The organism is Streptomyces sp. NPDC000075, assembly GCF_040301925.1.
GTDB classification, from domain to species: Bacteria; Actinomycetota; Actinomycetes; order Streptomycetales; family Streptomycetaceae; genus Streptomyces; species Streptomyces polychromogenes.
Map to the genome: position 1 here is coordinate 165,516 of NZ_JBEPFL010000005.1, position 54,761 is coordinate 220,276.

Consider the following 54,761-nt stretch of genomic DNA (forward strand, 5'->3'; position numbering starts at 1 on the left):
CGATCCGTGGCGCACGTTGGGGAGAAGCCTCTTCGACGTTCGACTGACCGACTAATAGCGAGCAACGGACAAGGAAGCAGCGCACATGAGCATGCGGCAAACGGTGAAGGTTCGCGGGGGAGCGGCCGTTGCGATTGCGGTGCTTGCCCTCACGTTGGCCGGGTGTGGCGGCAGCGGTGGCGGCGACGCGAAGAGCACGGAGAAGTCCTCGTCCCCACAGTCGCAGGGGGCGGGCAACCAGGGCGCGGCGCCGAGCAATGGGCAGAGCGCCGAGCCGACCGAAGTGATCGCCACGTTGAACGGGCAGGCCGGGATGACCCTGGTCATCAACTCGGTTCGGCGAGATGCCGGTGGGTTCGTCACGGTCAACGGGCAGATCAAGAACACGGGCAGTCAATCGTTCACTCGCACGTCGGACTGGCGCGGGATCGAGTTGAAGGGAAGCGGAGAGTCGGTGGCGGGCGCGACGCTCGTCGACAAGGCGGGAAAGAAGCGGTACTACGTGCTTCGGGACACCGAGTCCAGGTGCCTGTGCACGACGGGTATCTCAAGCGTCGATCCCGGCCAGGTCGTCCCCTTCTTCGCCCAGTTCCCGGCCCCGCCGGCCTCCACCACCGAGGTGGAATTCAGTCTCCCCACCTTCACCTCGGCCACCGTCAAAATTTCCGGGTGACCCGATGACAAAACGCCACCGTGTAGCCGCAGCCACAGCAGTCGCCGCCCTCGTCATCGCGGGCGCGCACCTGATCGGCGCCAGTGCCGCGTACGCCGATGACCCGAAGCCTTCCGTGCCCCCGGGTACAGAGCCCTCTGCCGCCGCACCCGTGCCGATCGACTCCAAGTCGCCCGGCCTCAAGATCCCTCAGGGGGGCACCCTCGCCCCCGTCAAGGTCCTCGACATCGCCGAAGTCGTCGAGGACCTCGGCGGTGAGCAGCGGCGTCAGGAGACCAATCAGAACGTCATGATGGCCCTGCAATCCGAGGTCCTCTTCCCCGAGAACAGCGCCGTCTTCAACGCCCAGGCCGCCGCCCGCATCCAGGCCATCGCGCAGGAGATCAACACCCAGAAGGCCACCCGCATCCGCGTCTTCGGCTTCACCGACGACCAGGGCAGCTACGAACACGGTCAGGAGCTCTCCAAGCAGCGAGCCGACGCCGTCCAGGCGGAGCTCGCCAAGACCGTCACCAACCCCGGCGTCACCTATGACGTCCGCGGCTACAGCGAGGACTACCCGATCGCCGACAACGGCACCGAGGAAGGCCGCAAGAAGAACCGCCGGGTCGAGATCACCTTCCCCCGTGGAGCGACGGGCGCCGCCGGTTAGGGCGGCGTTCCAGCCATCTGAGGGTCGGGTTCACGACAGGACACCACGGGGGAGTGCATGGATTCCACGGACAGCGCCGGGCCACCGCCACCACGGTCGACCACCCCCTCCCGGCCGGCCCCGCCGGAGGAGTTCCCGGACCGGGACGGACGCAGGCTGGTCATCCGGGTCAGCGGCCGGATGCTGCGCGTCGGCTCGGCGGCCGTCCCGCTGCACAACATCACCTGGGTCGACGCCTTCCGGTTCAGGCCCAAGCGCGGCGCGGTCTTCCTCCGGACACTGCTGTGGACGGCCGGTGTCATCCTCGTCCTGGTCGTCGGCGGCCTCGGCTACGCGAGCGGGGGCGATCTGCGTGCGAGGGGGATCGACGCCACCCTGCTCGCGATGCTCCTGGGCGCCGTGGTCGTGGCCGCCCTCCGGGCGCTGTTCACCTTCTCGAGGCCGGTGCTGGCCATCGAGACGGCCGGGGGCTCCGCCGTGGTCGTGACCCTGCCGGACATGGAGGAGCTCCGACGGATCGCCGGGCAGGTCGTGCACGCCATCGACCATCCGGAGGCTGAATTCACCGCGATCGTCAACCAGTTCAACGGCACCCACACGAACCACTTCGGTCCCGTCGTCAACATGAACGGCGGTAGCGGGAACTCGGGGATCAGGCTATGAGTGACGAGGCGTCGCACGCGAACTACTACGGCCCCGTGGTCAACATGAACGACGGCCAGGGCAACATCGGCATCAACTACGGCGCCGCCGGCGCCGCGGCCTCCCAGGACGCCGAACTCCGTGCCGCCGTCGAGGAACTCACCCGCCTGCTCGCCGACCTGCGCCGTCACCTCACCCCGGCCCAGGACCGGACCGTCGAACAGGCGCTCCCCGACCTCACCCCGGACCCCGCCGCCCTCCGCGAGCGCGGCCTCGTCCTGGCCCGTATCGCCCAGATCGCCGCCGCCGTCGGCGCGGTGGGCCGACCGGTGGCGGACGCGGTGAGCCGCCTGCTCGACCTCCTCGGCTAAGGGGGCGGGAGCCGGGGCATGGCTAGGCTGCCGTGATGTCCATGACTCAGGTGATCGTCCTCAACGGTGGTTCCAGTTCCGGGAAGTCGGGGATCGTGCGGTGTCTGCAGGCCGTCCTGCCGGACCCCTGGCTCGCGTTCGGCGTGGACACGCTCGTCGACGCCATGCCGCCCGCGCTGCGGACCTCCGGCGCCGGGATCGGGTTCGGGCCCGGCGGCGAGGTGCTCGTCGGGGAGGAGTTCCGCGTCCTCGACGCCGCCTGGGCCGACGGGATCGCCGCCATGGCCCGCGCCGGGGCCCGGATCGTCGTGGACGACGTCTTCCTCGGCGGTCCGCAGTCCCAGCGGCGGTGGCGGGAGGCCCTGCACGGGCTGGGCGTCCTGTGGGTCGGCGTCCGGTGCGACGGCGAGGTGGCCGCCGCCCGGGAGATCGCCCGGGGCGACCGCCCCTCGGGCATGGCCGCCGCCCAGGCCGAGTCGGTCCACCGGGGGGTGGTCTACGACCTGGAGGTCGACACGACCCGTGCCGAGTCCCTGACCTGCGCCCGCGTCATCGCCGCCTGCGTCCAGGCCCCCTCCAGCAAGGTAATTGAACACGTTCAAGGAATCTGACAGGCTGTCCCCTGGCGGTCGCCACTCCGGCGCACCGCTCATCACGCATGCCATGAGGGGGAGTTGGCCGTGGAAGAGGGCACGCCGTGGAAGAACCTGGGGGTCATCGGGCTGCGGCTCGTCGACCTGATGCTCCGCTACACCGCCACGGCCGCGCTCAGCTGGGTGCTGGTGAACGCGACGTTGCCGGAGGAGATCGACATCCTGCGGGAGCTGTTGTTCTACCTCGAAATCACCGGTATCCCGTCCGTACTGATCTGCTTCGTCTACGGGCTGGCCAGCGAACGGACGGACATCGGTTTCCGGGCGCCCGTGGCGCTGCTCCTGCTGCTGCCCCTCTGGTGGACGATCGCCTTCCCGCCGCTCCTCCCCGTCCTCGCCGTGGGGCAGATCGTCTTCGCCCTGGGCGTGATGCGGGCGCCCTTCAAGGGGCCCTCCCAGCTCCGGCGGCTCGGGCGGGCGGCGCTCGCCCGGTGCGCCCGCCGGGGCGCGGCGCCGGCGTGACCCCGGCGTGACGCGGGTCACCGGGAAAGGGTGACACGGGGCTGTCGCGGACGGTTGCGAACCTCGACGCATGACGACATCAACGCCCCCGGCGATGACCGCGACGACGGCCGCGGCCCTGCCGCTCACCGACCGGGACTGCCTCGCCGAGACCCTCGCCTTCAACGCGCGGTTCGAGGCCGCCGCCGCGACCCGCCCCGCCCGCGGGCGGGTCCTGGACGCGGATCTCCTCGCCCGCATCCGCCGCAACCGGCTCGCCGGGGACGCCCCGCCCGTGCGGCTGCCGCAGGGCCGGGACCGGGTCGTCGCCGGGGTGCGGGTGCGGACCTTCGTACCGGAGGGCACGGACGGCGGTCCGGTCGACGGGGTGTACCTGCACATCCACGGCGGCGGCTGGTCGTTCGGCTCCGCCGACGGGCAGGACGAACGGCTCCTGGGGATCGCCGAAGCCGCCCGGCTGGCCGTCGTCAGCGTCGACTACCGGCTCGCGCCCGAACACCCCTTCCCCGCCGGACCCGACGACTGCGAGGCCGTCGCCCGCTGGCTCGTCGGGAACGCCGCCGCCGAGTTCGGGACCGGCCGGCTGCTGATCGGCGGTGAGTCCGCCGGCGCCCACCTCGCGGTCCTGACCCTGCTGCGCCTGCGTGACCGCCACGGCCTCGGCGGGGCGTTCCGGGGAGCGCAGCTGTCCTTCGGCCCGTACGACCTGTCCATGACCCCGAGCCAGCGCTCCTTCGGCTCCCGCCGCCTCCTCAGCAACACCGAATCGCTGCTGGGCAGTTACGACTCCTTCTCGCCCGGTACCGGCCCGGAGGAGCGCCGCGCCCCAGGGCTCTCGCCGCTGTACGCCGACCTGACCGGCCTGCCGCCCGCGCGGATCGTCGTCGGCACCGAGGACCCCCTGCTGGACGACTCGCTCTTCCTCGCCCAGCGCTGGCGGGCGGCGGGCGCCCCCGTACGGCTCGGGGTGGTCGCGGGCGCGATGCACGGGTTCACGCTCTTCCCCCTGACCGTCGCCGACCGGGAGTTCGCGCGCGAGCGGGAGTTCCTCGCCGCCGTGGGCCGGTAGCGTCGGGCCCATGGACCGTACGACCAGGCTCTACGCCCTCGTGGAGGAGTTGCGTGCGTCGGCGCCGAGGCCGCGCACGGTCGCGGCGCTCGCCGCACGGTTCGAGGTCAGTACGCGGACGGTGCAGCGCGACCTCCAGGCCCTGATGGAGTCCGGCGTCCCCGTACGCACCACCCCCGGCCGGGGCGGCGGCTGGACGGTCGACCCGGCCATGACCCTGCCCCCGGTCCACTTCACCGCCGACGAGGCCGCGGCCCTGGCCGCCGCCCTCGCCGCCGCCGGGACCCCCTACGCGGGGGCGGCCCGGACGGCGTACCAGAAGCTGATCGCCTCGATGACGGGTCCCGCCGCGGCGGCCGCCGAGGGGCTGGCCGTGCGGATCGTCGCCCTGCCGTCCCGGACGGAGCGGGCGGTCCGCGACGCGGTGGAGCGGGCCCTCGCCGACGGCACGGTGCTGCGGCTCGCGTACGCCGACGCGTCCGGCCGCGTGAGCGAGCGCGCCGTGGAACCGGCCGGCCTGCTCACGGCCGAGGGCCACTGGTACCTGATCGGCTGGTGCCGCACGCGCCGGGCCGGCCGCGGCTTCCGCCTGGACCGGATCACGGACGCCACCCCGACCGGCGAGCCGGCGCCGCCCCACGACCTGTCCGCCCTCCTGCGCGGCTCGGCGGCCGCCGGCGCGTCCCGCCCCGCCGCGCTGTCCCCGCTCACCGGTCCGTGAGGACGGTCACCGACTGCCCTCCCGGCGGGGCGGCGGCGTGCGCGTGCGCGGTCGGCAGGAGCCAGGAGGCGAGGAGCGCGGTCAGGAGCGCGGTCCACCACGCGATGCGGCCGCGCGGGGTGGAGGGAGCGGGCTGGCGCATCGGGTCTTCTTCCGGGAGAAGCGGATGATGCGACAAGCTAGCGAAACGAGAACTCCCGGCCGGGCATGTCGGCCCGGGACGGGGTGTGTCGTCAGCCGTCCGGGCCGAGGAGGCGGCCGTACGTCGTGGAGGCGGCCGTACGTAGACGAGGCGGCCGCACGCGGACCACGTCGGCCACGCTGAAACCCGGTCGCGGTACCGGCGGGCCGGATCCGATACTCCGGGCCATGGCAACCGCACCCCAGTTCCAGGTCCGGGCGGACTACGACGCCCACGGCATCACCGTCTACCAGGCCTACCCCGCCGCCATCGCCGACGCGGCCCTGCGCGCGGGCCGGTTCGTCGCGCCGTTCTCGTTCGGGCGGATGACGTGGATCAAGCCGTCCTTCCTCTGGCTGATGCACCGCAGCAACTGGGCCCGCAAGCCCGGCCAGGAGCGGATCCTCGCCGTGCGGATCACCCGGGCGGGGTGGGAGGAGGCCCTGGCGCGGGCCGTGCTCACCACCTCCGGCCCGGACGCCCTCGCCGGAGCGGCGGTGCACGTCCAGTGGGACCCCGAGCGCTCCGCACGCGGGGCCGCGCTGAACCACTACAGCATCCAGGTCGGCATCGGCCGCGACCTCATCCGCACCTTCGCCGACGAGTGGACCACCGGCATCACCGACCTCACCCCGCGGGTCCTCAAGGCGGCCGCCCTCATCCAGGGCGGGCAGGCCGCCAGGGCGCGGCGGCTGCTGCCGCCCGAGCGGGTCTACCCGCTGCCCGCCGCCCTGGAGGACCGGCTCGGCCGCTGCTGACGTCCGGGGTCAGGCCTTGCGGGGCTGGTTGAAGCGCAGCATGTTCCCCGCCGGGTCGCGGAAGGCGCAGTCGCGGACCCCGTACGGCTGGTCCATCGGCTCCTGGAGCACGTCGGCGCCCGCCGCGCGGATCCGCTCGAACGTGCCGTCGACGTCGTCGGTGGTGAAGATGACCCCGCGCAGCATGCCCTTCGCCATCAGCTCCGCGACCGCCTGGCGGTCGGCGGGGGTGGCGTTCGGGTCGGCGAGCGGGGGCTCCAGGACGATCTCCACGTCCGGCTGCGCGGGCGACCCGACGGTCACCCAGCGCATGTTCTCGTACCCGACGTCGTTGCGGACCTCAAGGCCGAGGACGTCCCGGTAGAAGGGGATGGCCTTGTCGTGGTCGTCGACGGCGATGAAGCACTGCGAAAGCTTGATTCCCATGGCTCAGACGCTACGCGCGGCCGTCGGATTTGGCTTCTCCGTTCCTGACCGGACGCGTGTGGATCTTCACGATGCAGGCGGGGATGGCGGCGCTGTCGCCGTGGTCGCGGGCCCGGTAGGCGCTCGGGCTCTCGCCGACCAGCTCGGTGAAGCGGGAGCTGAACGAGCCGAGCGAGGTACAGCCGACCTCGAAGCAGACCTCCGTCACCGACAGGTCGCCGCGCCGCAGCAGGGCCTTGGCCCGTTCGATGCGGCGGGTCATGAGGTAGCCGTACGGGGTCTCGCCGTAGGCGGCGCGGAAGCTGCGCTGGAAGTGGCCGACCGACATCAGGGCGATGCGCGCCAGGGCGGGCACGTCCAGCGGCTCGGCGTAGTCGCGGTCCATCGCGTCACGGGCCCGGCGCAGCCGGACGAGGTCTTCCAGGTTCACGCGGTCCACCATCTCACAGGGCGAAATCGGGCTGCCGGAGCCGATCTTGGAGGCATAGGCTGCGCCGCATGTCGCAGTCGGTGAAGCTCGTCGTCCTGATCGCCACCCTGCCCGGCCGGGGCCGGGAACAGGAGGAGGCGTACGCGCGCCTCGCGCCGCTGGTCCGGGCGGAGGACGGGTGCCTGCGCTACGACCTCCACGCGGTGGCGGGCGACCCCGACCGCTTCGTCCTGATCGAGGAGTGGACGTCGAAGGAGGCGCTGGCCGCCCACGACGCCACACCCCACATGATCGAGGCCGACGCCGCCGGCCCCGCCTTCCGCGCGGGCCCGGCGCAGGTCCTGGAGCTGTCGGCGGCCCCGCTGGCCTGAGCCGGGCGCCCCGGCCGTACGGACGCTCACGCGCGCGGGTGTGCGGCGGCCTCCAGGAGCCGCTGCGCCGCCGTGCGGGCGTGGAGGGCCGGGGCCGGGCCGGGGTCCAGGGCGGCCACCACCGTCGCGCCCTCGGCCAGGATCAGGAGCTGTTCCGCGAGCTCCGGGGTGGGGGCGAGGTCCGCCAGGAGGGCCCGGAGCTCCGCCTTGTGGCGGCGTACGACGTCCAGGACGGCGGCGGGGCCGGTGCCCAGTTCCCCGTACGCGTTGAGGAAGGCGCAGCCGCGGAAGTCCGGCTCCGAGAACCAGGCCGCCAGCCAGTCGAAGACCGCCGGCACGGGCTCCGGTGCCGCGGCCACCGCCTCCCGCAGGCCGCCGATCCAGCGGCGGTCGCGGCGCTCCAGGTAGGCGGCGACCAGGGCGTCCTTCGCGGGGAACAGCCGGTAGAGCCGCTTGAGCGGCACGCCCGACTCCGCGCGGATCCGGTCCATGCCGACGGCCTGCACGCCCTCGGCGTAGAACAGCGCCTCCGCCGCGTCGAGGAGGCGGGTGCGGGCTTCTTCGTCGTCCATGGCGTGAAGGGTAATCCAGATCCGCTTGCTTTGAGAACGCTCGTTCTCTACGTTGAGAACGAGCGTTCTCCGTGTCGTGCGAGTGAGAGGAACTTTCCATGCTGGTCCCCCCGTTCACTGAAGAGACCGCACGCGCCAAGGTGCAGGCCGCCGAGGACGCGTGGAACACCCGCGACCCCGAGCGGATCGCCCTCGCCTACAGCGAGGACTCCGTCTGGCGCAACCGCGACCGCTTCCTCACCGGCCGCGCCGAGATCCGCGCCTTCCTCGCCGAGAAGTGGCGGCGGGAGCTGGACTACCGCCTCCGCAAGGAGCTCTGGGCCTACACCGGCAACCGCATCTCGGTCCGCTTCGAGTACGAGTGGCACGACGCGGACGGCCAGTGGTGGCGCAGCCACGGCAACGAGCAGTGGGAGTTCGACGACGACGGCCTGATGCGCCGCCGCGAGGCCAGCATCAACGACGTCCCGATCGAGGAGTCGCAGCGCCGGCTCCGGTCGGATCAGTAGAGGTAGGTGCCCCAGCGCTGCTCGGCGCGGCCGTTGCACGGCTCGATGGTGAGCTGGTTGCCGTGGCCGTTGTCGGTCAGGCAGTCGTTGCGCTTGTTGGCCGAGTAGATCTCGTACCAGCCGTCTCCCTTGCCGACGAAGATCCACTTGCTGTTGTCGGTGGCGTCGTAGTGGTAGAGCTGGGTGGTCCGGTTGTCGGTGCCGGACAGGTTCAGCACCTGGCCGTCCTTGACGCGGTTGGTGAACGCGTACGTCCCGACTCCGTCGGCGGTCTTCTCCTTGGGGTCCAGGCGCCAGCCCTGGGAGGGCTCGTTGGGGCTGTGCTGCGCCCAGGTCTGGACCCGGTTGCCGTCGGCCGTGCCGCCGCCGGCGTCGTCGATGGCCCGCCCGGACCCCTGGTTGACGATCGTGATCCACGAGCCGTCGGGGTGGTTGCCCCGGCTGCCGTTGTTGTTGGCCCCGTGGGACCCGAGGTCAGGGTTGACGGTCTGCGGCCAGCCGTTCGGGGTGATGGCCCACAGGACGGAGTTGTCGGACCGGTGGAGCACGAGGTTGCCGTCGTCCTGGAGCTGGACCCACGCGTTCGGGTTGTTCGGGGTGCCGGTGGACCAGAGCGGGATGTTGTTGGCGGTGGAGAGCACCAGATTGCCGTCCCACTGCATGGTCAGGTGGTCGCCCCGGCCGACCGTGCCGCTCGCGTGGAGGACCCGGCCGCCGTCGCCGTACTCCACGAGGTTGCCGTCGTCCTGCATGATGAGGGTGTTGCCGTTGCCGGAGACGAGCCGCTGGCCCTTCGACAGGGTCTGGCCGGCGGCGAGCATGGAGTTCCCGCCCATGTGTTCGGAATTCCTGCGGTCGAACTTGAGGTGGGTCGTCCTGGAACCCATGATGTCAGGCCCGACGCCCGTCGCGTTGGCGTGGATGCCGCCGTTCGACGAGCTGTAGGCCGAGTACTTCGTCCCGTCGTCCCAGAGCATGGTCCCCCCGAAGTCGGCGGTTCCCTCGTCGAAGATGAAGACGCCGTAGGAGTACTCCTTGATGGAACCCGTGCGGAAGAGGGGGGTGTTGTTCACTCCCGGGCCGCCCCGGAGCCTGCCGGTGTTGATGTTCACGGCACCGAAGTCCTGCTTCATGTAGACGACGACGATGTTGTACTTGTAGTTGGTGTCCTGGTCGACCTCGTCCAGCATCGCGTTGACGAAGGACGTGTACTGGGCGGACTCCTTGAATGACGCGAAGACGCGGTCAATGCCGGAGATGACCGTTCCGATGACATCCCCGGCCGCCGCAGCACGAGCCGTGCCCGTCGGCGCGGTCCGCAGTTTGCCGACGGTGCCGATCCCGGCCCCCGCCGTCCCCGGTGCCGGGTCCGCCAGGGCGGAGGGGGCGGAGGCCACCACCGCTGCCGCGAGGGCTGTCGCGATGACGGCGGTTCGGAATCCGGTCCTCGTCCTCTTCATGGGTCTTCCTCTTCTCTTTCGCTTCTTCGGTTCCCGAGGGCCAGCGGCAGGACCCGGGACCGGCCAGGGCTCCGTCCGAGGTGGACGGGGTGGTCGGGCTGACGGGCACCATCCTGTGCCGCGTCCGGGCGCCGGGGAATCCGCGACAAACCGGCCCCGGGGCGGCGGTCCGGCGCCTCAGGTCCCGGATTCACGCCTCATCGGCGCACGCTCCCGACGGCGGGCCGCCGAGCCGCCGGGCCGGCGCTTCAGCCCTCGCCCTCGCCGTCGCTGAGCAGTCCCGCCCGGGACGCGGCCGCGCCCGCCTGGAAGCGGCTGTCGGCGCCGAGGCGGTCCATGATGTCGGCGATGTGGCGCCGGGCCGTGCGCAGGGACATGCCCAGGCGGCGGGCGATGGCCTCGTCCTTCAGGCCGGTGCCGAGCATCCGCAGGATGGTCCGGTCGATCTCGCGGGCGACCTGCTCCAGGCCCTGGCTGGCGGCGTCCGCGAACACGGCGGCCTGCTCCCAGGACTGCTCGAACAGCTCGCACAGGAAGGCGACGGTGTGCGGCTCGCGGATCACCACCGCTCCCCAACTGCCGTCGCTCAGGGGAAGGAAGGCGGTCTCCCGGTCGTACACGACGAGCCGGCCGAACAGCTCGTGCGCCGTACGGTGCTCGGCCCCCAGGGCGGAGGCGGCCGCGACGTAGGCCTGGGTGGGGGCGTGGAAGCGGGAGGTGTGCGGGTGCAGGACCCGCAGCCGGACGCCCCGCTCCAGCAGGGGCCGGTCGCGCTCCAGCGTGTCGCGCAGGGTGTCGGGGGTGCGGAAGCCGCCGGCGGGCTGGCAGGTGAAGACCTCGCCGCGGCAGGCCGCGGCGGCCCGGGTCATCAGGGTGCGCACCGTCTGCATCCCGGAGACGACCTCCAGCGCACCGCCCGCCGCCTGGACCCCGTGCTGGTAGGCGGAGGTGAACTGCTGGAGCTGACGGCGCATGCGGAAGAGCTCGTACTGGCGGGAGCGGATCTCCTCCTCCACCGGGGCCGCCAGCTGGGCGGCCGCGACCTCGGGGGCCACGGCGTAACCGGTGCCGGGTTCCTCCGGGTCGGGGTGTACGAGCCGGGCCGCGACCAGCCGTTCCAGCGAGGCCGCCGTGTCCGCCGGGTCCAGCCCGAGGTCCTCGGCCACGGCCGAGGCGTCGAGGCGGCGGTGCTCGGCCAGCCACTGGTAGACCGCCCGATCCGTCTCCTCGAAGACCGTCAGCCCCGATATCCGCCCGGGAATGCGTTCTTCGTCCACTTCGTCCCCCGCTCCTCTTACTGTCACGTAACTTTAGTGAGGGGCGGAACGCATGGTCCCGGGGTTCGGCGCCGGTGATGCTGGACGTGTCCCCGGGCGCCGGACGTTCCCCCCGGCGCCCGGGGACTCCCGTCGATCCGACGACCGACGCGACCGACCCGACTGACCAACGGAGTCCCTCGTGAAGCCGAAGCGCCTCGCCCTCACCGCCCTGACCGCCGCCCTGTTCGCCCTGGCCGTCCCGGCCACGGCCCATGCGGGCACCACCCCGCCCGCCGACCCGAGCGGGGGCGGGACGGGCGGGGGTACGACGACGAGCTGCCGCTGGATCTCCGCGGAGGAGCTGCGGCAGCGGTACACCCCGGAGGCCATCGCCCTCCTCCAGGCGGCCGGCAGCCTGAAGGACGGTCAGCTGCTGAGCTGCAACGGAGGCGGGACCGGCAACGGCTGGGGGCCGCTGCCCCCGCGCGACGACCGGACCGTCTGATGGGCCGCCCCACCGGCGCCCGCGGGCCGGCCGTGACCGCCCTCCCCGGACCCGACCCCGGACCCCCGCCCGTCTTCACGGCCCGCGAGCGGGAACTCCTGGGCCACCTCGCACAGGGGGCCACCGACCGGGCCATCGCCCACCGCATGGCGCTCAGCCCCCACACCGTCGACACCTACCTGCGCCGCCTGCGCCACAAGACCGGCACCAGCAACCGCATCCAGCTCGCCATCGTCGCGCACACCGCCCTGCACTCCGCGTGAGGGACGGGCCGCGCGGGCCCGTACCCCGATGGCCCTCGTGTCTGTTCCGTCCCGCCCTGACCCGGTTCGGTAGCGTGGTCCGGCGTACGCGCCCGACGACAGGAGGGGCACGCCGGTGGCGGGTTCCACGCGCAGGACACGGGCGGTGGTGCGCGGTGCCGAGGCCCTGGACGCGCGGCTGCCGCTGGCCGAGACCGCCCGGGGCGGGGTGCGCAAGGTCTTCCCCGACCACTGGTCGTTCCTGCTCGGCGAGCTCGCCCTGTACAGCTTCGTCGTCCTGCTGCTGACCGGCGTGTACCTGTCCTTCTTCTTCGACCCCTCCATGCGCGAGAGCGTCTACGCCGGGTCGTACGGGCCGCTGCGCGGCGTGCGCATGTCGCAGGCCTACCTCTCCACCCTCCGCATCAGCTTCGACGTCCGCGGGGGCCTGCTGATCCGGCAGATCCACCACTGGGCGGCGATCGTCTTCCTCGCCGCCATCGGCGCGCACCTGCTGCGCGTCTTCCTCACCGGAGCCTTCCGCCGCCCCCGCGAGCTCAACTGGACCATCGGCGTCACCCTGTTCGTGCTGGCGACGCTGGAGGGCTTCGCCGGCTACTCCCTCCCCGACGACCTGCTGTCCGGCACCGGGCTGCGCATCGCCCAGGGGGTGCTGACCTCGGTCCCGGTGGCCGGCACCTATCTGGCCTTCCTCGCCTTCGGCGGGGAGTTCCCGGGCACCGACATCGTCTCCCGCCTCTACCCCGTGCACATCCTGCTCGTCCCCGGGCTGCTGCTGGGCCTGATCACCGTGCACCTGCTGCTGGTCGTCCACCTCAAGCACACCCACTGGCCGGGGCCCGGCCGCACCGGCCGCAACGTCGTCGGCCTGCCCTTCTTCCCCCAGTACCTGGCCAAGTCCGGCGGACTCCTCCTCCTCGTCTTCGGCCTGCTCGCCGCCCTCGCCGCCGTCGCGCAGATCAACCCGGTGTGGGTGTACGGCCCCTACCGCCCCGACCTGGTCTCCACCGGCTCCCAGCCCGACTGGTACATCGGCTTCCTGGAGGGCTCGCTGCGGCTGATGCCCGGCACCGAGACCCGGCTGTGGGGGCACACCGTGACGTGGAACCCCTTCGTGGCGGCGGTCCTGCTCCCCGGCGCGCTGTTCACCGCCCTGTACGCCTACCCCTTCTTCGAACGCTGGATCACCGGCGACCACGGCGAGCGGCACCTGTGCGACCGCCCCCGCGACCGGCCCGTCCGTACGGGCCTCGGCGCGGCGGCCGTCTCCTGGTACGCCGTGCTGCTGCTGGCCGGGGCCCAGGACATCCTCGCGTTCATCTCCGCCGTGCCCCTGCCGGAGCTGACCCGCGCCCTGCGCGTCGCGTTCTTCGCCGTGCCGGCCGTGGTGTTCTGGCTGACCCGGCGGCTGTGCCTGGCCCTGCGGGACCGGGAACGGGAGCTGCTGACCGGCGGCGAGGAGACGGGCCTGGTGCGCCAGGGGGTCGAGGGCGGTTTCCACCCCGAGCACCGGGCCCTGCCGGCCGGCGAGCGGTACGTGATGCTCGTGGGGGAGCAGCCCCGGCCGCTGGAGGACGACCGCGACCCGACCCGCTCCCTGCCGCGCCGGCTGCTCGCGCGGGCCCGGGCGGCCATCAGCTCCTGGTACTACCGCGACCGCGTCCCGTACCCGGTGACACCCGAGCAGCGGCGGGAGATCGACGGGGTGACGGCGGGCCCGGACCGGCCGGAGGCGGCCGCGCCGAAGTCCCCGTAGAGCTACTCGGGGTGGCCGAGGTTCTGGAAGGCGAAGCCGAGGAGCCCCGGGGCCAGCACCCCGAAGCCGATCAGCAACAGCCACAGCCCCTGCACCACGCCCAGCGCCGTCAGCGCGGCTCCGGCGGCGGTCAGGACGGGGTAGTAGCTGCGGTCGGGGAAGAAGATCCGCCGGCCGGAGGCGTCCACCGCCTCGGCGTCCCCCCGGTCCTCCGGCCGCTCCCCGCCCCGCCGGTGCTGGCGCCACAGGAAGGCGGCGACCAGGGCGGACATGACGAAGGACACGCACAGCGCGGAGCTGCCCGCCGGATCGGTGGAGAGCAGGCGGTAGACGGCGGTCGTCGCCCCGAAGAACAGGGCCGTGCCGGTGAACAGCCAGGCCTCAGCCTTCACGGGCCACCTCCGGGTGGTGCAGGTCGAAGGCCGGGGACTCCGAGCGGATCCGCGGCACGGCGTGGAAGTTGTGGCGCGGCGGCGGGCAGCTCGTCGCCCACTCCAGTGAGCGGCCCCAGCCCCAGGGGTCGTCGACCGTCACCCGCTCGCCCCCGCGCGCGGTCTTCCAGACGTTGTAGAGGAACGGCAGCGTGGACACCCCCAGCAGGAAGGCGCCGATCGAGGACAGGGTGTTGAGGAGGGTGAACCCGTCGGACGCCAGGTAGTCGGCGTACCGGCGCGGCATGCCCTGCTCGCCCAGCCAGTGCTGGACCAGGAAGGTCAGCTGGAAGCCGGGGAACAGCGTCCAGAAGTGCAGCCTGCCCAGCCGCTCGTCCAGCATCCTGCCGGTCAGCTTGGGCCACCAGAAGTAGAGGCCGCCGAAGGTGGCGAAGACGATCGTGCCGAAAAGGACGTAGTGCAGGTGGGCGACGACGAAGTAGCTGTCGGTCAGGTGGAAGTCCAGCGGCGGCGAGGCGACCAGCACCCCGGTGAGACCGCCCAGCAGGAAGGTGACGAGGAAGCCGATCGACCACAGCATCGGCGTCTCGAAGGAGAGCGAGCCGTTCCACATCGTGCCGATCCAGTTGAAGAACTTCACCCCCGTCGGTACGGCGATCAGGAAGGACAGGAGGGAGAAGAACGGCAGCAGGACGGCGCCCGTCGCGAACATGTGGTGCGCCCACACGGTCGCGGACAGGCCGGTGATGGCGATGGTCGCCCCGATCAGGGACACGTAGCCGAACATGGGCTTGCGGCTGAAGACGGGCAGGATCTCGCTGACCACGCCGAAGAACGGCAGGGCCACGATGTAGACCTCCGGATGCCCGAAGAACCAGAACAGGTGCTGCCACAGCAGCGCGCCCCCGTTCGCCGCGTCGAAGACGTGCGCGCCGAACTTGCGGTCCGCCTCCAGGGCCAGCAGGGCGGCCGTGAACACCGGGAACGCCAGCAGCGCCAGGATGGACGTGAACAGCACGTTCCAGGTGAAGATCGGCATCCGGAACAGGGTCATGCCCGGCGCGCGCAGGCAGATGATCGTGGTGATGAAGTTGACCGCGCCGAGGATGGTGCTCAGTCCCGCCACGGCCAGCCCCATCGCCCACAGGTCGGGGCCGGTGCCGGGGGAGTAGACGGCGCCGTTGAGCGGCGCGTACGCGAACCAGCCGAAGGCCGCCGCCCCGTCGGCGGTCAGGAACCCCGAGACCACCATCAGGCCGCCGAAGAGGTACACCCAGTAGGTGAAGGCGTTCATCCGGGGGAAGGCGACGTCCGGGGCGCCGATCTGGAGCGGCATCAGCGCGTTGGCGAAGCCGGTGAACGTCGGCGTCGCGAACAGCAGCATCATGATCGTGGCGTGGACGGTGAACAGCTCGTCGTACTGCTGGTTCGAGACGATCTGGAGCCCCGGGCGGGCCAGCTCGGCCCGCATCACCAGCGCCAGCACCCCCGCGAAGAGGAAGAAGCAGAAGGCCGTCACCAGGTAGAGGTTGCCGATCACCTTGTGGTCGGTGGTCGACAGCCAGCGCAGCACCGCCGAGCCCTGCCGCACCCGCCGCCCGGTCCGCGCCGCGACCTCCGGTGGGGGTGAGGGGTCCAGCGCCGTCATCGGGTCCTCCGGGGAGCCTCGCAGCCTCACGGCCCCGCGGCCTCGGAGCCCCGCCGCCGGGCGTGTACCCCCTTCGACTACCGGCCCGCGGGCCCGCCGCCCGCCCGACGCGCCGGTGCCCGCCCGGCCCCGGCCCGCGTATCGCCCACCCGGGGGAGCGGGGCCCGTCCGGCTACTCCCCGCCGTGGGCGCGGGTGATGAGGTCCGTCGCGACCTCCAGGGCCGCCAGCCGGGTCGCCTCCGGGTCGGCCTCGTCCACGTGCTGGAGGAACATCATCCCCGCGTGCAGGGTGAACAGGGCGCTCACGCAGCGCACCTGGTCCGCCAGCGGCCCGTCCTCCGTGCGCAGCAGCTCGACGAGGGTGAAGATCCGCTGCTTGACGGTCTCCCCGATGCTCAGCTCCCGCATCGTCGCCTGGTTCTCGTGCATGAAGCGGTACAGCTGGGTGCCGGCGACCATCGCCTCGCTGTAGCGGCGCAGCATCTCGCGCTTGGTCTCCAGCGTCCTCGGCTGCTCCCGCGCCCATTCGATCAGCTCGTCGATGGGCCGCGTGCGGTCCTCGAAGACGCTGATGATGATGTCTTCCTTGGTCTTGAAGTGGTAGTACAGCGCCGCCTTCGTGACCTCCAGCCGCTCCGCGATCTCGCGGAGCGAGGTCTTCTCGTACCCCTGCTCGGCGAAGAGCTCCAGCGCGACGTCCTGGATGCGCTGGCGCGTGTTCCCGCGCTTGGCCTGCGGTCCGGTGCCGCTGGAGCTGCTGGACATGTGTCTCCCCACGAACTTACTTGACGCCCGGCTAGTGACGGGTCTACCTTCCCCAGTGTAGTGAACTAGCCGGGCGGCAAGTAAGTGTCCGCGCAGGGAATGAAGAATCGGTGTCACGGGGAGTGGACATGAGCGACGCAGTCAAGCAGGCCGGGAGCGTCGAGGAGGTGAAGCCGCGCAGCGTTCGCGTCGTCCTCATGGCGCTCATGATCGCCATGCTGCTCGCCATGCTCGACAACATGATCATCGGCACCGCGATGCCGACCATCGTCGGCGAGCTCGGCGGCCTCGAACACCTCTCGTGGGTGGTCACCGCCTACACCCTGGCCACCGCCGCCTCCACCCCGATCTGGGGCAAGGTCGGCGACATGTACGGCCGCAAGGGCTCCTTCCTCACCTCGATCGTCATCTTCCTCATCGGCTCCGCGCTCAGCGGCATGGCCCAGGACATGGGCCAGCTCATCGGTTTCCGGGCCATCCAGGGCCTGGGCGCCGGCGGTCTGATGGTCGGCGTCATGGCGATCATCGGCGACCTGATCCCGCCCCGTGAGCGCGGCAAGTACCAGGGCATGATGGCCGGCGTGATGGCCCTCGCCATGATCGGCGGCCCGCTGGTCGGCGGCACCATCACCGACCACATGGGCTGGCGCTGGTCCTTCTACATCAACCTCCCCCTCGGCGCCGTCGCCCTCGCGATGGTCAGCGCCGTGCTGCACCTGCCCAAGAAGAAGGCCCAAGGCAAGATCGACTACCTGGGCGCGGCCCTGCTGACCGTGGCCATCACCTCCACCGTCCTCGTGACGACCTGGGGCGGCACCGAGTACGCCTGGGGCTCCGGGGAGATCATCGGCCTGATCGTGGCCGGCGTCCTCGCCATCGCCGCCTTCCTCTGGGCCGAGACCAAGGCCGCCGAGCCGGTCATGCCGCTGCACATCTTCCGCAGCCGCAACTTCACCCTGATGTCCGTCATCGGCTTCCTCGTCGGCTTCGCGATGTTCGGCGGCGTGCTCTACCTCCCGCTCTTCCAGCAGGCGGTCCAGGGCGCCTCCGCCACCAACTCCGGCCTGCTGCTCCTGCCGATGCTGCTCTCGATGATGGTCGTCTCGCTCGTCGTCGGCCGCATCACCACCAGCAGCGGCAAGTACAAGCTGTTCCCGATCGTCGGCGGCGCCCTCATGGTCGTCGGGCTCTTCCTGCTCGCCACCATGGACACCGGCACCTCGCGCCTGGTCTCCGGCGTGTACATGGCCGTCCTCGGCGCCGGCCTCGGCTTCCTGATGCAGATCACCATGCTGGTGGCGCAGAACAGCGTCGAGATGAAGGACATGGGCGTCGCCTCCTCCTCGGCCACCCTCTTCCGCACCCTCGGCGGCTCCTTCGGCGTGGCCCTGATGGGCTCCCTGTTCACCTCCCGGGTCACGGACACCATGTCCGAGCGCCTCGGCCCGCAGGCCGCCCACGCCGCCGGCTCCGCCCAGCTCGACGCGGCCAGCCTGGCCAAGCTGCCCGAGGCCGTCCGCGACGCCTACCAGCACGCGGTGGCCGCCGGTACGCACTCCGCGTTCCTGCTCGGCGCGGCGATCGCCGTCCTCGGCTTCGCGCTGGCCTGGTTCGTCAAGGAGGTCCCGCTGCGGGGCGCGGGTCCGGCCCAGGCCGGCGGGGCGGACGCCAAGGCCGCCGCCACCTCCCCGGCGGACTCGTTCGCCCACTGACGAGCGCGGCCCGAGAGGCGGGTGGGGCCCGGGAGTTCCCGGGCCCCACCCGCCTTTTCGCGTGGCTCCGGTGGCCCCGGGGGCGCCCGTGCCGACTGTGACTAAAAAGGACTAAAGTCCTCATTACCTGGAATTTATGGGGCAATTGAGGGGAACCTTCTCAGGTTCGAAGGCGTCCTGATCCACATGACGCGCACGCAGAAGCACAGCCTCCGCGCCCGGATAGCCGTCGCCGCATCGGCCGCGGCCGTCGCCGCCACCGTCTGGGGGGTCACGACCCTGGTCCCTGCGGGCGATCACCACACCTCCCCGCACCATGACGACGCGTCACGTCCGAGCGGTGCGCCGGACGACGGCAAGCCGGGCGGCGCCGGCGCGACGCCCTCCCCCTCCCCCTCCTCCGGCGTGCCCGAGGACATCGCCCACGCCTCGGAGGCCGGCGGGAACGCCGTCAACATCACCATCGACGACGGCCCCGACCCCCGCTGGACCCCGCAGGTCCTCGACGTCCTGGCCAAGTACGACGTGAAGGCCGTCTTCTGCATGATCGGCCCGCAGGCCAAGGCCCACCCGGACCTGGTCAAGAAGGTCGTGGCGGCCGGGCACCGGCTCTGCGACCACACCATGGACCACGACACGACCATGGCGACCAAGCCCGTCGCCTACCAGCAGGCGCAGATCCTCGACGCGAAGAAGCTGATCGAGGAGGCCGCGGGCGGCGGCGCGAAGGTCGAGTACTACCGCGCCCCCGGCGGGGCCTTCACCCCCGACAGCCGGCGCATCGCCGCGGCCGCCGGGATGCGCCCGCTCGGCTGGAACGTCGACACCAAGGACTTCGGCAAGCCCGGCACCGCCGCCATCGTCGCCAGCGTCAAGCGCGAGATCGGCAACGGCCCCACGGTCCTCTTCCACGACGGCGGCGGCGACCGCCGCCAGACCGTCGCCGCCCTCGACCAGGTCCTGCAATGGCTGCGGGAACAGGGCCGGCCGACCGGCTTCCCGGTCCGCACCGCCCCCTGACACGCCGCCGACCGGCGAACGGGTGACGGTCGGCGCCCCGGTCCCGCCCACGGTGTTCCCTGGTCGCGCACGCAGACCGCGCACGCGGACCCGCACACACGGACCGCGCACGCGGACCCGAACGCCCGCGCCCGCCAGGAGGCCACCGTGATCCCCGCCGACCAGCTCACCGACCCCGCCGTCCGCGCCTTCGTCACCGCCGTCAACGCGGGCGACCGGCAGGCCTTCACCGAAGCCCTGACGCCCGGCGCGACCATGTCCGACGACGGCAGCGACCGCGACCTGAACGACTGGGCCGACCGGGAGATCTTCTCCTCCAACGGCCACATGGACGTCGAGTCCGAGGCCGACGGCGGCCGCGCCCTCGTCGCCGACTACCGCAACGACACCTGGGGCGCGATGCGCACCGCCTGGAGGTTCACCGTCTCCGACGGCCGCGTCAGCCGCTTCGAGACCGGCCAGGCCTGAGCACGGCGCCCGGCCGTCCCGGGAAGCTACAGCCCCCGCGCCACCTTCAGCACCGCCGCCGTCAGGGGCCCGTTCTCCGGCGCCGTCCCGCCCGGGAAGCCGAAGCGGCGGCGGGTGTACCCGTACGCGATCCCCGTCACCGGGTCGGCGAAGCCGTTGGCGCCCGCCGCACCGCAGTGCCCGAAGGCCTCCGGGCCCACCGCGTGCTGCTTCTCGAAGCCCAGCCCGAAGTGGTCGGCCTCCGCCACGACCGCGTCCTGGCCCGGCGTGTGCAGCCGCGCCACCTCGGCCACCGTCCGCGGGGTCAGCAGCGCCGGCAGGCCGTTCAGCCCGCTGATCGTGGCCGCGTACAGGCCCGCCACACCGCGTGCCGTGCCGACGCCGCCCGCCGAGGCCGGGCCGAGGGCCTTCACCTTGGGATGGTTGGCGTACGCGACCAGGTCCATCGGCGGCTCGTGGTGCATGTTGAACGCCGTCCGCATCAGCTCCGGCATCGGCCCGCCCGCGGCCAGCAGCTCCAGCTGGGCCGGCGTCGGCAGCATCTCCAGCACCGGCTTCCAGCGGCCCTCCAGCGCCTCCGGCAGACCCATGTACAGGTCCAGCCCGTACGGCGCCCGCACCCGCTCCTCGTAGACCTCCTGGATCGAACGGCCCGTCACCCGGCGCACCACCTCGCCGGTCAGCGCGCCGATCACGAAGGCGTGGTACCCGTACGCCGTCCCCGGCTCCCAGTGCGGCTTCTGCCCGGCCAGCGCGGCCGCCACGAGGGCGTCGTCCGCCATCAGCTCGTAGGAGAACTCGTCGACGGCGATCAGCCCGGAGCCGTGCGCCACCAGTTGGCGCAGCGTCAGCCGCTCCTTGCCGTCCCCCGTGAACTCCGGCCAGTACTCCACCACCGGGGCGTCCAGGTCCAGTACGCCCTCCTGCGCCAGCAGCGCCACCACCAGGTGGGCGGCGCCCTTGGTGATCGAGAAGACGCCGCTGAGGGTGTCCCCGTCGGTCTCCTCGCCGCCCCACAGGTCCACCACGGTCCGGCCGTGGTGGCGCACCGCCAGCTGGGCCTCCGGGGAATGCGGCTCCGCCGCCACGAAGGCCTCGAACTCCTCCCGGACCGGCTCCCAGCCCGCCTCCACCGTTCCCTGCACCGTCATGCCCATGACATCCCCACCACTCTTCGTGCGTCGATCCGTCGTTCCCGGCCTACACAACCAGAGCCGGTCGGCTCATATGCCCGACCTGGCCGGAATCTGTCAGCTGTCCCCCCGTGCCCCGCTCACGTACGGGTGAACGCGCGCGCGGCGACGTTCCGGGCCCCCGCCGGGGCCGTTGGACGGGGCATGAAGCGCACCCGCACCACCGCTCTCACCGTCGCCGCCGCCGTCGCGGCCCTCACCCCCGCCCTCGGCCAGGCGGCCGCCACGGCCGCCGACGGCAAGGGGAACCTCCCCCAGGACCCGGTCGGCAGTGGGAAGGCGTGGAGCAAGGACCAGAAGCACAAGGTGGAGGGGGAGGCCCGCTTCCACCCGGGCGTGCAGTACGAGACCGTCACCCGGCCCGGCCCCGAGAGCGCGCCCGAGTGGCAGCGCAAGGTCGGGGACCCGAACACGCTGGCCTGGATGCCCTCGTACGAGTTCGGCTGGACGGTCTCCGACGTCCTGGTCAACAAGGGCCTGACCACGAAGAACGGCAAGCACGCCATCACGGTGCACGCCGTGCTGCGCGACGCGCGGGGCGCCGCGGTCGCGGAGGTGGACAAGAAGCTGACCGGACAGGCCGCGACGGGCCGTCAGAAGGTCGCGGGGAACAAGCGGATCGCCTGTGACACCGGTGACTACACGGTGGAGTGGACGGTCGAGCGCCCCGGCTACGCCACGGTCGGCGGCACGCTGCGCTGGAACTCCAGCTGCGAGCAGTACCGGACGGCGTTCGCGGCGGAACGCGCCGGGAAGTAGCCGCGGGAAGGAAGGAGGCCTGCCGCCCTGCGCGCCTTGTGGGCGCTCGTCGGGCGACGCGGCCACGGCCCTTGGATCAAGTGCCGTCGGCCATTCTGCCGTACGGGAAGGGGCGCGACGGGAGTCGAAGGTCCCGTCTCCGCCGGTTTTCAGCCGTTCTTCTTGGCCTCGTTCGCCTTCGAGGCGATGCCCTCCAGGACGGCCTTGGGGTCGCCGTTCGGGTCGAGCGAGTGGCCGATGCTCCGCTTGATGGTGTCGCTGACCGTCACCCAGGACGGGTCGTTGACCGGGTAGAGCTGCGCGCCGCGCAGGGCGGTCAGGAACTGCTCGTCGTTGCGGTCGAGGCCGCCGCCCGAGGGGGTGCGGGAGGCCGAGACCGTCGAGGGCAGCAGGTGGTAGCGGCCGGCGAAGGCCGACAGGTTCTTGTCCTGGTAGACGAAGTCCAGGAACTTGCCGATCTCCTCGCGCTTCCCGTTCTGCTTGAACGCCATCATCCAGTCGGCCACGCCGACGGTCGGCGGGGTCTCGCCCGTGCCGAGGTTGTCCGAGATGGGCATCGGGACGGCGTTGACCGTGATGCCCTTGGCGCGGGCCTCGTGCAGCAGCGAGGGGTAGCCGTTGACCATGCCGACCTCGCCGCGCAGGAACGCGGCGAACGCGTCGGCGCGGTTGAACTGCGACGGCGGGGTCGGGCCGGTGAGCCCCGGGGTGACCAGGTACTGCTTGAGCCAGCGGAAGGTCGCGATGTTCTGGTCGGAGGCGAGGCTGTAGTTGCCGCTGTTGTCGGCGTACCCTCCGCCGTTGCTGAGCTCCCAGATCATCGCCTCGGCGTGCGCCTCCTCGGGGCCCAGCGGCAGGGCGACCGGGTACTTCACGCCCTTTTCCTTGAGCGCCTTGGCGTCGGCCGTGAGGTCGGACCAGGTCTTCGGCGCGGAGGTGATGCCGGCCTGCTTGAAGAGGGAGTCGTTGTAGAAGAGCAGACGGCTCGACGCCACGAACGGCAGGCCGTAGAGGGTGTTGCCGACGGAGCCGGCCTCGGCGAGCGGCTGGAGGAAGTTCGCCTCGGCGCTGATCGAGAGCAGTTCTTCCGCTGAATAAAGCTTTCCCTGGGCCGCGAAGTCCGAGTAGGAACCCATCAGGGCCATGTCCGGCGCATTGCCGGCCTTGACCATACGGGAGACCTCGCGGTCGATGTCGGCCCAGGGCAGGAGCTGCACCTGCACCTTGATGCCGGGGTTCGCGGCCGTGAAATCCTTCGTGACCTTGTCCCAGAAAGCCTTGGAGCTGGTGGCCGCGGTGTCGCCGTATTCGGCGGCCACCAGGCGCAGGGTGCCGCTGTCACCGCTGGCGCCGCTACCGGAAGATCCGCAGCCGGACAGGGTTACGAGCAGGCCGAACACGGTTGCGGTGGCGGCCGCGCCGAACATTTTTCGTCGCACGGGTGGATACCCCTGATTTTCTTTTGAGTCCCGTTATTACTTATGAGTTGCTCCGGGCTGGGGTGTCCCGCCGTGGCCCGTCCTGGCCGGAATTCTCTCCTGAAGGCGGCGGAGTTGTTTCCATTGGGGCGGCAGTTGTGTCCAATGCTCCAAAAAGGCTTTTCGCCATTTGTGTTTTCGAATATGGGGCCCCTGAATTGGACGCGCGTAGACATGCCGAAAAGCCCGTTTCCTTCCGGAAAGGGGCCGTGGGGGTGTCGCGGGATCAGCCGGCGAACTCGCCGGCGTACGGGTCGGGCTCGCCCGTCTCGGGGTTGCGGCCCTCCTGCCAGCGGCGCTGGGCCTTGCGCCAGTGCACGAAGCTGAGGTGGCCGGCGTCCCAGAAGGTGATGCCGACGGGGCTCACGTCGAACTCGTCGGAGCACATCCGCAGCAGGAACTCGGCCATGCCGTACGGGTACACCGCGAAGGCCTCGGCGGTGTGCCGCCCGATGACCAGGACCGGCCAGCGGTCCGGGTCGGGGTCGGTGGTGAGCCAGCACAGGATGTCGGAGCCGGCCGTGACCCCCCAGGCGATGATCGACTCCGGGTCCACGTCGAAGGCGGCCCGGCCGCCCCCGGCCTCCCAGGCCTGCCGGGCGTTGGCGGTCTCCTCCGCCATCTCGGCCGGGTCCCACTGGAGTCCGGGCTTCGGCAGCGGCAGCAGGATCCCGGCCTCGCCGTTGATGGACCCGGCGCCGAAACGGCCCATGAAGGCGACGAAGTCGGAGGGGAAGCGGGTGCCCCAGACGGCCTCGGCCGTCTGCCAGTCGATGTCCTCGTCGGCGCCGTGCGTCGCCGGCATGATCTGCTCCAGCGCCTTGACCCGCGCGTTCTCCGTCATGCCCGCCGCTCCCCTGACGCCCCACGTCAACCGCCCCAACCTACCGCCCGGGGCGCGCCATGACCTAGGGCCCGTCGAGACGCTCCACCGTGACGGTGGCGCCGACCCGGAGCCCCCAGGTCGCCATGGTCCCCGCCTCCGCCTCCAGGACGTGCCGGGCGCGGGGGCGGGGGAGGCCGAGGCGGCCCGGGGGCATGGTGGTGAGGGCGATGACCCGCAGGCGGCGGTCGAGGTAGGCGACGTCGATGGGGAACCGCATGTGGAAGGTGTGCACGGAGGCGGCCGGAGTGAGGAGCATCGCCCCCTCGATCCCGTCCCGGCCGAGGAGGCCGCGGGTGCGGGCGCGGTAGGAGGCGGCGATCTCCAGCGGGAGGGTGGCGCGGGGGGTGCGCAGCGTCGCGGCGCCGTCCTGGTAGGCCATGCGGCCACCCTAGGCTCCGCCGGCCGGCCCGGGGCCGCCGCGCGGAACTTCTCCCCGCCCCGCCCCCCTCACCCATGCGCCGTTTCGCTCAGTCGCCGGCGGGGCTGAGACCGGCCCCGCTACCGTCGGCGGATGGGCGTAGTCGTGATCGTTCTCGCCGTCGCGTACGGCGGAGCCTTCGGGTTCGGGTTGCCGCGGGCCGCGTACCGGCTCTCCGTCGAGCCCGGGGAGCCCTGGCGCGCGCACCTCCCCGACGGGCGGCCCCTCGCGGGGTGGTTCGGGGCCGAGGGCGGCGGCGGCCCCCGCTGGGCCCCGGCCGGGGTCTGCGCGCTCGTGTGCGGGGCGCTGGGGGCCGCCTGCGGGATCCGGCCCGAGGCGGCGGTGTTCGTCGGCGTGGCGCCGCTCGTGGTGCTGCTGGGGATCGTCGACCTCGCCGTGCACCGGCTGCCCGACGTCCTGACCCTGCCCCTGGCCGCGGCCACCGCCGCCCTGCTCGGCGTGGCCGCCCTCCTGCCCCGCGCCGCGGGCAGCTGGCGGGGGGCCCTGTGCGGCGGGGCCGCGCTCGGGGCGGCGTACCTCCTGCTGTTCCTGATCAACCCCGCCGGCATGGGCCTCGGGGACGTCAAGCTCGCGCTTCCCCTGGGGGTCGCTCTTGGGTGGTACGGGTGGGGGGTATGGGCCGCCGGGGCCTTCCTCGGGCTGCTCTACGGGGCCGTGTACGGCCTCGCCCTGCTGCTGACCAGCCGCGCGACCCGGAGGGCCGGCTTCGCGTTCGGACCCTTCATGGCCGCCGGAGCCCTCACCGGAGTGCTCCTGGGCGGATTCGGAGCGTAATCATTTCGCGCCGATGCACGCAGGACGCTTTACGAAGGGTTATGGTGGAACCCCCCCCTCGGGCCGGTCCGTATCCCCCCCACGGACCGGCCCGTTTTCCTTTTCACCCGCCGTGCGGGCAAAAGCGCAGGTCAGCCGCGCTGGGCCCAGATGTTGGTGCCGGGGGTGGAGACCGCGAAGGAGTCGATCTCCTTCAGCTCCTGCTCCGAGAGCGGCGCGCCGGCCAGTGCGGCCACGTTCTCCTCCAGCTGCCGGACGCTCGACGCGCCGATCAGGGCCGAGGTCATGCGCTCGTCCCGCAGCACCCAGTTCAGCGCGAGCTGGGCCAGCGACTGGCCGCGCCGGGCCGCGATCTCGTTCAGGCCGCGCAGCCGCCGCACCACGTCGTCCGAGAGCAGCGCCGGGTTCAGCGACTTGCCCGCCGCGGCCCGGGAGTCCTCCGGGATGCCCTGGAGGTACTTGCCGGTGAGCAGGCCCTGGGCGAGCGGCGCGAAGGCGATGCAGCCCATGCCGGCCGCCTCCAGGGTGTCCAGCAGCCCGTCCTCCTCCGTCCAGCGGTTGATCATGGAGTACGAGGGCTGGTGGATGAGCGGGCGCACGCCCATGTCCCGCAGGATCCGCACCGCCTCAGCGGTCTGCTCCGCCGTGTAGGAGGAGACGCCGACGTACAGCGCCTTGCCCTGCTGGACCGCGGACGCGAGGGCGCCCATGGTCTCCTCCAGCGGGGTGTGCGGGTCGAACCGGTGCGAGTAGAAGACGTCGACGTAGTCGACGCCCATCCGCTTCAGCGAGGCGTCCAGCGAGCCGAGGAGGTACTTGCGGCTGCCCCACTCGCCGTACGGGCCGGGGTGCATCAGGTAGCCGGCCTTCGTGGAGAGGACCAGCTCCTCGCGGTAGCGCGCGAAGTCCTGGGCGAAGATCTTGCCGAAGTTCAGCTCGGCGGAGCCGGGCGGCGGGCCGTAGTTGTTGGCCAGGTCGAAGTGGGTGACGCCGAGGTCGAAGGCGCGGCGCAGGATCGAGCGCTGGGACTCCAGGGACTTGTCGTCGCCGAAGTTGTGCCAGAGGCCGAGGGAGATGGCGGGAAGCTTGAGACCGCTGCGGCCCGTGCGCCGGTAGGGCATGGAGTCGTAGCGGGAGTGGTCTGCCCGATAGGGATTGGTATCAGTCACGTTGTCCTTGCTATCACGGACTTGTGACCCACCGAGTTGGGTACCCGATCCCGCCGCGCAGTAATGTGGCGGAGACTCGGGGGAGACCGCAATTCGCACGGGGGCATGGCACGGAGGGGCTGGAAGATCGTGAAGCTGCGCGACCTGGTGTACAGGCTCTATGCACGCCGGGTGGAAGGTCGCCTCGACCATGACGCGTCGCCCAAGCACATCGGCGTCATCCTGGACGGGAACAGGCGCTGGGCCAAGGCGTCCGGAGGTACGACGGAGCAGGGCCACCAGGCCGGCGCCGACAAGATCTCCGAGCTGCTGGGCTGGTGCACCGAGACGGACGTCGAGGTCGTCACCCTGTGGATGCTGTCCACGGACAACCTGGACCGGCCGGAGGTCGAGCTCCGCCCGCTGCTCAACATCATCGAGAACACCGTCAGGGGCCTCGCGGAGGACGGCCGCTGGCGCGTCCACCACGTGGGCAACCTGGACATCCTGCCGTCCCGGACGCAGAACGTGCTGAAGGAGGCCGAGGAGGCCACGCACGACATCGGCGGGATACTCGTCAACGTCGCCGTCGGCTACGGCGGCCGCCAGGAGATCGCCGACGCGGTCCGCTCGCTGCTGCTGGAGCACGCCGAGAAGGGCACCTCCTTCGAGGAGCTCGCCGAGGTCCTGGACATCGACCACATCGCCGAGCACCTCTACACGCGCGGCCAGCCCGACCCGGACCTGGTGATCCGCACCAGCGGCGAGCAGCGGCTGTCCGGCTTCATGCTGTGGCAGAGCGCGCATTCCGAGTACTACTTCTGCGAGGTCTTCTGGCCGGCCTTCCGCAAGGTCGACTTCCTGCGCGCCCTGCGCGACTACGCCGCCCGCCACCGGCGCTACGGGACCTGACCCCCCGGCCGAAACCCCTCGGAGCCCCTCCGGTCCCGTGCGCCCCCGTGGTGAAGCCTTCACCCGGGGTTCACCCAGCGTCCGTCATATGCCATGGCATGGGCGCCCTCGTTCAAGGGCATAAGCCTTGCAGGTCGATGCCCGATCCACGGGTGTCGAGTCTCAGCGGACGGCACAGGGCCGTCCGCCCGGGAGGCCCTTTGCACCAGGACGAGCGTGCGGTTCGCACGGACGGATTGGAGGGCCGGAAAGCGGCCCTGGCACAGGTGCCGTTGACCGGTCCGGTCTTCATGGCCCGACCTCTTCCGAGGGGGTACGTCCTTCCGTGGTGACCAGCACAAAGCGCCGCCTGTCCGACAGGCGGACCTACGTCCTCGACACCAGCGTCCTGCTGGCAGACCCCAACGCGATCACCCGCTTCGACGAGCACGAGGTCGTGCTCCCGATCGTGGTGATCACCGAGCTGGAGGCGAAGAGGCACCATCCCGAGCTCGGCTACTTCGCCCGTCAGGCCCTGCGCCTGCTCGACGACTTCCGGGTTCGCCACGGCCGCCTCGACGCCCCCATCCCGCTGGGCGATCTGGGCGGGACCCTGCGCGTCGAGCTCAACCACTCCGACCCCGGCATCCTGCCGGCGGGATTCCGGCAGGGGGACAACGACTCGCGCATCCTGGCGGTCGCCCGCAACCTCCAGGCCGAGGGCTACGACGTCACCGTCGTCTCCAAGGACCTCCCGCTGCGCATCAAGGCCTCCTCCGTGGGCCTCCTCGCCGAGGAGTACCGGGCGGAGCTCGCCATCACCGACGCCGGCTGGACCGGCATGAGCGAGCTGGCCCTCTCCGGGGAACAGGTGGACCTCCTCTACTCCGAGGAGCGGCTCTACGTCCCCGAGGCCGCCGAACTGCCGGTGCACACCGGTCTGATCCTCCAGTCCGAGCGCGGCAAGGCCCTGGGCCGGGTCACCGCCGACGGCAACGTCAAGCTCGTCCGGGGCGACCGGGACGCCTTCGGGCTCCACGGCCGCAGCGCCGAACAGCGCATCGCCCTGGACCTGCTGCTCGACCCGGAGGTCGGGATCATCTCGATGGGCGGCCGGGCGGGCACCGGCAAGTCGGCGCTGGCGCTCTGCGCGGGCCTGGAGGCGGTCCTGGAGCGCCGTCAGCACCAGAAGGTGATGGTCTTCCGCCCGCTGTACGCGGTCGGCGGCCAGGACCTCGGCTATCTGCCGGGCGACGCGGGCGAGAAGATGAGCCCCTGGGCGCAGGCGGTGTTCGACACCCTCTCCTCGGTCGCGGGGCGCGAGGTCATCGAGGAGGTGCTGAACCGGGGGATGCTGGAGGTCCTGCCGCTCACGCACATCCGGGGCCGGTCGCTGCACGACTCCTTCGTGATCGTCGACGAGGCGCAGTCCCTGGAGCGCAACGTCCTGCTGACCGTTCTGTCCCGTATCGGGGCCAACTCCCGGGTCGTCCTGACCCATGACGTGGCCCAGCGCGACAATCTGCGCGTCGGCCGGTACGACGGAGTGGTCGCCGTCGTTGAGAAGCTGAAGGGGCATCCGCTCTTCGCCCACGTCACGCTCACCCGCTCCGAGCGCTCCCCGATCGCCGCGCTCGTCACGGAGATGCTCGAATCGCTCTGATCGCCCAGGGGGTGCGAGGAGGGCCCGTAAGGGTCAAATCCCCCATAGTGGGACGGTGAGTTGGCGCCGTCCGGCAAAGGCCCAGGAGCCTAGCCGGACGGCGCCGTTCCGCACAGGCCTTTGCCCAAAACAGCGTCGGCATGCCTGGTGTGACCTTTCCCACGCAACGTGGAATTGCCTTGCGGCGTCAAGGTCCGGCAGAGTCTGGTTTCCGTCAGGCCCCGCATACGGCACATCTGTATCTCCAGTTGGGGATACGCGCAGCACCACAACTCCACAGCCGTTGGCCGTATGCCGCCCGGTTTCACGCGGCAGCCCCCGCAAGGGAGTTGCCCACGGGCCCGTGTCTCCAGTGACCAGAACACCCGGAGTCCAGCGTCGAAGGGGCACTCTTGCGCCCGCGCGGTCACTGCGGACGCTGCTGGAAGGACACCGTGTGAGCCGGATCTCGGTCCGGGGGTTCGCAGTGGCTTCGGCCACCGCGGTCACCACCGTCGGCGCAGTCGTCGGCGTCGCCACTGGCGATGCCGCCACCTCGAACGACCTCGAGACGACCGCGTCCGGAGCGACGCTCCTCCAGGACATTCCGGTCGGCGAACAGGCCCAGGTCCAGGCCGGAAGCCTGGCCCAGCAGGCCGACGCCATCGCTCACGCCGCCGACGACGACGCCAAGCGCTCGACGGAGGAGGCCGCCCGCATCCAGGCCGCCGAGGACGCCAAGGCCAAGAAGGCCGAGGCCGAGAAGGCGGAGCAGGCGAAGAAGGACGCGGACGCCAAGAAGCTCAAGGACGAGCGCGACGCCGCCGAGGGCATCGCCAGCCGCTCGGCCACGCGCGACGCCGGCGACTTCCCGGTCCAGGGCTCCTACACGGTCGCCCAGGTCAAGGACATCGCCCGGCAGCTGGTCCCCTCCGGCCAGTTCCAGTGCTTCTCCAACATCATCAACGAGGAATCGACCTGGAACTACCAGGCCGTGAACTCCTCTTCCGGCGCCTACGGCCTGGTCCAGGCGCTCCCCGGTTCGAAGATGGCCTCGGCCGGCTCGGACTGGCGCACCAACCCGGCCACGCAGATCAAGTGGGGCCTGGGCTACATGAACGAGCGCTACGGCAGCCCGTGCAGCGCCTGGAGCTTCCACCAGGCCAACGGCTGGTACTAGAGGCCCGGCGGACGACGCCCGCACAACCTCGGGGGAACCCCACACCGTCCTACGGTGTGGGGTTCCTCGCGTGTACGGTCGTGCGAGGTCCGGCCGCAGGGCGGGGGAAGGGAACGACATGGCGAAGAGGACGGGCTGGATCGGCCGGCTCGGCAGAGGGCTGAGCCGGATGGAGGCGCGCCTGGACGAGCGGCGGGCGGAGGTCGAGGCGGAGGCCGAGGCCGACGTGGAGCCGCCGGAGCTCCCGCCCGCGGCCGCCCCCGAGCCGCAGGCCACCGCGGCGGCGGCCGCGTTCGACGGCGTCCCGCCGGTCGTCCGGCCCGATCCGGCGGCCGTCATCCCCTGGGGCGTGCGCGTCGCCGCCGAGGCCAGCTGGCGGCTGCTGCTGCTCGCCGGGATGGTCTGGGTGCTGATGAAGGTGATCAGCGAAGTCCGCCTGGTCGTCCTCGCCTTCGCCGCCGCGCTGCTCGTCACCGCGCTGCTCCAGCCCTTCGTGGTGCGGCTGCGCCGGATCGGGCTGCCGCGCGGGCTGGCCACCGCCGTGACCGCCGTCCTCGGCTTCGTCGTCATCGGACTGGTCGGCTGGTTCGTGGTCTGGCAGGTCATGGAGAACCTGGACGACCTCTCCAGCCGGCTGCGCGAGGGCATCAACGAGCTCAAGAGCTGGGCCCTGGACAGTCCGTTCCACGTGACCGAGAAGCAGATCAACGACATCGCGAAGAACCTCAGCGAGACCATCGGCACCAACACCGAGGAGATCACCTCGGCCGGCCTCCAGGGCGTGACGGTCCTCGTCGAGGTGCTGACGGGCATGCTGCTCGCGATGTTCTCGACGCTGTTCCTGCTCTACGACGGCCAGAAGATCTGGAACTGGGTGCTCGGCCTGGTCCCGTCCGCCGCCCGCCCCGGCGTCGCCGGAGCCGGCCCGCGCGCCTGGCGCACGCTGACCGCGTACGTGCGCGGCACGGTCCTCGTCGCGCTCATCGACGCCGTGTTCATCGGTCTCGGCATCTACTTCCTCAAGGTGCCGATGGCGGTGCCGCTCGCCGTGTTCATCTTCCTCTTCGCCTTCATCCCGCTCGTCGGCGCCGTGGTCTCCGGCGCCCTCGCGGTGGTCGTGGCCCTGGTGACCCAGGGGCCGTTCACCGCCCTGATGGTGCTGCTCGTGGTCCTGGCGGTGCAGCAGATCGAGGGGCACGTGCTCCAGCCCTTCATCCTGGGCCGGGCCGTACGGGTCCACCCGCTCGCGGTGGTGCTGTCGGTGGCGGCCGGCGGGATGATCGCCGGGATCGGGGGCGCGGTCGTGGCCGTGCCGCTGGTCGCCGTCACCAACACCGTCGTCGTCTACCTGCGCGCGTACTCGCGCGAGCGGCGCCTCACCCCCGTCTCCCCGACCGGCCCCGCGCCGCACGGGGCCACCGCCGTACAGGCGGTGGAGCGGGAGGGCCGGGGGTGATCGGCGAGCCCGAGCTCGAAGGGGAGTGGGCCGCGCGGGAGCCGGCCCCCGCCGCCGCCCGCACCGAGGACGCCCCCGCCGCACCGGCGTCCGGGCCCGCCGGGTCCTTACGGGCGGCGCCCTGGCGCTGGGCGCTGGGCGGGGCCGTGGTCGCCTCGATGGTGTGGGCGGGGGCCCTGGTCGTGCGGGAACGTCACGCCGACGCCGGGCCGCCGGTCCGGCACCGGCACAGCGAGCAGCTGTGCACGGAGACCCCGTTCAAGGCGGTCGGCACGGCCCTCGGCAGCCTCGGCGTGGGCATGCCGAGCCACGGGGAGGGGCCCGCGGTCGACTGGTCGTACTGCTTCGCCGCCGGCTCCACGGGTGAGCAGGCGTTCACCCACGAGGCCCAGGTGCTGGTCGAGCTGCACAAAAAGGCCGACCCGGCGACGGAGTTCGGCGCGCGGCCGGAGGTGGACCCGTTCGCCGCGTCGCCGGCCGTCGCGGCCGAGAAGGTGTCCGGACTGGGGGAGCGGGCGCAGTTCTCGGGCGAGGTGCAGGCGCCCCGGCTCCAGGTGCTCGACGGCGGGACGGTGGTCACCTACACCGTCCGCTGGTGGACCAAGGGAAGCCCCGGCGCCGCCGACGAGGTCGACGGGGACGCCGTCAAGGCGGCGATGGCCGAGGACGCCCGCGCCCTGCTGGCCCGGCTCAGGAAGAAGTAGGGGCGCCGCGAACGCACCGCGCCCCCGAGGCCGGAAGGGGCCGCGGGGGCGCGGGGGCGCGTACGGGAAAACACCCGTACGGGTGACTACTCGGCGGCCAGGGCCGCTTCCGCGTCGAGGGTGACGGCGACGGCCTGGATCACCGAGGCGATCTTGAAGGCCTCCTGGACCGTCTCGCGGTCCACGCCGGCCTTGCGCAGGACCTGCTCGTGCGAGTCCAGGCACTGGCCGCAGCCGTTGATGGCGGAGACCGCGAGCGACCAGAGCTCGAAGTCCACCTTCTCCACGCCCGGGTTGCCGATGACGTTCATCCGCAGGCCCGCGCGCAGCGTGCCGTACTCCGGGTCGGAGAGCAGGTGCCGGGTCCGGTAGAAGACGTTGTTCATCGCCATGACCGCGGCGGCGGACTTGGCGGCGTTGTACGCCTCCGGGGACAGCGCGGCCTTGGCCTCGGGCTCCAGCTCACGCAGGACGCGCGGGGAGCGGGCGGCGATCGCGCAGGACAGGACGGTGCCCCACAGCTGCTGCCGGGTGAGGGTGTCCTGGTTGCCGATGACCGAACCGAGGTTCAGCTTCAGGTCCTTGGCGAAGTCCGGTATGGCGGACTTGAGGGAGTCGAGGGACATCCGTCACTCACCGGCCAGCAGGGCGCCGGCGTTCAGGGTGTCCTCGCCCTTGTTCCAGTTGCAGGGGCACAGCTCGTCGGTCTGCAGGGCGTCGAGGACCCGCAGGACCTCCTTGGGGTTACGGCCCACGGAACCGGCGGTCACCATCGAGAACTGGATCTCGTTGTTCGGGTCCACGATGAAGACGGCGCGCTGGGCGAAGCCGTCCTCGCCCTGGATGCCGCAGGCCTGCATCAGCTCGTGCTTGGAGTCGGCCAGCATCGGGAAGGGCAGGTCACGCAGGTCGGCGTGGTCCTTGCGCCAGGCGTGGTGGACGTACTCGGAGTCGCCGGAGACGCCGAGGATCTGGGCGTCACGGTCGAGGAACTCGTCGTTCAGCTTGCCGAACGCGGCGATCTCGGTGGGGCACACGAAGGTGAAGTCGGCGGGCCAGAAGAAGACGACGCGCCACTTGCCCTCGTAGCTCTTCTGGTCGATCTGCGCGAACTCCTTGCCGGCTTCGAGCGAGACGCAGGCGGTCAGGTCGTAGCTGGGGAACTTGTCACCGACAGTGAGCACGAACTCTCCTTGTGGAATGGAAAGTGACCCTTTTGGGGGCTTTCCGAGAGGGTTGGACGGATCTCACATGCTGACACAGCTGCATTGATTACAGAAATAGCTACTCTTGTGGCGGGTGATCGGAGGTACCTATCAGTGGCTGTGAGTAGTAGAGGACAGAAGCAGCCGACGCTGGCGCAGCTGCGCGCCTTCGCGGCGGTCGCGGAACACCTGCACTTCCGGGACGCCGCCGCCGCGATCGGCATGAGCCAGCCCGCGCTCTCGGGGGCGGTCTCCGCGCTGGAGGAGGCCCTCGGCGTCCAGCTCCTGGAGCGCACCACCCGCAAGGTGCTGCTCTCCCCGGCGGGCGAGCGGATCGCCGTCCGGGCGCGGGGCGTGCTCGACGCGGTGGGCGGCCTGCTGGAGGAGGCCGAGGCGGTACGGGCCCCCTTCACCGGAGTGCTGCGCCTCGGCGTGATCCCGACGGTCGCCCCGTACCTGCTGCCGACCGTCCTCGGGCTCTTCCACCGCCGCTACCCCCGTATGGACCTCCAGGTCCACGAGGAGCAGACGGCCTCCCTGCTGGAGGGCCTGGCCGCCGGACGCCTCGACCTGCTGCTGCTCGCCGTGCCGCTGGGCGTCCCGGGCGTATGTGAACTCCCGCTCTTCGACGAGGACTTCGTCCTGCTGGCCCCGCGCGACCATCCGCTGGCCGGGCGCCGGGACATCCCCCGCGAGGAACTGCGCGGCCTGCAACTGCTGTTGCTCGACGAAGGGCACTGCCTGCGCGACCAGGCCCTGGACATCTGCCGGGAGGCCGGACGCACCACCGGGGCCGACGTCACGACCACCGCCGCCGGGCTCTCCACGCTGGTCCAGCTGGTCGCCGGAGGGCTCGGGGTGACCCTGCTGCCGCGCACCGCGCTGCGGCTGGAGACGGCCCGCAACGAGGCCCTGGCCACCGGCTACTTCGCCGAGCCGGCCCCCTCCCGGCGGATCGCCCTGGCCATGCGGACCGGGACCGCCCGGCAGGAGGAGTTCCGGGCCGTCGCGGGCGCCCTGCGCGAGGCGGTGCGCCCGCTCCCCGTGTGGCCCACCGACTGACGGGCCCGGGGGCACCGGCCCCGCGCGGGTCACTCCGTACGCAGGCCGTCCGGCCGGAGGCCGGGACGGCTCAGGGCTCGGGGTTCTTGCGGGGGCGGCCGCGCGGTGCGATCGGGGCGGCGCCGCCCGGCAGGCGGCCGTGCTCGGACAGGGCCCGGCGGAGCAGGAACTCGATCTGGGCGTTCGCGCTGCGCAGCTCCTCCCCGGCCCAGCGGGCGAGGGCGTCGTACACCTGCGGGTCGAGCCGCAGCAGCACCTGCTTGCGCGCCTGCCGCCCGGGCCGGGCGGGCCTGGCCTCGGGGTCCTGCTGCGACGCGGGGCCAGGGTCGGGGCCGGAGCCGGCTCCCGGGCCCTGGGCCCCGCCGGGGCGGGGGGCGGCGGGGGTCACTGGTAGAGGGTGCCCGTGTTGACGACCGGCTGGGCCGCGCGGTCGCCGCAGAGGACGACCATCAGGTTGGAGACCATGGCGGCCTTGCGCTCCGGGTCCAGGTCCACGATCTCCTCCTCGGCCAGCCGGGTCAGGGCGAGCTCCACCATGCCCACCGCGCCCTCGACGATCTGCTTGCGGGCCGCCACGACGGCACCGGCCTGCTGGCGCTGGAGCATCGCGGAGGCGATCTCCGGAGCGTACGCGAGGTGGGTGAAGCGGGACTCGATGATCTCCACGCCGGCCGCCTCCACCCGGGCGGCCAATTCGGCGGCGAGCTTCTCGGTGATCTCCTCGGCGTTGCCGCGCAGGGACAGGCCGCCCTCTTCGTGGGAGTCGTAGGGGTACTCGATCGCGATGTGCCGGACGGCGGCCTCGGTCTGCGTCTCGACGAACTCGGTGAAGTCGTCGACCTCGAAGACGGCCCTGGCGGTGTCGGCGACCCGCCACACCACGACCGAGGCCAGCTCGATCGGGTTGCCGTAGGCGTCGTTGACCTTCAGGACGGCCGTCTCGTGGTTGCGGACGCGGGTGGAGATCTTCTCGCGCGAGGTCAGCGGGTTGACCCAGCGCAGTCCGTCCGTGCGGATGGTCCCCCGGTAGCGGCCGAAGAGCTGGACCACGCGGGCCTCGCCCGGAGCCACCGTGTTCAGCCCGCTCATGGCCAGCACCGAGGCCAGCACCACCAGGATGCCGAGCGGGATCACGCTGGCCTGCACGGCCGCCGCGGACGTGGTCGCGCCGAGGGCGATCAGGCCCACCCCGGCGGCCAGCCCCACCAGCCCCGACAGCAGCGCGAGCCCGCCGCCGACGCTGTGTGCCGTGAACTCCCTTATGCCGACCGGTCGTTCGTCGGTCATCGTCGCTGTCATGGAATGCCCCCGTTTGATGCGTCGCGTCCGGTCCTGGTCGAGCGGAACGTCTAGCAAATTGATAGCACTTTTTGCGATGACCGCAACCCTTCCGGCATCGTGAGCGTCGGTTCCATTGGAGTGGGTGCTGATTCTCACGTCCGAATTGACCGGTATTGATCAGGGTTAGCCAACCTTTGTCACAGCCTGCGGTGTTAGTTTTCTGAGCTGACGTCGGGGGGGTAATCGAGCGGAGCGGGAGCGATGGGCCGAGCAGATGCGCGACGGGCGCAGCAGCAGCGCGGTGGGCGGAAGGCGCCGACCGGGCGTGCCGCCGGGCGCGCGGGCAAGCCGACCGGGAAGAAGCGCAGCGGCATACGTCGCTTCCTGAACTGGAAGACGATCCTCGGGACCTTCCTCGGCGGGATCCTGCTCCTCGTGGCCGGAGCCTTCGCCCTCTACTTCTCCGTGGACGAGCCGACCGACCCCAACAAGACGGCGGTCCTGCAGAGCAACACGTTCAAGTGGGCCGACGGGTCGGTCATGACCCGCACCGGCAAGATGAACCGCGAGATCGTCTCGATCGACAAGATCCCCGAGGACGTGCGGACGGCCTTCATCGCGATCGAGAACAAGACGTTCTACAAGGACCGCGGCGTCGACTTCGTGGGCATCGCCCGAGGCGCCTTCAACACCCTGCGCGGCAAGGGCACGGCCGGTGGTTCGACGATCACCCAGCAGTACGTCAAGAACTACTACCTGACCCAGGACCAGTCGGCGACCCGCAAGCTCCGCGAGATGGTGATCTCCCTCAAGGTCGACCAGCGCATGGAGAAGGACGAGATCCTCGCCGGCTACCTGAACACCAACTTCTACGGCCGCAACGCCTACGGCATCCAGGCCGCGGCCCAGGCCTACTACGGCGTGGACTCCGACAAGCTGACCCTGGAGCAGGGCGCCTACCTGGCCTCGGTGATCCAGGCGCCCAGCCAGTACGACCTGGCGACCGCGGGCCCCAACGGGCGGCGACTGGTCACCATCCGCTTCAACGCCGTCCTCGACAACATGGTCGAGATGGGCAAGCTGGACAAGGCCAAGCGCGACACCCTGCACCTCCCGGAGCCCATCAAGCCCAAGCCGCAGCCGGGCATGGACGGCCAGAAGGGCTACCTGATCCAGGCCGCCAAGCAGGAGCTGAGCCGCCAGGGCGTCAAGGAGGCCGACATCGCGGCCGGCGGCTGGACGATCACCCTCAACATCGACAAGAAGAAGCAGGCGGCGCTGGAGAAGGCCGTCAACGACGAGCTGGAGTCCAAGCTCGACCGCAAGGACGTCAAGGACCGCCCGCAGGACCAGAGCGTCCAGGCCGGCGCCACCTCCGTGGACGCCAAGACCGGGAACATCGTCGCCATGTACGGCGGCGTGGGCCTGGCCGAGAAGGCCGAGAGCAACGCCCTGCGCACCGACTACCAGCCGGGCTCCACCTTCAAGCCGATCGTGCTGGCCACCGCCCTGGAGACCGGGGCGAAGACCCAGGACGGCCGTCCGATCACCCCGAACGCCCTCTACGACGGCACCAGCAAGCGCCCCGTGGTCGGCAGCGACGTCCCCTTCGCCCCGCAGAACCAGGACGACATCAACTACGGCGACCCGATGCTCACGGTCCAGGAGGCCACCAACTCCTCCGTGAACTCCGTGTACGCCCAGATGATCGTGGACGCCAAGCCGCAGGAGGTGAAGAAGACCGCCATCTCCCTCGGCATGAGGGACCGCGACGGCTGGCCCGCCGACAAGCCCGCCATGTCGCTCGGCACCATGAGCGCCAACACCGTGGAGATGGCTGGGGTCTACGCCACCTTCGGCAACCACGGCAAGAAGGTCACCCCGACCATCGTCAAGAGCGCCGAGCACGTGGACGCCGACCACAAGCCGGTCAGCCCCTTCGGCGCCCAGGTCATCAAGCGCGAGACCGCGGACACCGTCACCAAGGTCCTGACCGGCGTGGTCCAGGACGGTTCCGGCAAGGCCGTGCGCAGCGACGCCTACCAGGCCGCCGGCAAGACCGGTACCACCGAGTCCAACGTGGCCGCCTGGTTCACCGGCTACACCCCGGAGCTCGTCACCGTCGTCGCCATGTTCGGTGAGGACCCGAACTCGCACGCCCAGGTCACCCTGACCGGTACGGCCGGCAAGGGCCGCGCGGGCGGTTCCAGCTTCCCCGCCCAGATCTGGCAGGCGTACACCACCGCCGTGCTCTCGGGCGTCAAGACGGGCGAGTTCGACCTGTCGGACGCGAACATGGGCACCCCGGTCGCCCCGACCCGCACCGCGGTCCCGTCCACCGGCCCGACCGGCTCCGTCAGCCCGAGCCCGTCCAGCTCCGGCACCCGCCCGACGGGCAGCCCGGACCCCTCGGGCAGCGGTACCGGCAAGCCGGACCCGACCGCGTCGACGAAGAACCCGACCCCGCCGACGAAGAACCCGACGCCCCCGACGGGTGACCCGCAGCCGCCGACGAAGAAGCCGACGCCGCCGCCGCTGTTCCCGGAGGCACCGCAGTAGGAGTACGGAGACACCGCCGCCCCGCAGCGTTCGCGCTGCGGGGCGGCGGTCTTTCTCTTCCGTACGGGGATCAGCGCCGGTCGTGCGCCCCGGGCAGCGACAGCTCGAACCAGACCACCTTGCCGCTGCTCAGCCGGGTCGCGCCCCAGCGCCGCGCCATGCGGTTGACCAGGAACAGGCCGCGCCCGCCCTCGTCGGTCTCCCGGGCCCGGCGCTGGCGGGGCAGCTGCGGGGAGTCGTCTCCGACCTCGCAGCGCAGGACGTCCGTCCGCAGCAGGCGCAGGGTCACGGGCCGCTCGGCGTACCGGACGGCGTTCGTGACCACCTCGCTGACCAGCAGCTCCAGCGAGTCGCTCAGCTCCTCCAGCCCCCAGCGGGCCAGGGCGCGGCGGGCGAACCGGCGGGCCCGGCCCGGAGCGGTCTCCTCCGGGTCCAGGAACCAGTACGCCACGTCGCTGGGCGCGATCCCCTCGAAGCGGGCCGCGAGCAGCGCGATGTCGTCGTCCCGGTCGCCCGGGCCGAGCATGTCCAGCACGTCGTCGCAGAGGGCCTCCAGCGGCGGCGAGTGGTCCAGCCCGGTCAGCTGCGCGGTGGTGGCGAGCCGGTCGCGCAGCTGGTCGATGCCCGTCCACACGTCCCGCAGCCGGGACTCCACCAGCCCGTCGGTGTACAGCAGCAGCGTGGCCCCGGCCGGGGCGTCCAGCTCCACGGCCTCGAAGTCCACCCCGCCGACCCCGATGGGGGCGCCCGGCGGGACGCGCAGCACCTCGGCGCGGCCGCCCAGGTGGAGCAGGACCGGCGGGGGGTGGCCCGCGTTGGCGATGGTGATCCGGTGCGAGACCGGGTCGTAGACCGCGTACAGGCAGGTGGCCATCCGGTCGGAGCCGAGCCGCTGGGCCTGCTCGTCCAGGTGGTGCAGCACCTCGGCGGGGGGCAGGTCCAGCTGGGCCAGGGTCTGCGCGGTCGTGCGCAGCTGCCCCATGATCGCGGCGGAGGTCATGGAGTGGCCCATGACGTCTCCGACGACCAGGGCGACCCGGCTGCCGGGCAGCGGTATGGCGTCGTACCAGTCGCCGCCGACCCGGGCCGTCTCGGCGGCGGGCAGGTAGCGCGAGGCGAGCCGCACGCCGGTGGGCTGGGGCAGGCCGTCGGGCAGCATCGTGCGCTGGAGCTCGTCGGCGATGTAGGCCTCGCGGCCGTAGAGCACGGCTTTGTCGATGCCGAGCGCGGTGTGCGTGGCCAGCTGGGCGGCGACGAGCAGGTCGTTCGTCTCGAAGGAGTCCCGGTCCGGGGTGCGCAGGAACACCGCCGCGCCGATCACGCGGCGGCGGCCGCGCAGCGGGGCCAGGATGGCCCGCTGCCCGCGCGGCACCGGGTGCTCGGAGCCCAGCAGTTCGGGCAGCGCGTCCCGGGCGCCGGGGGCCGACCCGAACACGGGCCGGACACCGCGCAGCACCTCGGCGAGGGCGCCGCCGGGCCGGATCTCGCACAGCTCCGCCGCGGGCAGGTCACCCTGCGGCCCGACCAGCGGCAGCTGGCTGAAGTCGAGTTCGCCGGCGCCCCCCGCGGCCCCGGCGGCCTCACCGCCGTCGGCCAGGCCCAGATCGTCGATCGGCCGGAGCCGGTCGGTGCGGCGCAGCCTTAAAACGACCGGGCCGACGGGCCGCTCGTCGCCGACCGGCAGCGGATCGCGCAGGTAGACGAGGATGGCGTCGGAGAAGGTGGGTACGGTCGCCCGGCACAGGCCGAGCACGATCTCGTCGAGGTCGATGCCGCGGGCGATGCGGCGCGTGGCCGCGCCGACGAACCGCAGCCGGTCGCCCTCGCGCCGGGCCACGCCGGTCTCGGCGGGTCCGGAGCCGGTCCCGCCCGTGCCCGCGGCCCCCGCGGGCTGCGGGCCGGCGGGGGCGCCCGGGGCCCCGTCGGGCCGGCCGGCGTTGCGTGCGGCCTCGCCGTCACGGGTCCGCGCGCCCTCGGGGTCCGAGTCCGCCGGGCCGTGGCCCGGGACGGCCTCGCCGGCGGTGCCCCGCGGGCGCGGGAAATCGGCATGCGTGCGTACGGCCTCGGCGGCCGCGATGGGGGCCTTGCCGTGGCCGAGCTCGTCCGTACCTCCGCCGGGGGCGACGGTGGGCTGCGGGCCCTCCTGGGAGGTGGGGTACTCCGTCACGCGTGGAATTCCGTCCGTTTGCGCTCGATGTGCGCTGCACTCAACTCGGTCAGTCGCGGTATACCCGCTCAGCGGCGGGGGCACCACCACCCCCGGATTCCGCGTCCCGCTCGTTACCTTTCTTTCCGCGTCGACCTCCGGTCAAGTCCCGGTCGCCGCAGGTCATTTACGGGTGCGGGACCGGGAAGGCCCCCCGCGTACGACCGGCGGAGGACGATCCTACGTTTGAACCCCGGGGGCGCATCAAGGGTCTCATGACGTCATATGCGCCGGGGTGCGGTCCCAGTCCTCGGGCAGAACCGGAACTTCCCAGGCCGGATCGGGCCTCCAGTTCTCCCAGCCGTCACGGAACGGCGGCCCCCAGGCCTTGACGACCTCCAGCGCCGCGCGGCCCGCCTCCTCGACGCGCCGCGCCTGCTCCGGGCCGATCAGGCCGATCCGCCGCGCCTGCGCGAACTCGTCCTCGTCCCGCCAGGTCCAGGTGCGGTCCGGGTCGACGGTGATGTCGAGGAAGTGGTCCACCGAGTCCACCCCGCCCGTCCAGCGGGTGCGCGGCTCCTCCAGGTTCACGTACCAGTTCTTGAACACCCAGCCGCGGTCCCAGAACAGCCACACCGACCAGGGATCGGCGGGCCGGGCCAGCTTGAGCACCCCGGCGCCGAACCAGCGCGCCCGTACGGTGGTGCGCGGCGCGGTGTAGCGGGTGGCGAGGGGTTCCTCGTGGACCGGGGTGCCGTCGGCGAGCACGGGCTTGACGCATTCGGTGCCGGGCGCCATCCACACCGCGAGCAGTTCGTCGGTGTCCTGGACGACGGTGACCGGGCGGGCGATGTGGACGGCGCCGGCCGGCGCGTGGTCGCGGTAGCGCCAGAGGATCGGCGTCCCCGGCGCCCAGCGCGTGCCCTGCGTCCCGCCCGGCGCGGCGGGGCCCGCCGCGCCGGTGCCGGGCCTGGAAGTACCTGTCATGCGCAGATCTTAGGGCGGTGCTCCTCCCGGATGCTGCGGTGCAGGTCACGGAGGGGGTCGGGGGCCGTAAACGACCGGATTCGGCCCCTGGCCGGGGAGGTTCAGGGCCGGGTCATCCGCAGGACGTCCAGGGCCTCGTCCAGCTGCCGGAGCGTCAGCGCGCCCCGGTCGACGTACCCGGACTCCAGGACGACCTCGCGGATGGTCTTGCGTTCGGCGAGGGAGCGCTTGGCCACCTTGGCGGCCTCCTCGTACCCGATGTAGCGGTTCAGCGGGGTCACCACGGAGGGCGAGGACTCGGCGTACTCCCTGGCCCGTTCGGTGTTGGCGGTGATCCCGTCGACGGTGCGGTCGGCCAGCAGGCGGCTCCCGTTCGCCAGCAGCCGGATCGATTCGAGGAGGTTGCGGGCCATCACGGGGAGCATCACGTTGAGCTCGAAGTTGCCGGCCGCGCCCGCCACGGTGACCGCGGTGTCGTTGCCCGTCACCTGCGCGGCGATCATCAGGAGGGCCTCGGGGACGACCGGATTGACCTTGCCAGGCATGATCGAGGACCCCGGCTGGAGATCCGGCAGATTGATTTCGGCCAATCCGGTGCGCGGCCCGGAGGCCATCCAGCGCAGATCGTTGCAGATCTTGGTGAGCGAGACGGCGATCGTACGGAGCATCCCCGAGGTCTCCACCAGCGCGTCCCGCGCCCCCTGGGCCTCGAAGTGGTCGCGGGCCTCGGTCAGCGGCAGCCCGGTGGCCCGCGCCACCTCGGCGATCACGGCCGCCGAGAACCCGGGCGGGGTGTTGATGCCGGTGCCGACGGCGGTGCCGCCCAGCGGCAGCTCGGCCAGCCGGGGCAGGGCGGCGTTCAGGCGCTCGATCCCGTAGCGGATCTGCGCGGCGTAGCCGCCGAACTCCTGGCCCAGGGTGACGGGGGTGGCGTCCATCAGGTGCGTGCGGCCGGACTTGACCACCTCGGCGAACGCGGCGGCCTTGCGCTCCAGGGCCAGTTCCAGGTGGCGCAGGGCCGGGACCAGGTCGTGGGTGACGGCGGCGGTGGCGGCGATGTGGATGGACGAGGGGAAGACGTCGTTGGAGCTCTGCGAGGCGTTGACGTGGTCGTTGGGGTGGACCTCGCGCCCGAGCCGTTCGGTGGCCAGGGTGGCGATCACCTCGTTGGTGTTCATGTTGGACGAGGTCCCGGAGCCGGTCTGGAACACGTCGACGGGGAAGTGCTCGTCCCAGCGGCCCTCGGCGACCTCCGCCGCGGCGGACCGGATGGCGCCCGCCGTCTCCTCGTCCAGCACCCCGAGTTCGGCGTTGACCAGGGCGGCGGCCGCCTTGATCCGGGCCAGGGCCTCGATGTGGGCGCGTTCGATGTGCTGCCCGGAGAGCGGGAAGTTCTCCACCGCGCGCTGGGTCTGGGCGCGCCATTTGGCGTGCGCGGGGACCCGGACCTCGCCCATGGAGTCGTGCTCGATCCGGAACGTCTCTGCCTGCTGATCATCGGTCATCTTCGTATCCTCCTCAGAAAGTTGAGCAATTGTCTTGTTCGGACTGTTCCCATCTCCCCTACCGGCCAGTAAATACCCGGGGTAACACCGCTATCGGGGAGGCACCACATGGCTCGTTCACGTACGAAATCCAGGCTCAGATGTACATTCGCCGCGGTCGCGGCGGTCGCGGCCGCCCTCGGGGGCGTCACCGCCATCACCCCCATGGCCGAAGCGGCCCCCGCGACATCCGGCGCGATCACGCCCCTGTCACCGGAACTCGAAGCCATCCGCGCCGCCGAGGCCGTCAAGATCTACGGCGACCCGGCCGTCCGCCCCCTCGCCGAGCGCAAGACCGGGCTCATCTCCCTCGGCGACAGCGAGATCTCGGGCGAGGGCGTCGGCACCTACGACCCCGCCACCAACACCTCGTCCAACCAGTGCCACCGCTCGCCGGACTCCGCGATCCACCGCACCGGCATCCCCGCCGACCTCACCTTCAACGTCGCCTGCTCCGGCGGCTACACCGGCAACATCCGCATCGGCGGCAGCAAGCAGTACGCCGACGAACTGGTGCAGAGCGACAGCCTGGCCATCAAGGCCCGCAACACGAAGATCAAGATGGTGCTGCTGGTCGCCGGAGCCAACGACGACCTCCAGTTCGGCCCCGTCATGACCGACTGCGTCACCCGCTGGGTCCTCAGCCAGGGCACCTGCGAACCCAAGTACGGCCCCGGCTGGCAGTCCCGCGTCGACGGACTGAAGCCCAAGGTCGAGGCCACCATCGGCGACCTCAAGAAGGTCATGCGCGACGCCGGCTACGCCGACTCCGACTACAAGCTCGTCGTGATGGGCTACCCCAGCCCCATCGGCCCCGACTTCAACGACAACCCGAACTTCCCCGGCAAGCTCCCCGGAGGCTGCGCCGGCTACGACTCCGACGCCGCCTGGGGCCGCAACCACGCCGTCCCCGCCTTCGAGAAGGGCATGCGCGCCGCCGCCCTCGCCGCCGGCGCCACCTACCTGGACAACTCGCGGCTCTTCCACGGCCACGAGGTCTGCATGGAGGACACCTGGGCCCGCGGGCTCTACCTCGACCTCGGGGACCACTTCCCCTGGGACGAGAACACCGCCCGCCAGTCCTTCCACCCCAACTACCGCGGCCACGGCGCCTTCGCCTCATGCCTCACCCAGCTCTACGACTCCGGGCTGCGCGAGGCCTCCTGCGCCGACCCCGCGAGCACCGGCACCCCCGTCCTCCAGGCCGGCGCCTGGGACGACCTCTACAAGCCCCTGAGGAACGAGGCCACCGGCAACTGCCTCGACTCCTTCGGCGGCTCCAGCGCCAACGGCACCCAGGTGACCGGCTGGGACTGCCACGGCGGCCGCAACCAGGGCTGGTGGTACGACTCCGCGAACCGGTCCGTCCACGTCGAACTCACCCAGGACCGCTGCCTCGACGTCCCCGGCGCGAACTACACGGCCGGCACCGCCCTGATCCTGTGGAACTGCCACGGCGGCGCCAACCAGCGGTTCGTCCGCGACGGCGCCACCCTGCACCCCGCCGCCGCCCCCGCCCTGTGCCTGACCGTCGCCGCCGCCCACGACCCGCTGCGCCTGCGGACCTGCGACGGATCGGCCGCCCAGCGCTTCGCCTGAGCCGCTCTCCGGCGGTTTTGGCGCCGGTTTGGAGAAGTTCTGGAGGGGGCCAGCAGCATGGAGAACGTCCAGCCCCCAACCACACCCTCCGAAGGAGGTGCTTCGAGATGAAGAAGATCCAGATCCGCAAGGCCGGCCCGGTCCGCCTGACCTCTTCCGCGTGCTCGCACTACCCGAGCCCCGCGTAACCGCACCCCGGGCGCGTTCGCGCAAGGGGCGTCCCCACGTACGCCGGGGGCGCCCCCACCGGTCCGGGCCCGGCCGACCAGAGACGGAGCCCGCCATGGCGGAGCCAGGCCACCCCAGCTCGGACCAGACCCCGCTGGCGCTGCATCCGCTGGCGTACCTGGAGGACGGCGACGAGGTCACCATCGGACGCCGTGACACCGAGACCTACGCGATCTTCCCGCCCGACGGCGCCGCACTCGTACGCCGTCTCCAGGAAGGCGCCACCCCCGCCCAGGCCGCCGACTGGTACGAGGCCGAGTACGGCGAGCGCGCCGACGTCGCCGACGTGGTCGAGGCCCTGCGCGAACTCGGGTTCGTCCGCGCCGACGGAGAACCGGAACCCGTCGCCGGACCCGTGCGCTGGCAGCGGCTCGGCCGGGCCGCCTTCTCACCCGCCGCCTGGACCGCCTACGGGCTGATCGTCGCCTGGGCCGCCGTCAGCGTCATCCGCGACCCCGGCCTCCTGCCGACCCCCGACGACCTCGTCTTCAGCCACTACTACGCGGTCATCACCGTCGTCCTGTTCGTGGTGGCGGTCCCGCTCATCGCCGTCCACGAGATCTTCCACGCGCTCGCCGGCCGCCGCCTGGGCATCCGCTCGCGCACGAGGATGTCGTACCGCTTCTACTTCCTCGTCGTGGAGACCTCGCTCGACGGCCTCGCCGGGGTGGAACGCCGCAAGCGCTACCTGCCGATCCTCGCCGGAATGGTCGCCGACGTCGTCCTGATCGCCCTCGCCGTCATCACCGCCGGCCTCGCGCACGGACTGACCGCCCGCGTCTGCATGGCGGTGGCCTTCACCACCTTCATCCGGCTCCTCTGGCAGTTCTTCCTCTACCTGCGCACCGACGTCTACGTCCTCATCACCACCGTCCTCGGCTGCGTCGACCTGCACACCACGGCCGTGCGCATGCTCGCCAACCGGGTCAACCGGCTGCTGGGACGCACCGGCCGGCTCACCGACGAGTCCCTGTGGCACCCCGTCGACCGCCGGGCCGCCCGCTGGTACTCCTGGCTGCTGCCCATCGGCTACGCCGTCAGCCTCACCACCTTCCTGTGGGGCGTGGGACCCGTCTTCCTCGACATGACCACCGCCTCCCTCGACCGGTTCGGCGCCGGCCACCACGCGACCTGGGTCCAGCTCCTCGACGCGGCCGTGTTCCTCGTCCTGACCTTCGGCCAGATCGCCTTCGCCCTCTGGCTCGCCGCCAGGGAGCGCCTGCGCGGCCGGCGGGCCCGGCTCCACCACGTCATCGCCTGACGGGACCACCCCGGCGGGCCTCTTCCGAAAGGCGGGCCCATGACCGGGCACCACTGGATCTCCGCGCCCCACCGCGCCGCGCGCACCACCCTCCTGGACGGCCTCGGCCTGCCCCCGCTGCTGGCCACCGTCGACGCGCACCGGCGCCTGCGCGGCCCGTACACCGCGGCCGGGACCCTGCTGCGCCTCGTGGCCCCGGCGGCGCTGGAGCGACGGCCCGAACTGGCCGCCCGCCACTACATCGAGCTCCAGGAGAGCACGCCCGAACTGGCCCCGCTGGTCCCCCCGATCACCCACCACATCGAGGAGCAGTCCACGGCCGGCGAGGTCAGCCGCTACCCGGCACGCCTGCACTCCCTGCGCGTCGCCCACGGCATCGTCGACTTCCTCCTCGCCGCCCTCACCGACGCCGCCGGTGCCACGCCGGGCCCGCGCACCCTCGTCGTGGAGAACGTCCAGCACGCCGACGTCACCGACCAGGAGTTCCTCGCCGCCGCCCTGCGCCGGATCCCGCCCGCCCTGCTCACCCTCGTCCTGTGCACGGGCACGGCCGAGCTCCTCGACCCGCCCGGATTCCCCTCGCTCTCGCTCCCCGACGCCCTCGCCGCGCACACCACCAGGACCGCCGCCGCCGGCACCGCCCCGGCCCCCGCCACCGCGATGGGACCCGAGGCCGTACGCCGCTACGTGGACGGCGACTGCACCGACGACGACCCCGCCCGGGCCGCCGCCTACGAGGCCCTGCCCGAAGCCGCGCGCACCGCCCTCCACGACGCCCGCGCCGCCGTCCTCGCCGCCCGCGCCGAGGACGGCGAGCCCTCGCTGCGCCTCGGCGCCCTCCCCTTCCACCTGGTGCGCGGCAGCGACCCGGAGGGAGCCGGGGTCGAGGCCCTGCGCGCGGCCATGCTCCGCTGCAAGTACCTGGGCTTCTACCACGTCGCCGCCGAACTGGGCGACGAGGGACGGCGGCTGGTGGACCCGGCCCGGCGCCCCGACCTGTGGTGGATCTTCATCCGCGAGGCCGGCGTGTGCCTGGCCGCGGCCGGCCGGCCCGACGAGTCGGCCGTCCTCCAGGAAGAGGCGCGCATGGCCACCCAGAGCCCCGCGCACCACATGAAACTCGCCTACGAGATCGGCATGCTGTACGCCCGCCACTACCCCGAGGAGCGTCGCGACCCCCGCCGGGCCCGCGCCTGGGTCAACACCGCCATCTCCATCGCCGACCTCCTGCCCGACCCCAAGGAACGCGCCTTCTACTCCGTCTTCAACCGCAACGGCCTCGCCCTCGTCGAGGTCCGCGACGGACGCCCCGACGAGGCCCTGCGCCTGCTCGACCAGGGCATCGAGCGGCTGAACCGGGAACTCGGCCTCGGGGAGCGCACCTGGCACCAGGTCGGCCTGCGCTACAACCGCGCCCAGGTCAACAGCATGGCGGGCCGGCTCGAAGCGGCACTGGCCGACTACGGCGAGATCATGGACGCCGACGACGACTTCGCCGACCACTACTTCAACCGGGGCAACATCCTGCGCAAACTGGGCCGCCCCCAGGAGGCCATCGCCGACTACGAGCGGGCCCTCTCCCTCGAAGCTCCCTTCCCCGAGGCCTACTACAACCGGGGCGACGCCCGGCTGGAACTCGGCGACACCGACGGCGCCCTGGCCGACTTCGCCCGCACCCTCGAACTCGACCCGGACCACCGGGAGGCGCTCCTCGCCCGGGCCGGCCTGCTCGCCGACCTCGGCGACGCCGAGGGGGCCCTGGCGGACGTCACCGCCGGACTCGCCGTCGCCCCCGGCCACGCCCACCTCCTGTGCCTGCGCGGCCGCCTGCTGGCCGAGGCCGGACGCACCAAGGAGGCGGCCGAAGCCCTCGAAGCCGCCCTCGACAGCGATCCCGGGCTCGCCGAGGCCTGGGCCGTCAAGGGCGAGATCGCCTACGGCGAAGGCGACCTGGAGACCGCCGTGGCCGATTTCGACCGGGCGCTCGAACTCGCCGACCGGCCCGACTTCCGCTTCAACCGGGCCGTGGTCCACGAGAGCGCCCACCGCTACGCCCGCGCCGCCGCGGACTTCGAGGCCGTGTACGCGGCCACCGGCGACCCCGACGCGGCCGAACGCCGTGACGCCTGCCGGCGCGCGGCCGAACACACCGCCGTCTGAGCCGGAGCACGGGCCGATGAGCGTGCGGCAGCGGGAGGAGAACCGGGGGAGCGCGGGGAGCGGGCGGCCGGGGCCGGGAGACCGGCCGGGGCCGGCCGCCCCGGCGGCGCCGTTCACCGAGGCCATGGCCCGCCTGGTGTCGGGGGTCGCCGTGGTCAGCGCCCGCAGGGCGGCCGACGGGGGCCCGTGCGGACTGCTGGTGTCCTCCGTCAGCTCCTACAGCGTGTCCCCGCCGTCCGTCCTGCTGGCGCTCGCCCGCGGCTCGCGCACCTACCGGGCGATGGACGCGACGGTGGGCACCCCCTTCGGGGTGCACCTGCTGGGCTCCGCCGACGAGGCCCTCGCGAAGGTGTTCGCGGGGCGCTCGGAGGACAAGTTCGCGGACGTGCCCTGGACCTGGGACGGGGACACGCCCCGGATCGCGGGCGTCCCGGTCTACCTCAGGTGCCGGGCCGCCGCCCTGTTCCCGCACGGGGACCACACGGTGCTGGTGGGCGAGGTCGACGACTGCGCCCTGGCGGACGGCGAGCCGCTCGTCTACTACCGGCGCCGCCTCGACTGGCGCCTGGCCTGACACCCGCCGTGCCCGGGCCTCGGGGCGGCGGGCCGGGTCTCAGATCGCGGTCGGCTGGAGGAGCAGGGGGCGGCGACATCGCCCGTGTTCGGTGCCGGTCGGAGGCAGCCCGCCCAGCAGGGCCCGCTGCACCGCCTGCAGACCCGGCCCCGGCTCGATCCCGACGTCCGCGACCACCACCCGCCGCACCCGCGCGTACGCGTCCAGGGCCTCGGCCCGCCGCCCGGCACTGGCCAGGGCCAGCATCAACTGCTCGTGCAACCCCTCCCGCAACGGGTGGCGCGCGCACAGCTCGGCCAGTTCGGCGATCACCTCCGCGGACCGGCCCGCACAGATGTCGGCGCCGATCCGGTCCTGGACCAGCGCCATCCGCTCCTCCTCCAGCCGGACCGCGTAGTACGCGGGAAGGCGCGCCGGCCCCAGGTCGGCCAGCGGCCGGCCCCGCCACATCGCGAGCGCCCCGCGGAAGGCCTCGCCGGCCGCCGCGCAGTCCCCGGCGCCGCGCAGGTCCCGGCCGAGCGCGGCCCGGGCGCGGGAGCGGTCGAGGTCCAGCTCGCCGGGCTCCACGCGCAGGACGTAGCCGGAGCCGCTCGTACGCAGCACCGGATGGCGGCGCGGGTCGCCCCCCGCGCTGCCGTGCCCCGGATCCAGCGTCCGGCGCAGCCCGGACACGTACATCTGCAGGGTCGCCTGCGCCGACCGGGGCGGATGCCCGTCCCATAACTCCTCGATCAGCATCTCCGCGCAGGCCAGCCGGTTGGCGTGGAGCAGCAGGATCGCCAGGAGGGCACGCCGCTTGAGCTGGCTGGGCGTGCGGACCGCGCCCGCGCGGCGCACCTCCAGCGGCCCGAGGACGAGGTAGCTCGGCTCGTCCTCCTCGCCCCCCGGGACGGCGCCGTTGCCGTCGCCGGGTCTGCCACCGGGGGCGTCGCCACCGGCCGGACGTCTCTCCTGCTGCTGTGCGGCCATGCCCGGCACCCTCGCCCGCGCCACGGCGCCGGTGAGCGCCTGTCCGTCGTCGGCCCAACGGCATGCCCCGGGCGGATATACCGCCGCGCACACCACGGCATACGTTCGAGCCTCGCGGGCCACATGTCACGGGCGCGAACCAGCCAATGACGCACCGTCACACCGGCGGCTACCGGACCTCGTCCGCCCCCGCCCCGACGCCCAGGGCACCGAGCTGCTCGCGCACCTCGCGGGGCCGGTTGGTGATGATCGTCTCCACCCCGAGCCGGACGCACAGCTCCACGTCCGCAGGCTCGTCCACGGTCCACACCCGCACCCGCAGCCCCTTGGCCCGCAGCCGCCCCACCAGCCCCGGATCCCGGCGCACCAGCTCGATCCCCGGACCGGCGTGCCCGGCGAACGGCGGACGCGGGGCGCGCAGCGTCCGCTCGATCAGGTAGACGGCCGGCAGCCCGGGCGCCAGCCGGTGCAGCCGCGTCAGCGCGTTGCGGGAGAAGCTCATCACCTCGACGCGGCCGTCGGCGCCGTCGGCCAGCCCGTGCTCCCTCAGGACCCGCACCAGCTCGGCCTCCAGCCGCCCGCCCGCACGGGTGGGGTGCTTGGTCTCCACGGCCAGCCCCACCGGCCGGTCCGCCGCCAGGGCCTCCTTGAGGAGGTCCTCGAAGAGCAGTACCCGCGCGCCCCGGTGCTCCGCGCCCTTCCAGCCGCCGAAGTCGAACGCGGCCAGCTGGTCGTACGTCAGCTCGGAGACCACCCCGCGCCCGTCGGAGGTCCGTTCCACCGTCCGGTCGTGCACGCACACCAGCCGCCCGTCGGCGCTCAGCCGGACGTCGCACTCCAGGGCGTCCGCCCCATCGGCGATGGCCTGCCGGTAGGCCTCGATGGTGTGCTCGGGATGCTCGTGGGAGGCCCCCCGGTGCGCGACCACGCGGACGGCGCGGGCGGTGTCGGGGTAGGAGATCGTCGCTGCCATACGGGAATCCTTGCGAACCGGGGTGAACGGCCGGGTGCGGGCCTGTGGCACCGACGTTAACCCGGCCGCCGGTCCCTCACCGCCCGGGGCCGCGTCACGGCTTCGCGGGGCGCGGGGGCAGCGGCGCCGGGCTGACCTTGAAGCCGCCCTTGACGACCTCGGTGAAGGGCGCCGGGGCCATGCAGGTGCCCACGCGGGGGGCCTCCGCCGTCCCGTCGGGCTTCACGTCCACGTTGGCGATGCCCCACGAGAAGCCGACCCGGTCCGGGGCGCCGCGCTCGCCGTCCTGGACGCTGATCCCGATCCGCTTGCCCTCCCAGCCGACGTTCGAGGAGGTGACCACCGCCGTGACCACGGCCGTCTTCCCGCCGGTGATCATGCAGTCCACCTCCGCCTCGGCGACGCCGGTGAAGTTCTGGTCCGGCATCGCGTGGTAGACCGTCACCTTGCCGCGCGCGTCACCCGGCATGCCCTGCTCCCCGCCCTGGCCGGGGAAGGGCCGGCTCCAGGGGACGGCCTCGGCGTCGACCGTGAAGCGGATGTCGTGCTCCTCGGGCACGTACGGGTAGGACACGGTCCCGCCGCCGTGCACCGAGGCGGGCTTGTGCGCGGTCGGGCTCGCGGGCGCCGGAGCGGCGGCCGCCAGGGTCGCGACGAGCGCGGCCGAGCCGGCCAGGGCGAGGGCGCGCGTACGGTTCTTCATGCTGGACTCCCTTGCTGGGCGGGCCGTTCCCGCACGGGGACCACCCTCCCCGGGAGCCCCCCGCCGGGTCGTCTGCCGCCGGGCCGACATGCGCGAGGGCCCCTCCCCCGTGCGGGGGAGGGGCCCTCGCCACCAGGGACTACGGGGCGGCCGGGGCGAGCCTCAGTCCCCGAGCCCGGCGCCCGGCCCGCGCGGCCCGGCTTCCGGCGGCGGGGGCTGCGCCCCCCGCCCCGACCCGGGCGCGGCGCCCGGCGGGCGGACCCGCACCCGCCCCGCGCCGAGCGTCCAGAACTCTGAGCCGGGGGCACCCCGCCCCGGAGCCGTCCGCCCGGTCACCGGCGCCTCGACCGCAGGCTCGGGCGCCGCCTCAACCGCCGGCTCGGGCGCGGCCGCCTGGACCGTCCGCTCGGTCGTCGGCACCTCGACCGTCCGCTCCGCCGCCGCCTCGACCGCCGGCTCCGCCGGTGCCGCGACGGCAGGTGCCGCGACCTCGGCGGAGGCGGCGCGGGCAGGCTTCGAACGCTTCCACCGGTCCGGCACGGACGACAACTCCCGGACCGCCCCCGTGTCCCCGTCCCGCTCCTGCGCCACGGCCCGCGCCCGCAGCGCGCTCTGACGGGCGATGGGAGCGAAACCGGGTGCGGCGTTGCCGGTCTCGGAGGGCAGTGCGCGCAGACCCATCTGGTTCAGCTCGCGCAGGAGCCCCTTCTCCGGCGGGAACACCTCGCGCGGCAGCTGCCAGGACGCGGCGCCGTCCACGTCCACGTGGTGCTCCGTCCCGTCGACGGCGAAGCCGAGCCGGTAGCCGAGGTACTGGTCGTCCCGGTCGAAGAGCAGGCTGCCGCTGACCTGACCGCCCCGGTCCCGGACCTGGTCCGCGAGTCCCTGCACGGCGGCGGGCAGCGGATTCGTCCGGCCCAGGCACGCCACGTAGCCGTCGGCGTCGACCGTCCTCGTCTCCGTGCCGACCTTGTACGTCATCCGGAAGCGGGTGCGGCCGTCCTCACCGACCACCGGCTCGATCGCACCGACGTCCGCATTGCCGAACTCCAGACGGCCGTCCCCCTTCTCCTGGCCGTACAGCTCCTTCATCGCCCCGAACTGCACCTGGTGGCGCAAGGCGGCCGGGGGATCGCTACGGCCGATCAGGGTGACCCGCGCCCGCGGGTTCTCCCGGAGGATGATCTCGGCGTTGGCCGCCCCGGTACCGCCCGGTCCGGCGATGATCCAGTGATCGGCGTCGTTCGGGTCGAACCGGTTCTCGGCGACCTCGTCGCCCATCAGCGCCCGGCCGGGAGCCTGAGCACGCGCGTCCTCCCACGTCCGGGTCGCCTCCAGCGCGGTGAAACAGTTCTCCAGGCGCTTGGCGTCATCGCCGTCCAGGCCCTCGCGCAGCAGGTCCTTCACCGGTCCCGCTTCCAGGGGCCCCAGGACGTTTCGCGTGCCGGCGCCACCGCGCTCGGCGCCCGTCAGCCACAGCCGCCACTCCGCCGCCCCGGGGACGCCCTGCCTCTCCAGCTCCCGGAACCGGTCCCCGAGCAGCCGTACGGCCTCGGCACGGCTTTCGACGCCGCCGACGCCGCGAGAAGCCGCACCCGGAACCAGCTCGGGGGTCAGCCCGGTCGCCACGACGGGAATCCCGTCGCAGGCCACCTCCAGCGGGACGGCGCCCGAGGCGGGGTGGATCTCCGCGCGCAGTCCCCCATCGGGGCCCAGCCGCAGCCGCCCGTGGCCGTTCACCACGTCGCCCTGCGTGGCCAGCTGGTCCTCCCACACCCGGACGGCCTCGATCGGCACCCGGTGGCGGGGGTCGGTCACGGCCGCGTACGGGTCCACCCCCATCCAGTGCGCCAGGTCCCGGTCCTGGTCCGCCGACTGCACGATTCCGGCGCCGGGGTCGAGGTGCCAGCGGCCGGGGTCGTCGATCAGCAGCTCGCCCGAGTCCCGCCCGCTGAGGCTGGCCCCGCCGCCGATCCTCACCCTGCGCAGCGGCGTTTCCCCGGCCGCGGTCTGCTCGCCCAGCGTGTGCGCGGCCTGCCCGCTGGCATGCTCCCGCCAGGTCTTCCACTGTCCTGCGGCCTCGTCCCCCAGCGCGTCCCGGGGCAGCGGCAGCCCGTTCTGGTCGTACCCGGGCAGCGCCATGGTGACCTCTCGCCGCCCGACGAACGCCTCGATCTGCCGCTGCGCCCGCAGCGCGGCCTCCCGGGAGGCCTGGAGCGCGCTGGCGTCGGCGGGGGAGAGCTGCTCGATGGGGCGGGCGAGGTCTTCCAGGAGCTGTTCCGAAGCACTGGACACGTGATCGTTGGTGATCAGACCACGCAGATCAGCTGCCTTCTGCTGGGCGAAACGAGCCGCCTGGTCGTCCAGCGCCACGGTCGGCCTCAGCCCGTACGAGTCCAGCAGGGCGGAGAACTCGGCGCGGGCAAAAGCCTGTTCCTCACCTGACAGGCTGGCGTCCGAGTACCGTGCCGCCAGCCAGTCGAGTTCTGCGATGCGTCCCATGTCGGCGGAGGACAGTTCCAGTTCGGCCGGAAGTTCCGGGCCGGCGCGGAGCAGGTCCTCCCGTACCGGTGGCAGCCCATCGGCCGCGCGCTCCCGTACGGCGGTGAGTTCGCCGAGCTCATGGGCGAGGACACGGTCCAGCATCGATTCCGGCAGGCGGTCGCTGATGCGGACGATGTAGTTCTGCGAGGTCGTGTTCGTCGCGGTGTCGACGATCCTTTCCGCCTCCAGCGGTATGGCATCCAGCCAGATCGTCGCGAGCCGATCCGGGTCGTCCCCCAGAGTGAAGAACTGGCGGCCGTCCTTGTCCCGCCCCGCCCGGAGGGGGCCCAGCCTCCCCCGCAGCACACTCGCGGCCACCGGTCCCATCTGCTGTGCCGCAGCCGACACCAGCCGCTCCCCGCGCCCCTCGCGGTACGGGGGCAGTGTGCCGGGTGCCGGCCACGGGTACGTCGACTGGTCCATCTGATGCCCTCCCCGCCCCGGCCGCTCCATGGGCAGGCCGCATAACAGGCCATATGATCATGTCATGTTGAAAGCCCGTTCTTCCCTGGAAGCGCACTTGTACATGGATCTGCACCCGTGTGAGTGCGGGGGTAGCGGTGGTTTCGAGCGGCGGCATCATCTGGAGCAGCAGGGCGAGGACCTCGTGACGGTGTACGAGGGGGCGTGCCGTGCCTGTGGGCGGGACAGGCGTTTCGCGTTCGTGATGGACGAGG

General features: G+C 72.3%; 57 protein-coding genes (2 of these 57 cut by a window edge). 32 read left to right on the forward strand and 25 right to left on the reverse strand.

Features of this window, described 5'->3' with window-relative positions; genetic code table 11:
- The 9 genes from ABT403_RS08510 to ABT403_RS08550 form a co-directional block, all read left to right on the forward strand.
- Window positions 1-55 carry the final stretch of a pilus assembly protein TadG-related protein gene (locus tag ABT403_RS08510; protein WP_344164204.1) on the forward strand. 593 nt of this gene lie to the left of the window's left edge, so only the last 55 of its 648 coding nucleotides appear in the window; its start codon lies off the left edge, out of view; it ends in the stop codon at window positions 53-55.
- 30 nt (window positions 56-85) lie between these two features.
- On the forward strand, window positions 86-673 hold the full coding sequence (locus tag ABT403_RS08515) for a hypothetical protein (protein ID WP_344164207.1): 588 nt from the start codon (window positions 86-88) through the stop codon (window positions 671-673).
- 4 nt (window positions 674-677) lie between these two features.
- On the forward strand, window positions 678-1,325 hold the full coding sequence (locus ABT403_RS08520) for an OmpA family protein (RefSeq protein ID WP_344164210.1): 648 nt from the start codon (window positions 678-680) through the stop codon (window positions 1,323-1,325).
- Between the two features lie 57 nt (window positions 1,326-1,382).
- On the forward strand, window positions 1,383-1,988 hold the full coding sequence (locus tag ABT403_RS08525) for a DUF6232 family protein (protein ID WP_344164213.1): 606 nt from the start codon (window positions 1,383-1,385) through the stop codon (window positions 1,986-1,988).
- On the forward strand, window positions 1,985-2,338 hold the full coding sequence (locus ABT403_RS08530; RefSeq protein WP_344164216.1) for a hypothetical protein: 354 nt from the start codon (window positions 1,985-1,987) through the stop codon (window positions 2,336-2,338). The genes ABT403_RS08525 and ABT403_RS08530 overlap by 4 nt, the downstream gene beginning before the upstream one ends.
- 41 nt (window positions 2,339-2,379) lie before the next feature.
- Window positions 2,380-2,949, forward strand: a complete 570-nt coding sequence (cpt, locus tag ABT403_RS08535) for a chloramphenicol phosphotransferase CPT (protein WP_344165821.1) — start codon at window positions 2,380-2,382, stop codon at window positions 2,947-2,949.
- Between the two features lie 69 nt (window positions 2,950-3,018).
- Window positions 3,019-3,453 carry a hypothetical protein gene (locus ABT403_RS08540; RefSeq protein WP_344164219.1) on the forward strand — a complete coding sequence of 145 codons (435 nt, stop codon included), beginning with the start codon at window positions 3,019-3,021 and terminating at the stop codon, window positions 3,451-3,453.
- Between the two features lie 70 nt (window positions 3,454-3,523).
- Window positions 3,524-4,522, forward strand: coding sequence for an alpha/beta hydrolase (locus ABT403_RS08545; protein ID WP_344164222.1), 999 nt, complete (start codon window positions 3,524-3,526; stop codon window positions 4,520-4,522).
- Window positions 4,523-4,532: 10 nt separating this feature from the next.
- Complete coding sequence (locus tag ABT403_RS08550; protein WP_344164225.1) at window positions 4,533-5,243, forward strand: helix-turn-helix transcriptional regulator; 711 nt, start codon at window positions 4,533-4,535, stop codon at window positions 5,241-5,243.
- Here ABT403_RS08550 and ABT403_RS08555 read toward each other — a convergent pair.
- Window positions 5,230-5,385, reverse strand: a complete 156-nt coding sequence (locus ABT403_RS08555; RefSeq protein WP_344164228.1) for a hypothetical protein — start codon at window positions 5,383-5,385, stop codon at window positions 5,230-5,232. The two genes, ABT403_RS08550 and ABT403_RS08555, sit on opposite strands and share 14 nt — an antisense overlap.
- A 227-nt stretch (window positions 5,386-5,612) precedes the next feature.
- Between ABT403_RS08555 and ABT403_RS08560 the strand changes: the two genes are divergently transcribed.
- Complete coding sequence (locus ABT403_RS08560; protein ID WP_344164231.1) at window positions 5,613-6,182, forward strand: DUF4291 domain-containing protein; 570 nt, start codon at window positions 5,613-5,615, stop codon at window positions 6,180-6,182.
- Window positions 6,183-6,191: 9 nt separating this feature from the next.
- Here ABT403_RS08560 and ABT403_RS08565 read toward each other — a convergent pair whose 3' ends face one another.
- Together ABT403_RS08565 and ABT403_RS08570 are read right to left on the reverse strand one after the other, a co-directional pair.
- Window positions 6,192-6,608, reverse strand: coding sequence for a VOC family protein (locus ABT403_RS08565; RefSeq protein ID WP_344164233.1), 417 nt, complete (start codon window positions 6,606-6,608; stop codon window positions 6,192-6,194).
- A 10-nt stretch (window positions 6,609-6,618) separates the two neighbouring features.
- A complete protein-coding gene (locus tag ABT403_RS08570) occupies window positions 6,619-7,038 on the reverse strand; it encodes a helix-turn-helix transcriptional regulator (protein WP_344164236.1) in 420 nt (139 codons plus the stop codon).
- Window positions 7,039-7,106: 68 nt separating this feature from the next.
- Between ABT403_RS08570 and ABT403_RS08575 the strand changes: the two genes are divergently transcribed.
- Window positions 7,107-7,409: a putative quinol monooxygenase gene (locus ABT403_RS08575; RefSeq protein ID WP_344164239.1), complete on the forward strand. Its 303-nt coding sequence runs from the start codon at window positions 7,107-7,109 to the stop codon at window positions 7,407-7,409.
- A 26-nt stretch (window positions 7,410-7,435) separates the two neighbouring features.
- Here ABT403_RS08575 and ABT403_RS08580 read toward each other — a convergent pair whose 3' ends face one another.
- Window positions 7,436-7,981, reverse strand: a complete 546-nt coding sequence (locus ABT403_RS08580) for a TetR/AcrR family transcriptional regulator (RefSeq protein ID WP_344164242.1) — start codon at window positions 7,979-7,981, stop codon at window positions 7,436-7,438.
- A 98-nt stretch (window positions 7,982-8,079) separates the two neighbouring features.
- Between ABT403_RS08580 and ABT403_RS08585 the strand changes: the two genes are divergently transcribed.
- On the forward strand, window positions 8,080-8,490 hold the full coding sequence (locus ABT403_RS08585; RefSeq protein WP_344164245.1) for a nuclear transport factor 2 family protein: 411 nt from the start codon (window positions 8,080-8,082) through the stop codon (window positions 8,488-8,490).
- On the opposite strand, the gene ABT403_RS08590 is transcribed toward ABT403_RS08585, so the two are convergent.
- Together ABT403_RS08590 and ABT403_RS08595 are read right to left on the reverse strand one after the other, a co-directional pair.
- Window positions 8,484-9,950 carry an RICIN domain-containing protein gene (locus ABT403_RS08590; protein WP_344164248.1) on the reverse strand — a complete coding sequence of 489 codons (1,467 nt, stop codon included), beginning with the start codon at window positions 9,948-9,950 and terminating at the stop codon, window positions 8,484-8,486. The genes ABT403_RS08585 and ABT403_RS08590 overlap by 7 nt on opposite strands.
- Before the next feature lie 248 nt (window positions 9,951-10,198).
- Window positions 10,199-11,227 (reverse strand): helix-turn-helix transcriptional regulator, encoded by a 1,029-nt coding sequence (locus ABT403_RS08595; RefSeq protein WP_344164251.1) that lies wholly within the window; start codon window positions 11,225-11,227, stop codon window positions 10,199-10,201.
- A gap of 181 nt (window positions 11,228-11,408) precedes the next feature.
- Here ABT403_RS08595 and ABT403_RS08600 point away from each other — a divergent pair, with 181 nt between their 5' ends.
- The 3 genes from ABT403_RS08600 (at window position 11,409) to qcrB (ending at window position 13,733) form a co-directional block, all read left to right on the forward strand.
- Entirely contained in the window at window positions 11,409-11,714 is a 306-nt protein-coding gene (locus ABT403_RS08600) for a hypothetical protein (RefSeq protein WP_344164254.1), read from the forward strand.
- Entirely contained in the window at window positions 11,714-11,977 is a 264-nt protein-coding gene (locus ABT403_RS08605) for a response regulator transcription factor (protein ID WP_344164257.1), read from the forward strand. Before ABT403_RS08600 ends, ABT403_RS08605 begins: the two co-directional genes overlap by 1 nt.
- A 115-nt stretch (window positions 11,978-12,092) precedes the next feature.
- Window positions 12,093-13,733, forward strand: coding sequence for a cytochrome bc1 complex cytochrome b subunit (gene qcrB / locus ABT403_RS08610; protein ID WP_344164260.1), 1,641 nt, complete (start codon window positions 12,093-12,095; stop codon window positions 13,731-13,733).
- Between the two features lie 2 nt (window positions 13,734-13,735).
- Here the strand turns inward: qcrB and ctaF are convergent, their stop codons facing one another.
- The 3 genes from ctaF to ABT403_RS08625 form a co-directional block, all read right to left on the reverse strand.
- Window positions 13,736-14,125, reverse strand: coding sequence for an aa3-type cytochrome oxidase subunit IV (gene ctaF, locus ABT403_RS08615; protein ID WP_344164263.1), 390 nt, complete (start codon window positions 14,123-14,125; stop codon window positions 13,736-13,738).
- Entirely contained in the window at window positions 14,115-15,773 is a 1,659-nt protein-coding gene (gene ctaD, locus ABT403_RS08620; protein WP_344164266.1) for an aa3-type cytochrome oxidase subunit I, read from the reverse strand. Before ctaD ends, ctaF begins: the two co-directional genes overlap by 11 nt.
- A 172-nt stretch (window positions 15,774-15,945) precedes the next feature.
- On the reverse strand, window positions 15,946-16,539 hold the full coding sequence (locus ABT403_RS08625; RefSeq protein WP_344164269.1) for a TetR/AcrR family transcriptional regulator: 594 nt from the start codon (window positions 16,537-16,539) through the stop codon (window positions 15,946-15,948).
- 128 nt (window positions 16,540-16,667) lie between these two features.
- On the opposite strand from ABT403_RS08625, the gene ABT403_RS08630 reads away from it, so the two are divergent.
- The 3 genes from ABT403_RS08630 (at window position 16,668) to ABT403_RS08640 (ending at window position 19,739) form a co-directional block, all read left to right on the forward strand.
- Complete coding sequence (locus ABT403_RS08630; protein WP_344164272.1) at window positions 16,668-18,251, forward strand: MDR family MFS transporter; 1,584 nt, start codon at window positions 16,668-16,670, stop codon at window positions 18,249-18,251.
- A 186-nt stretch (window positions 18,252-18,437) separates the two neighbouring features.
- On the forward strand, window positions 18,438-19,271 hold the full coding sequence (locus ABT403_RS08635) for a polysaccharide deacetylase family protein (RefSeq protein ID WP_344164276.1): 834 nt from the start codon (window positions 18,438-18,440) through the stop codon (window positions 19,269-19,271).
- 147 nt (window positions 19,272-19,418) lie between these two features.
- Complete coding sequence (locus tag ABT403_RS08640; RefSeq protein WP_344164279.1) at window positions 19,419-19,739, forward strand: nuclear transport factor 2 family protein; 321 nt, start codon at window positions 19,419-19,421, stop codon at window positions 19,737-19,739.
- A gap of 26 nt (window positions 19,740-19,765) precedes the next feature.
- Here the strand turns inward: ABT403_RS08640 and ABT403_RS08645 are convergent, their stop codons facing one another.
- Window positions 19,766-20,890 (reverse strand): serine hydrolase domain-containing protein, encoded by a 1,125-nt coding sequence (locus ABT403_RS08645; protein ID WP_344164282.1) that lies wholly within the window; start codon window positions 20,888-20,890, stop codon window positions 19,766-19,768.
- Window positions 20,891-21,076: 186 nt separating this feature from the next.
- Here ABT403_RS08645 and ABT403_RS08650 point away from each other — a divergent pair, with 186 nt between their 5' ends.
- The gene (locus tag ABT403_RS08650; RefSeq protein ID WP_344164285.1) at window positions 21,077-21,691 is read left to right on the forward strand and encodes a hypothetical protein; all 615 of its coding nucleotides are present in this window, start codon (window positions 21,077-21,079) and stop codon (window positions 21,689-21,691) included.
- 149 nt (window positions 21,692-21,840) lie between these two features.
- Here ABT403_RS08650 and ABT403_RS08655 read toward each other — a convergent pair whose 3' ends face one another.
- From ABT403_RS08655 to ABT403_RS08665, 3 genes are all read right to left on the reverse strand, one after another.
- Window positions 21,841-23,130, reverse strand: a complete 1,290-nt coding sequence (locus tag ABT403_RS08655) for an extracellular solute-binding protein (RefSeq protein WP_486388782.1) — start codon at window positions 23,128-23,130, stop codon at window positions 21,841-21,843.
- Between the two features lie 265 nt (window positions 23,131-23,395).
- On the reverse strand, window positions 23,396-24,013 hold the full coding sequence (locus ABT403_RS08660; protein ID WP_344164288.1) for an SMI1/KNR4 family protein: 618 nt from the start codon (window positions 24,011-24,013) through the stop codon (window positions 23,396-23,398).
- A gap of 64 nt (window positions 24,014-24,077) precedes the next feature.
- Complete coding sequence (locus ABT403_RS08665; protein ID WP_344164291.1) at window positions 24,078-24,434, reverse strand: DUF192 domain-containing protein; 357 nt, start codon at window positions 24,432-24,434, stop codon at window positions 24,078-24,080.
- A 132-nt stretch (window positions 24,435-24,566) separates the two neighbouring features.
- Between ABT403_RS08665 and ABT403_RS08670 the strand changes: the two genes are divergently transcribed.
- Complete coding sequence (locus ABT403_RS08670; RefSeq protein WP_344164294.1) at window positions 24,567-25,268, forward strand: prepilin peptidase; 702 nt, start codon at window positions 24,567-24,569, stop codon at window positions 25,266-25,268.
- A gap of 131 nt (window positions 25,269-25,399) precedes the next feature.
- Here ABT403_RS08670 and mgrA read toward each other — a convergent pair whose 3' ends face one another.
- Window positions 25,400-26,437: an L-glyceraldehyde 3-phosphate reductase gene (gene mgrA / locus ABT403_RS08675; protein WP_344164297.1), complete on the reverse strand. Its 1,038-nt coding sequence runs from the start codon at window positions 26,435-26,437 to the stop codon at window positions 25,400-25,402.
- A 129-nt stretch (window positions 26,438-26,566) separates the two neighbouring features.
- On the opposite strand from mgrA, the gene ABT403_RS08680 reads away from it, so the two are divergent.
- From ABT403_RS08680 to ABT403_RS08700, 5 genes are all read left to right on the forward strand, one after another.
- Window positions 26,567-27,328: an isoprenyl transferase gene (locus ABT403_RS08680; RefSeq protein ID WP_344165828.1), complete on the forward strand. Its 762-nt coding sequence runs from the start codon at window positions 26,567-26,569 to the stop codon at window positions 27,326-27,328.
- Between the two features lie 325 nt (window positions 27,329-27,653).
- A complete protein-coding gene (gene phoH2 / locus ABT403_RS08685; protein WP_344164300.1) occupies window positions 27,654-28,970 on the forward strand; it encodes an RNA 5'-3' helicase PhoH2 in 1,317 nt (438 codons plus the stop codon).
- 436 nt (window positions 28,971-29,406) lie between these two features.
- Window positions 29,407-30,129, forward strand: coding sequence for an aggregation-promoting factor C-terminal-like domain-containing protein (locus ABT403_RS08690; protein WP_344164303.1), 723 nt, complete (start codon window positions 29,407-29,409; stop codon window positions 30,127-30,129).
- A 118-nt stretch (window positions 30,130-30,247) separates the two neighbouring features.
- Window positions 30,248-31,585: an AI-2E family transporter gene (locus tag ABT403_RS08695; protein WP_344164306.1), complete on the forward strand. Its 1,338-nt coding sequence runs from the start codon at window positions 30,248-30,250 to the stop codon at window positions 31,583-31,585.
- Complete coding sequence (locus tag ABT403_RS08700; RefSeq protein WP_344164309.1) at window positions 31,582-32,289, forward strand: hypothetical protein; 708 nt, start codon at window positions 31,582-31,584, stop codon at window positions 32,287-32,289. Before ABT403_RS08695 ends, ABT403_RS08700 begins: the two co-directional genes overlap by 4 nt.
- 86 nt (window positions 32,290-32,375) lie before the next feature.
- Here ABT403_RS08700 and ABT403_RS08705 read toward each other — a convergent pair whose 3' ends face one another.
- Together ABT403_RS08705 and ABT403_RS08710 are read right to left on the reverse strand one after the other, a co-directional pair.
- Window positions 32,376-32,915 carry an alkyl hydroperoxide reductase gene (locus tag ABT403_RS08705; RefSeq protein WP_344164312.1) on the reverse strand — a complete coding sequence of 180 codons (540 nt, stop codon included), beginning with the start codon at window positions 32,913-32,915 and terminating at the stop codon, window positions 32,376-32,378.
- 3 nt (window positions 32,916-32,918) lie between these two features.
- Window positions 32,919-33,473: a peroxiredoxin gene (locus ABT403_RS08710; protein ID WP_344164315.1), complete on the reverse strand. Its 555-nt coding sequence runs from the start codon at window positions 33,471-33,473 to the stop codon at window positions 32,919-32,921.
- A gap of 135 nt (window positions 33,474-33,608) precedes the next feature.
- Between ABT403_RS08710 and ABT403_RS08715 the strand changes: the two genes are divergently transcribed.
- Window positions 33,609-34,556, forward strand: coding sequence for a hydrogen peroxide-inducible genes activator (locus ABT403_RS08715; RefSeq protein ID WP_344164318.1), 948 nt, complete (start codon window positions 33,609-33,611; stop codon window positions 34,554-34,556).
- A gap of 70 nt (window positions 34,557-34,626) precedes the next feature.
- On the opposite strand, the gene ABT403_RS08720 is transcribed toward ABT403_RS08715, so the two are convergent.
- Window positions 34,627-34,944, reverse strand: a complete 318-nt coding sequence (locus ABT403_RS08720) for a type II toxin-antitoxin system antitoxin (RefSeq protein WP_344164321.1) — start codon at window positions 34,942-34,944, stop codon at window positions 34,627-34,629.
- Entirely contained in the window at window positions 34,941-35,843 is a 903-nt protein-coding gene (locus ABT403_RS08725; protein WP_344164324.1) for an SPFH domain-containing protein, read from the reverse strand. Before ABT403_RS08725 ends, ABT403_RS08720 begins: the two co-directional genes overlap by 4 nt.
- A 255-nt stretch (window positions 35,844-36,098) precedes the next feature.
- Between ABT403_RS08725 and ABT403_RS08730 the strand changes: the two genes are divergently transcribed.
- Window positions 36,099-38,396, forward strand: a complete 2,298-nt coding sequence (locus tag ABT403_RS08730) for a transglycosylase domain-containing protein (protein ID WP_344164328.1) — start codon at window positions 36,099-36,101, stop codon at window positions 38,394-38,396.
- Window positions 38,397-38,466: 70 nt separating this feature from the next.
- On the opposite strand, the gene ABT403_RS08735 is transcribed toward ABT403_RS08730, so the two are convergent.
- The 3 genes from ABT403_RS08735 to ABT403_RS08745 all read right to left on the reverse strand — a co-directional run bounded on the left by ABT403_RS08735 (window position 38,467) and on the right by ABT403_RS08745 (window position 43,034).
- Window positions 38,467-40,563 (reverse strand): SpoIIE family protein phosphatase, encoded by a 2,097-nt coding sequence (locus ABT403_RS08735; RefSeq protein WP_344164331.1) that lies wholly within the window; start codon window positions 40,561-40,563, stop codon window positions 38,467-38,469.
- A gap of 252 nt (window positions 40,564-40,815) precedes the next feature.
- Window positions 40,816-41,529 (reverse strand): cytidylyl-2-hydroxypropylphosphonate hydrolase, encoded by a 714-nt coding sequence (gene fomD, locus ABT403_RS08740; RefSeq protein WP_344164334.1) that lies wholly within the window; start codon window positions 41,527-41,529, stop codon window positions 40,816-40,818.
- A 101-nt stretch (window positions 41,530-41,630) separates the two neighbouring features.
- Window positions 41,631-43,034 (reverse strand): class II fumarate hydratase, encoded by a 1,404-nt coding sequence (locus ABT403_RS08745; RefSeq protein ID WP_344164337.1) that lies wholly within the window; start codon window positions 43,032-43,034, stop codon window positions 41,631-41,633.
- Between the two features lie 108 nt (window positions 43,035-43,142).
- Here ABT403_RS08745 and ABT403_RS08750 point away from each other — a divergent pair, with 108 nt between their 5' ends.
- From ABT403_RS08750 to ABT403_RS08765, 4 genes are all read left to right on the forward strand, one after another.
- Complete coding sequence (locus ABT403_RS08750; RefSeq protein WP_344164340.1) at window positions 43,143-44,672, forward strand: ricin-type beta-trefoil lectin domain protein; 1,530 nt, start codon at window positions 43,143-43,145, stop codon at window positions 44,670-44,672.
- A gap of 283 nt (window positions 44,673-44,955) precedes the next feature.
- Window positions 44,956-46,161 carry a hypothetical protein gene (locus ABT403_RS08755; RefSeq protein ID WP_344164343.1) on the forward strand — a complete coding sequence of 402 codons (1,206 nt, stop codon included), beginning with the start codon at window positions 44,956-44,958 and terminating at the stop codon, window positions 46,159-46,161.
- A 39-nt stretch (window positions 46,162-46,200) separates the two neighbouring features.
- Complete coding sequence (locus ABT403_RS08760; protein WP_344164346.1) at window positions 46,201-48,321, forward strand: tetratricopeptide repeat protein; 2,121 nt, start codon at window positions 46,201-46,203, stop codon at window positions 48,319-48,321.
- A 16-nt stretch (window positions 48,322-48,337) separates the two neighbouring features.
- Window positions 48,338-48,895, forward strand: a complete 558-nt coding sequence (locus ABT403_RS08765; protein WP_344164349.1) for a flavin reductase family protein — start codon at window positions 48,338-48,340, stop codon at window positions 48,893-48,895.
- Between the two features lie 39 nt (window positions 48,896-48,934).
- Here the strand turns inward: ABT403_RS08765 and ABT403_RS08770 are convergent, their stop codons facing one another.
- The 4 genes from ABT403_RS08770 to ABT403_RS08785 form a co-directional block, all read right to left on the reverse strand.
- Window positions 48,935-49,864 (reverse strand): AfsR/SARP family transcriptional regulator, encoded by a 930-nt coding sequence (locus ABT403_RS08770; RefSeq protein ID WP_344164352.1) that lies wholly within the window; start codon window positions 49,862-49,864, stop codon window positions 48,935-48,937.
- Window positions 49,865-50,033: 169 nt separating this feature from the next.
- Entirely contained in the window at window positions 50,034-50,837 is an 804-nt protein-coding gene (locus ABT403_RS08775; protein WP_344164355.1) for a glycerophosphodiester phosphodiesterase, read from the reverse strand.
- 94 nt (window positions 50,838-50,931) lie between these two features.
- On the reverse strand, window positions 50,932-51,540 hold the full coding sequence (locus tag ABT403_RS08780; RefSeq protein ID WP_344164358.1) for a hypothetical protein: 609 nt from the start codon (window positions 51,538-51,540) through the stop codon (window positions 50,932-50,934).
- Between the two features lie 162 nt (window positions 51,541-51,702).
- Entirely contained in the window at window positions 51,703-54,507 is a 2,805-nt protein-coding gene (locus tag ABT403_RS08785; RefSeq protein WP_344164361.1) for a hypothetical protein, read from the reverse strand.
- 64 nt (window positions 54,508-54,571) lie between these two features.
- On the opposite strand from ABT403_RS08785, the gene ABT403_RS08790 reads away from it, so the two are divergent.
- A protein-coding gene (locus tag ABT403_RS08790) for a hypothetical protein (RefSeq protein WP_344164364.1) crosses the window boundary here: on the forward strand, window positions 54,572-54,761 show its 5' end (the start). It continues 377 nt past the right edge of the window; only the first 190 of its 567 coding nucleotides appear in the window; the start codon lies at window positions 54,572-54,574; its stop codon lies beyond the right edge, outside the window.

Coding starts and splice junctions, on each gene's coding strand:
- ABT403_RS08515 (WP_344164207.1), top strand. CDS start 86: ATGAGCATGCGGCAAACGGTGAAGGTTCGCGGGGGAGCGGCCGTTGCG.
- ABT403_RS08520 (WP_344164210.1), top strand. CDS start 678: ATGACAAAACGCCACCGTGTAGCCGCAGCCACAGCAGTCGCCGCCCTC.
- ABT403_RS08525 (WP_344164213.1), top strand. CDS start 1,383: ATGGATTCCACGGACAGCGCCGGGCCACCGCCACCACGGTCGACCACC.
- ABT403_RS08530 (WP_344164216.1), top strand. CDS start 1,985: ATGAGTGACGAGGCGTCGCACGCGAACTACTACGGCCCCGTGGTCAAC.
- cpt (WP_344165821.1), top strand. CDS start 2,380: ATGACTCAGGTGATCGTCCTCAACGGTGGTTCCAGTTCCGGGAAGTCG.
- ABT403_RS08545 (WP_344164222.1), top strand. CDS start 3,524: ATGACGACATCAACGCCCCCGGCGATGACCGCGACGACGGCCGCGGCC.
- ABT403_RS08550 (WP_344164225.1), top strand. CDS start 4,533: ATGGACCGTACGACCAGGCTCTACGCCCTCGTGGAGGAGTTGCGTGCG.
- ABT403_RS08555 (WP_344164228.1), bottom strand. CDS start 5,385: ATGCGCCAGCCCGCTCCCTCCACCCCGCGCGGCCGCATCGCGTGGTGG.
- ABT403_RS08560 (WP_344164231.1), top strand. CDS start 5,613: ATGGCAACCGCACCCCAGTTCCAGGTCCGGGCGGACTACGACGCCCAC.
- ABT403_RS08565 (WP_344164233.1), bottom strand. CDS start 6,608: ATGGGAATCAAGCTTTCGCAGTGCTTCATCGCCGTCGACGACCACGAC.
- ABT403_RS08575 (WP_344164239.1), top strand. CDS start 7,107: ATGTCGCAGTCGGTGAAGCTCGTCGTCCTGATCGCCACCCTGCCCGGC.
- ABT403_RS08580 (WP_344164242.1), bottom strand. CDS start 7,981: ATGGACGACGAAGAAGCCCGCACCCGCCTCCTCGACGCGGCGGAGGCG.
- ABT403_RS08585 (WP_344164245.1), top strand. CDS start 8,080: ATGCTGGTCCCCCCGTTCACTGAAGAGACCGCACGCGCCAAGGTGCAG.
- ABT403_RS08590 (WP_344164248.1), bottom strand. CDS start 9,950: ATGAAGAGGACGAGGACCGGATTCCGAACCGCCGTCATCGCGACAGCC.
- ABT403_RS08605 (WP_344164257.1), top strand. CDS start 11,714: ATGGGCCGCCCCACCGGCGCCCGCGGGCCGGCCGTGACCGCCCTCCCC.
- ctaD (WP_344164266.1), bottom strand. CDS start 15,773: ATGACGGCGCTGGACCCCTCACCCCCACCGGAGGTCGCGGCGCGGACC.
- ABT403_RS08625 (WP_344164269.1), bottom strand. CDS start 16,539: ATGTCCAGCAGCTCCAGCGGCACCGGACCGCAGGCCAAGCGCGGGAAC.
- ABT403_RS08630 (WP_344164272.1), top strand. CDS start 16,668: ATGAGCGACGCAGTCAAGCAGGCCGGGAGCGTCGAGGAGGTGAAGCCG.
- ABT403_RS08635 (WP_344164276.1), top strand. CDS start 18,438: ATGACGCGCACGCAGAAGCACAGCCTCCGCGCCCGGATAGCCGTCGCC.
- ABT403_RS08645 (WP_344164282.1), bottom strand. CDS start 20,890: ATGACGGTGCAGGGAACGGTGGAGGCGGGCTGGGAGCCGGTCCGGGAG.
- ABT403_RS08650 (WP_344164285.1), top strand. CDS start 21,077: ATGAAGCGCACCCGCACCACCGCTCTCACCGTCGCCGCCGCCGTCGCG.
- ABT403_RS08660 (WP_344164288.1), bottom strand. CDS start 24,013: ATGACGGAGAACGCGCGGGTCAAGGCGCTGGAGCAGATCATGCCGGCG.
- ABT403_RS08665 (WP_344164291.1), bottom strand. CDS start 24,434: ATGGCCTACCAGGACGGCGCCGCGACGCTGCGCACCCCCCGCGCCACC.
- ABT403_RS08670 (WP_344164294.1), top strand. CDS start 24,567: ATGGGCGTAGTCGTGATCGTTCTCGCCGTCGCGTACGGCGGAGCCTTC.
- ABT403_RS08695 (WP_344164306.1), top strand. CDS start 30,248: ATGGCGAAGAGGACGGGCTGGATCGGCCGGCTCGGCAGAGGGCTGAGC.
- ABT403_RS08705 (WP_344164312.1), bottom strand. CDS start 32,915: ATGTCCCTCGACTCCCTCAAGTCCGCCATACCGGACTTCGCCAAGGAC.
- ABT403_RS08725 (WP_344164324.1), bottom strand. CDS start 35,843: ATGACCGACGAACGACCGGTCGGCATAAGGGAGTTCACGGCACACAGC.
- ABT403_RS08730 (WP_344164328.1), top strand. CDS start 36,099: ATGGGCCGAGCAGATGCGCGACGGGCGCAGCAGCAGCGCGGTGGGCGG.
- fomD (WP_344164334.1), bottom strand. CDS start 41,529: ATGACAGGTACTTCCAGGCCCGGCACCGGCGCGGCGGGCCCCGCCGCG.
- ABT403_RS08745 (WP_344164337.1), bottom strand. CDS start 43,034: ATGACCGATGATCAGCAGGCAGAGACGTTCCGGATCGAGCACGACTCC.
- ABT403_RS08750 (WP_344164340.1), top strand. CDS start 43,143: ATGGCTCGTTCACGTACGAAATCCAGGCTCAGATGTACATTCGCCGCG.
- ABT403_RS08755 (WP_344164343.1), top strand. CDS start 44,956: ATGGCGGAGCCAGGCCACCCCAGCTCGGACCAGACCCCGCTGGCGCTG.
- ABT403_RS08760 (WP_344164346.1), top strand. CDS start 46,201: ATGACCGGGCACCACTGGATCTCCGCGCCCCACCGCGCCGCGCGCACC.
- ABT403_RS08765 (WP_344164349.1), top strand. CDS start 48,338: ATGAGCGTGCGGCAGCGGGAGGAGAACCGGGGGAGCGCGGGGAGCGGG.
- ABT403_RS08770 (WP_344164352.1), bottom strand. CDS start 49,864: ATGGCCGCACAGCAGCAGGAGAGACGTCCGGCCGGTGGCGACGCCCCC.
- ABT403_RS08775 (WP_344164355.1), bottom strand. CDS start 50,837: ATGGCAGCGACGATCTCCTACCCCGACACCGCCCGCGCCGTCCGCGTG.
- ABT403_RS08780 (WP_344164358.1), bottom strand. CDS start 51,540: ATGAAGAACCGTACGCGCGCCCTCGCCCTGGCCGGCTCGGCCGCGCTC.
- ABT403_RS08785 (WP_344164361.1), bottom strand. CDS start 54,507: ATGGACCAGTCGACGTACCCGTGGCCGGCACCCGGCACACTGCCCCCG.